Source organism: Streptomyces sp. MK7, assembly GCF_032658145.1.
In the GTDB taxonomy this organism is placed as follows: domain Bacteria; phylum Actinomycetota; class Actinomycetes; order Streptomycetales; family Streptomycetaceae; genus Streptomyces; species Streptomyces spiralis.
The window spans coordinates 1-55013 of record NZ_JAVACL010000049.1 but is presented as its reverse complement, the minus strand read 5'-3'; the positions used below and the strand labels follow the sequence as shown (position 1 = coordinate 55013).

Sequence of the window (55013 nt, the reverse complement as noted above, 5' to 3'; positions counted from 1 at the left end):
AACAGGGGCACGGCCTGAGATCCTCCGGACGGACAGGGGCCGCGCCGTTTGTGACGGCGCGGCCCCTGCCGCGTGCAAGGCCCTGAGTCAGGGCCGGACCGGCAGTGTCGCGCAGTTGGCCGGGGCCGGCTTGCCGGCGAGACGGTCGGTCAGCCAGGAGACCGCCGCGCCCTGGTCGGCGAGCAGGGGCCCGAAGTGGTTGAGCAGTGGGCTGATGACGTTCGGCAGGACGACCGGCCGGTACGTGACGTCGGCGCCCTTGCGGCACCAGTCGACGGCGAGCTGCCGGGCCTGGGCGTGCGGGACGAGGTTGTCGCTGGTGCCGGTGGCCAGCCGCACCGGACCGGCCGGCTTCAGCCTGCCGATGCGCTGGGTGTCGAGGAAGTCCTTCAGGGCGGGCGTGGAGCGGATGATGTCGCTGACGGACCGCCCGTCGGTCGTCCACCGCGTGCTCCTGGCGTAGCCGTAGTGGAGGATCGCGTCGCCCACGCACATGGTCGACAGGTCCTTCAGAGCGGCCTTGCCGACGGCGTTGAGGTGGGCGTCGGCGATCGGCCGCAGGTCGGGGTCGGTCTGGAGGAAGCCGTTGAGGGACCAGCCGAGGGCGCCGGCCAGTTCACTGCCGTCGATGGCCTTGGTGACCTCGGTCAGGTCGGCGGGCGGCGCACCGGCGTAGGTGCCCGCGAGGGCCACGTCGGGGGCATAGGAGGGCTGGAGTTCGGCGGCGGCCGCGGTGGCGCCGCCGCCCTGGCTGTAGCCGAAGAACCCGACGGGCGAGGCCGCGGTGACCGAAGCGCCCTGTACGGCACGGGCGGCCCGGGCCGCGTCGAGGACGGCATGGGCCTCGTCGACACGGTCGACGTAGGTGTGCAGCCGGTCCGTGGCCCCCAGGCCGACGTAGTCGGTGACCACGACGGCGGCGCCCTCGGCGAGCAGCCGGTAGACCGACAGGTCCTCGTAACCGACCGACATCGTCCGGCCGTTGAAGGACACCGGGTGCTCCAGGGCCATGGAGGCCGCGCACTGGTCGCCCTGTCCCATGGTGCCGGGAGCCACGACGACCAGCGGGCGCGCACCGGTCCCGGGCCAGTGCGCCGCCGGTTCGATGTAGGCGCCGGTGACGGCGACCGGCCGGCCGCCGGAGTCGGTCGACTTGTACATCACCCGGGTGGCCCGGCCCGGCAGCGGGCCGTTCAGGCCGGGCAGGCTGAGGGCGAGCGGGAGCGGTTGACTGCGGATCAGGGTGCCGTCGGCGCCCGGCAGTTCGGTGGGCGGGGTGTAGAACGCCGGGATGGTGACGCCCCGGGACACCACGGGCGCGGACGCCGTGGCCGCGGTGGCCGGGGTGGCGGCGAGGGCCTGGACGCCGAGGCACGAGGCAGCGGTGACCGCTGCGGCGAGCAGATGTCTGCGCGCGGGCATGGGGAACCTCCTGGGATGCGGCCGAGCAGGAGAGACCGCCTCGTGCCGGGGCGGCGGACGTCGCCCGGTCCGGGCACGAGGGCAGGACGGCAGGACGGCGTGAGGCGGCACGGTCGTCCGCCGGCTTCCTCACGCGGGTGGGGAGTGAACTGACGAGACCGTACCCACCGGCTGTTACCGCCGGTACCGGCCGGTAGGTTACGGTTCAGTAATTTGACTCAGCGTCTAATAAGGGGGCCGTTTCCGTGACAGGGCATCGGAACGGGGCCCGAACACCCGCCGTTCACCAGGCCATTTCGTCGATCAGCAGGGTCATGTCCGGCTCCGCGGCCCGGCCCAGGGTCTGCTCCGCCCAGATCACCTTGCCGTGCGCCACATAGCGGGTGCCCCACCGGTCCGCGAACTGGGAGACCAGGAACAGCCCGCGGCCGCCCTCGTCGGTGGTCGCCGCGCGCCGCAGCCGGGGCGAGGTGTTGCTGCCGTCCGAGACCTCGCAGACCAGGGTGCGGCCCAGCATGATCCTGACCCGCACCGGCGGCGCGCCGTAGCGGATCGCGTTGGTGAGGAGCTCACTGAGGATCAGCTCGGTGGCGAACGACACCTCCTCCAGCTCCCAGTCCACCAGCCGGCGACTCACCTCCGTCCGCACCCGGGAGACCGCGCCGGCCTCGAACGGCACGTCCCAGACCGCCACCCGGGACGGGTCCAGCAGCCGGGTCCGGGCCACGAGCAGGGCGATGTCGTCGCTGGGATGCTGCGGCAGCATCGTCTCCATCACGGCCCGGCACGTCTCCTCCGGCGACCGGTCCGGAGCGGCGACGGCCGCCCCGAGGATCCGCAGCCCCTCGTCGATGTCGCGTCCGCGGTCCTCGACCAGACCGTCCGTGAACAGCACCAGCCGGCTGCCCTCCGGCAGGTCCAGCTCGCCCGCCTCGAACGGATGCCCGCCCACCCCCAGCGGCGGCGACAGGGGCAGGTCCGGGAAGGTCACCCGGCCCGCGGGGTCCACCACGGCCGGGGCGACATGCCCGGCGCGGGAGAGGGTGCAGCGTCCGCCCACCGGGTCGTAGATGGCGTACAGGCAGGTCGCCCCGGTGACCCGCGAGCCCTCGCCGTCCGCCGCGTCCGCCTGGGTGTCCAGACGGGTCACCATCTCGTCGAGATGGCCCAGCAGCTCCTCCGCGGGCAGGTCCAGCGAGGAGAAGTTCAGTACGGCCGTCCGCAGCCGGCCCATCGTCACCGCCGCGTGCAGCCCGTGCCCCACCACGTCCCCGACCACGAGCGCCACCCGGAACCCCGGCAGCGGGATCACGTCGAACCAGTCGCCGCCCACACCCGACTGCGCCGGCAGATAGCGCCACGCCACCTCCAGCACGTCCTGCTCCGGAAGGTCCCGGGGCAGCAGGCTGCGCTGCAGGGTCACGGCCATCTCGTGCTCGCGGGAGTAGCGACGCGCGTTGTCGATCGCGACGGCCGCGCGGGCCACCAGTTCCTCGGCCACCGCCACGTCCTCGTCGTCGAACCGGGCCGCCCCGGCCCCCCGCCAGAAGTTGACCATGCCGAGCACCACGCCCCGAGCCCGCAGCGGCACCGTGATCAGCGAATGGATGCCGGAGGCCAGCACCCGGCGCGCGCCCTCCGGATCCTGCGCCCGCCAGTCCCGGGCGGTCTCGAGGTCCGGCACCAGCACGGCCTTGCCGCGCCGCAGCGCCGCCACCATCGGCGTGTCCGCCACCACGAACTGGATCGAGTCCCCGACCGGCTGCAGCGGATCGTCCGGAAGCGACCCGTGCAGCGCGGTGCGGCGCATCCGGTTCACGGCACCCGTGGGCTCCTCGCCGTGCAGCACGGCGTCCAGGAGCTCCACGGTGACCACGTCCGCCATCCGCGGCACCGCCACCTCGGCGAGCTCCTGTGCGGTGCGCCGCACGTCCAGCGTCCTGCCGATCCGCACCCCGGCCTCGTAGAGCAGTGTCAGGCGCCCCCGCGCCATCTCGGCCCGGCCGGACAGGGCCTGCAACTCCGTGGTGTCCCGGAAGCTGGCCACCAGGCCCTGCGCGCCGCCGTACGGCGCGGTGCGCCGCGTGTTGACCGCCAGCAGCCGGTCGCCGGCCGGGCACACCACGTCGGAGGCGGCCTCCCCCGACACCAGCAGCCGCGTCATCTCCTCGCCCAGCCCCAGCTCCGTGACGTGCCGCCGGCCGGCGTCCGGCGGCAGGCCCAGCAGCCGGTGCGCCTCGTCGTTGGCGAGCAGCAGCCGGCCGTCGGCACCGACGATCAGCACACCCTCGCGCACCGCGTGCAGCACGGCGTCGTGGTGTTCGTACATACGGGTCATCTCGGCCGGGCCGAGCCCGTGGGTCTGGCGGCGCAGCCGCCGGCTGACGAGGGCGGTGCCACCGGTGGCCAGCGCCAGGGCGAGGGCAGCCGAACCCAGCACCATCGGTACCTGCTGGTCCAGCAGATGCCCCACGTTCTCGATCTCGATCCCGGCCGTGACCACGCCGACCACGCGCCGGCTCGCGTCCATCACGGGCACCACCGCCCGCACGGCGTCGGACGGCTTGCCGTGGAAGGTGTCGGTGAACGTCTCGCCCGTGGCGGCCCGGCCGATGTCCTGCGCCGTGGTGCCGATCAGCTGCGGCTGCGTGTCGGCGAGCCGCACGCCCCGCGGGTCCAGCACGGAGATGAAGTCGACGCCGGATCCGGTCTGCGCCTGCATGACCGAGGGCTGCAGGACCCTGGTCGGATCGGACGACTGGAACGCCATCGCCGTGCCGGGCGCGTGCGCGAACGCTTCCGCGACGGCCAGTGACCGCTCCCGGGCACTGTTCTCACCGTCGTAGCGCCCCTGCAGCACCAGTGCGGCCGCGGCCGCCGCGATGAGCACCAGGACCACGATGACCTGGAGCAGGAACACCTGCGCCGCGAGGGTGCGCAGGCTCCAGGACGGCGACAGGCGGCGTCCGGGGAACCGCCGCAGGCGACGGGACGGATCAGCGGACCGCCGACCGCCCGGCGGCGCTGCCGCTCTCGACCGGGACCGGCGGGTGCGTCCGATCATGTTCCCAGTTCTAACACCGCGCTTGTCGCAGGGGCGACCCCGGGAAGCTGCTGCTCCGCCCAGATCGTCTTGCCCGAGCTGGTGTACCGGGTGCCCCAGCGCTGGGCGACCTGGGCGACCAGGAACAGGCCCCGTCCGCCCTCGTCCGTGCCGAGCGCCCGCCTCATGCGCGGGGAGGTGTTGCTGGCGTCGGATACCTCGCAGATCAGGGTGCGCTCATGGATGAGGCGCAGACCGATCGGGCCGCCCGCGTGCCGGATGGCGTTGGTGAGCAGCTCGCTGACGATCAGCTCCGTGGTGAAGACCATCTCGTCCAGCCCCCAGCGGGACAGCTGCTCGGTGACGTTCTCCCGGGCCACGCGCACGGCCGAGGGGTCGGTGGGCACCTCCCAGGAGGCCACGCGGTCGGCGCTGAGGACATGGGTGCGGGCGATGAGGAAGGCCACGTCGTCCCGCGGCCGGTCCGGCAGCAGCGTGCGGACCATGATGTCGCAGATCTCCTCCAGGGGGCGGTCCGGGTGGGCGAGGGTGAAGCACAGGCGCTCCATCCCCACGTCCACGTCCCGGTCCGACGCCTCGATCAGCCCGTCCGTGTAGAGGGCGATGACGCTGCCCTCCTCCACGGCAACCTCGGCCGACTCGAACGGCAGGCCGCCCAGGCCGAGCGGGGGCCCCGCGGGGATGTCGGGGAACTCCACCGGCTCGGTCAGATGGGCGATCGCGGGGCTCGGGTGCCCGGCCCGGGCCACGACGATCTTGCGGGCGATCGGGTCGTACACCGCGTACACGCAGGTCGCCCCGATCACCGTGGGCTCCTGGGCGGCCGCCTCCGCCTCGTCGGACAGGCGCACGACCAGGTCGTCGACGCGCGCCAGCACCTCGTCCGGGGGCAGATCCAGGTCGGCCAGGGTCTGCACGGCGGCCCGCAGCCGGCCCATGCTGGCCGCCGCATGGAGCCCGTGGCCGACCACGTCGCCCACCACCAGCGCGACCCTGGCACCGGAGAGCGGGATGACGTCGAACCAGTCCCCGCCCACCCCCGACTCGGCGTCGGCCGGCAGATAGCGGTACGCCACCTCGACGGCGCTGTGCTCGGGCAGGGCGAGCGGCAGCAGGCTCGTCTGCAGGGTGAGCGCGGCCTGGTGCTCGCGGGTGAAGCGCCGGGCGTTGTCCACGCACATGGCGGCCCGCCCCACCAGGTCCTCGACCAGGAGCAGGTCGTCCTCGTCGAACGAATCGGGGTTCTTCCAGCGCAGCAGCGTGACCACGCCCATCGTGGTGCCGCGGGCCCGCAGCGGGACGACCAGATGCGTGTGCACCCCGAGCCGGAACATCTTCTCCCAGCGCTGGGCGTCGTGGGCGAGCCAGGGCGTCCAGGTGCCGACGATCTCCCGCAGCGGCTTTCCGGTGGCCAGGCACCGCCTCTGGGGAGACAGGTCCGGGTAGCGGGTGGGCTCGCCGACCCGGACGATCACCTCCGGCTGGTCCTCCTTGACCGACCGATGGACCGCGCGCCGCAGCGTGTCCGCGCCGCTCAGCGCCCCGGTGTCCGGGATCTTCATCGCGTGGGCGGTGTCCAGGAGGTCGATGGCCACGAAGTCGGCGACCTGCGGGACGAGAACCTCCGCCAGTTCCTGCACCGTACGGTCGAGGTCCAGGGTGGTCCCGATGTGATCGGTGGCCGCGTTCAGCAGCGCCAGCCGCTCGCGTGCCGGGTCCTGTCCGGTCAGGTCGAGAGCGGCGTAGCAGATGCCCAGCGTGCGGCCCGCGCCGTCGCGCAGCGGGAAGAAGGAACGCAGCCTGGAACGCCCCGGCCCCCCCGCGTCCGCCGCCGCGTGGCGGGGCGGGGTGTGTTCGAGGGTCACCTGGCACTGCCCGGAGAGCAGCACCTGCCTGGCCTGCCGGGTCACCACGGAGGACTCCCGCGCCGTGGCGACCAGGGCCCGCAGCGTGCTCTCGGCGTGGGCACCTCCCTCCGCCGCGGCGGTCCCCGCGGATCCGGCTCCTTCCCCGGTGTACACAGCCCCGGCGGCTTCGGCGGCAGGGTCGTCCATGCCGGCCAGCGCGCGGTTGACCCACCGGTAGTGCAGCTGCGTGTCCAGCACCGCGACCCCGAACGGCGACTGCTCCAGCAGGGCGTGCGCCACCGCCTCGTACATCTCGTGCCGGCGCCGCCGCATCGCGTCGCATCCGAGGACGAGCCAGCCGCCGCCGCTCGCACCGCTGCCGCCCGCGCCGCTGAGCCGGCCCACCCGCACGGCCAGCCGCACGGCTCCGCCCGAGCGGTGGCGGACGGTGAGCACTCCGGCCCAGGCGCGGTCGATGCCCCGCAGGAACTCCGGTACGGCGGCCGGGTCGCCGTACACCAGCAGGGATCCCGCGGGACGGCCCAGCACCTCGCGGGCAGGGTGACCGACGAGCTCCTCGGCGCCCCGGCTCCAGTGGACGATCAGTCCCTCGGCGTCGATCACCGCCACGGCCGTGGAGGCGATGTCGAACGGATCGCCCGGACCCGCACTGCTCGCCACGCCGCTGACGCCCATGCCTTCATCCCCATCCACGGGCAGGACCCCCAGGGACATTTTCCCATCGGGGACCGGGTCCCGCGCCCGGAACGGCTCGGGGCGGCCGGAACGGGCCTGCTACCCCTGCCGCCCCAGCGCGGTCAGCGCCTCGTCCGTGAGCCGGTAGACCGTCCACTCGTCCTGCGGACGGGCGCCCATCGCCTCGTAGAAGTCGATCGCCGGACGGTTCCAGTTCAGGACCGACCACTCCAGGCGTTCGTAGCCGCGCGCCACGCAGATGCGGGCCAGCTCCGTCAGCAGGGCCCGGCCGTGGCCGCCGCCGCGGGCCTCGGGGCGGACGTACAGGTCCTCCAGGTAGATGCCGTGCACACCCCGCCAGGTGGAGAAGTTGAGGAACCACAGGGCGAAGCCCACGACCTCGCCGTCCGGGCCCTCCGCGACATGCGCGTAGGCCGCCGGGCGCTGTCCGAACAGTGCCTCCGCGAGCTGCTCCGGCGTCGCCCGCGCCTCGTCGAGCGCCTTCTCGTACTCGGCGAGTTCGCGGATCAGGTCGTGGATGACGGGGACGTCTGCGGGGGTCGCGGCGCGGATCATGGGCGCAGTCTCACACACCGCGATCGGATGGCTCCGGCCGGGTCCCCGAGCGGCTTCCGTCGTGCGTGACGCCGTCCGTCCGGTGCGCGTGGTGTCGTCCGTCCTGGGGTGCGTGAACGCGGCCGTACAACCCCTGGGCCGGTCGGGGTGTCTTCTCCACCGAAGGGGAAGAACCGGACGTTCCCCGGCAATCCGACCGCACCTCCAGGGGGAAGAAGATGAGCGTGACGCGCACTCTCACCCGCCGCGGCCCGGCCGCGGCGCTCGCACTCGTGACGGCGGCCGTCCTCGGGGCCGGTGCCGCCGGCTCATCGAGCGCGGCCCCGGCCGCCGCGCCGCGGACACGGCAGATCGCCTCCTCGGTCCTCGGCGGCGACTACAAGTTCACCCTGACCGCGGTGCGTTCCGCCGACGACCGGTACGCCGCCTCCGTGCGCCTTCAGGTCTACATGCGCACCGATGGCGGTGCCTGGAAGGAGTCGGCCCGTGCGACCGTGGGCGCCGTGGACGGCTGGTTCTGGTATCCGCTGACCGGAAAGGGCGCCGTCTGCCGGTTCTCGACCTCGGCCGCCGAGCCCGCACCGGTCGATGTGAGCCTGCTGGTCACGCCGTCCATCGGCTGCTCCCAGCCGCAGCACTTCATGGTCGAGCAGGGCAGGATCCACGCCGGCTGAACCCGTGACGCGCGCGGGCGGGGCGGCGGCTGCGAGCCGTCGCCCCGCCGGTGACGGACCGGGGGAACGCGGTCGGGTGTCAGACCGCAGGCGCCGGGTAGGTCGGGTACTCCACCCCGGAGACGTACTGGACGACGCGGATGACCTGGCAGGAGTAGCCGAACTCGTTGTCGTACCACAGGTAGAGGATGGCGTTGTCGCCCTCGACCTTGGTGGCGCCGGCGTCGACGATCGAGGCGTGGCGCGAGCCGATGAAGTCGCTGGAGACCGCGTCGGGCGCCGTGATGAAGTCGATCTGGCGCTTGAGCGGCGAGGTCAGCGAGACGCCGCGGAGGTAGTCGAGGACGTCCTCGCGGGTGGTCTCGCGGGCCAGCTGAAGGTTGAGGATCGCGATCGAGACGTCCGGCACCGGGACGCGGATCGAGCTGCCGGTGATCCTCGCCTTGAGGTCGGGCAGCGCCTTGGCGACGGCGGAGGCCGCGCCGGTCTCGGTGATGACCATGTTCAGCGGCGCGGACCGGCCGCGGCGCTCGGACTTGTGGTAGTTGTCCAGCAGGTTCTGGTCGTTGGTGAACGAGTGGACGGTCTCCACGTGGCCGCGCAGCACTCCGTACTCGTCGTCCATCGCCTTCAGCGGCGGGACGATCGCGTTGGTGGTGCAGGAGGCGCAGGACAGGATCCGCTCGTCCGGCTTGACGGTGTCGTGGTTGACGCCGTGCACGATGTTCGGGACGTCGCCCTTGCCGGGCGCGGTCAGGACGACCTTGTCGATGCCCGGGCGCAGGTGCTCGGACAGGCCCTCGCGGTCACGCCACTTGCCGGTGTTGTCGATGAGGATGGCGTCCTTGATGCCGTACGCCGTGTAGTCCACCTGCGTCGGGTCGTCGGCGTAGATGACCTTGATCGCGTTGCCGTTGGCGACGATCGTGCTGGAGGCCTCGTCGACGGTGATCGTGCCCTGGAACTGGCCGTGGATGGAGTCGCGGCGCAGCAGCGAGGCGCGCTTGACGATGTCCTGCTCACCGCCCCCGCGCACCACGATCGCGCGCAGCCGCAGTCCGTTGCCGGAGCCGGCCTTCTCGATGAGCAGGCGGGCGACGAGGCGGCCGATGCGGCCGAAGCCGTAGAGGACGACGTCGCGTCCCTCACCGCGCTCGATCTTGCCCTCGCCCGTGGCGCCGGCGACGGCCTCGGCGGTGAACTGTTCCACCGGCAGACCGCGGTCGTCGCTCCTGTACGTCGCGGCCAGCATACCGATGTCGATCTGCGACGGCCCGAGGTCCAGCGTGGTGAGGGCCCGGAGGAAGGGGAGCGTCTCGGTGACCGAGAGCTCCTCACCGGCGATCTGGCGGGCGAACCGGTGGGTCTTGAGGATGCTCACCACCGACTTGTTCACCAGGGAGCGGCTGTGCAGCAGGACGGTGACGTCCCGTTCCCGGTGCAGCTTCCCGATCATCGGGATCATCGACTCCGCGATCTCCTCGCGGTTCTTCCAGTTGGTGAACGAGTCGTCGTTGACAGTCACAGATCTATCTTTCGAGCTAGGAGGCGCTCATATGCTAACCACATGACGTGTTGATCACCCAAGCGGCGGTCGCCGAAGTCCCCTTCGGGTGCTATGTCATGGGCGCAAAACAGGCCGGAACGGTCATCGGTGCCAAAGGTTTGGCACCCTCGTCCACGCGCGTTAAGAAGGCGCCAACGACCGATCAAGAGGTGGGGGAGGGGCCCGTGACACGGCCAGCGGTGCCCGGGGAGTTTCTGGAGGGCTACACCCGGATCCTGGCCGATGTCTGCGTCACCGGCCGCCCGGCTGACCCGGGACGAACGGGAGTCCCTGCGGGCCCAGGGGAAACGGGCGGCGGAGGCCGGACACGAACTGCGGACGCTGGTCCGCTGCCACCTCGCCGAGACCCGGGCGTTCTCGCCCGCACTGGCCGCCGTCGGGGTCGACCGCGTCCTCGCCGCCGTCGAACAGGCCGTCGACGCCTTCGCCGAGGGCCACGAGCGGGCGCAGCGGCTGGCCATGCGCCAGGAGGAGGCCGACCGCCGGGAGTTCATCGACGACCTCCTCTACGGCCGCAGCGACCTCGGACGGCTGGCCGAACGCGCCGAACGCTACGGACTGCTCTTCTCCCGCGCCCACGCGGTGGCCGTCGCCGGGGGCCGGCAGCCCGTGGACGACACCCACCCGGCCACCCGGCGCGTCGAGACCGCCCTGCTCGGCCGCTTCGCGGAGCGCCGCATCCTGCTCACCACCAAGGACGGGCGGCTGGTCTGCGTCGCCCCGGTTGACCAGGACGACGTCCTCGCCTTCTTCGCCAAGCACGCCTACGCGGCCACCGACGGAGGTCGGGTCGCCATCGGACGCCCCCACTCGGGTGCCGGGGGAGTGGTCGACTCCTACGAGGAGGCCCTCAACGCCCTCGAACTCGCCGACCGCCTCGACCTCCAGGAGCCGGTGCTGCGCGCCGCGGAGCTCCTCGTCTACCCGGTGCTGACCCGTGACCGTCAGGCGATGGCCGACCTCGTCCGCGACACCCTGGGGCCGCTGCGCGGCGCGCGGGGCGGCGCCCGGCCGCTCCTGGACACCCTCACCGCGTACTTCGACGCCGGCTGCACGGCCGCCGAGGCGGCGCGCCGCCTCGGCCTGAGCATCCGCGCCTTCACCTACCGCCTGGAACGCATCCACAAGCTGACCGGTGCCGACCCGGCGGACCCGGTGCACCGGTACACGCTGCAAACAGCGGTGATCGGCGCCCGTCTTCTCGGCTGGCCCGACTCCGACGTGTGACCCAGCGGGCCCGGCGTCACCGGCACCGTCACGGGCACAGGCACCGTCACCAGCGCCGGTATCGGCACCGTTCACCCCACCGCCCCCGCACAAGAGGCGGTCCCGGGTGCGGCGTGTGAGCCTGGTGCGGAGACGGGTGCCCCCGGAGCAGGGCGAAGGCATGCCCTGGCCGCGCGCCCGTCTCCGAGCAGGAGCCGGACCGTCGCCAGGAGAGGCCGAGCACATGAGCGTCAACACCAGCGGCACCGCCCCCGCCGGCCAGGAGTCCCAGGACGCCCGCGAACGCGCCGGCTTCGACGAGATCCACATCCTCTGGATCTCCGAGGGCATGAGCTGCGACGGCGACACCGTTTCCATCACCGCGTCGGAGCAGCCCGCCATCGAGGACATCGTGCTCGGGCTCGTCCCCGGGCTGCCCAAGGTGCACCTGTACAACAAGGTGCTCTCGCCGAGCCTGGGCGGCGAGGAGTTCCTCGCCCCCTACCGGGCGGCGGCCCGCGGCGACCTCACGCCGTTCGTCCTCGTCATCGAGGGCTCGGTGCCCAACCAGAACATCATCGAGGGCGGCGGCTACTGGACCTCCTTCGGCAACGACCCCGAGACGGGAGAGCCGCTCCCCCTCAACTGGTGGATCGACCGGCTCGCGCCGAGGGCCTGGGCGGTCGTCGCGGCCGGCACCTGCGCGGCTTACGGCGGCATCCACGCCATGGCGGGCAACGCCACCGGCTGCATGGGCCTCGCGGACTACCTGGGCTGGGACTTCACGTCGCAGGGCGGCCTGCCCGTCGTCAACGTGCCGGGCTGCCCGGTCCAGCCCGAGAACTTCATGGAGACCCTGACCTGGGTGCTTCACCACGCCGCAGGCTCGGCGCCGCCCCCACCGCTGGACGAGATGCTGCGCCCGCAGTGGCTGTTCGGCAGGACCGTCCACGAGGGCTGCGACCGGGCCGCCTACTACGAGCAGGCCGACTTCGCCAGGGACTACAACTCGCCCAAGTGCCAGGTGAAGGTGGGCTGCTGGGGCCCGGTGGTGAACTGCAACGTGCCCAAGCGCGGCTGGATGGCCGGCATCGGCGGCTGCCCGAACGTCGGCGGCATCTGCATCGGCTGCACCATGCCCGCCTTCCCCGACGCCTTCATGCCCTTCATGGACGAACCCACGGGCGGCAGCCTGTCCTCCGTCCTCATCAAGCCCTACGGCGCCTTCATCCGGCGGCTGCGCGGCATCACCAGCATGGCCGTCAACAAGGAACCGAAGTGGCGCCACAACGAGGAAGAGCTGACCAGCGGCTACGACCCGCACTGGCGAGCCTGACACGGCGACGACGTCCGACGAGACCGACGAGACCGACGAGACCGAGGAGACCTACGAGACCGAGGAGCGGACCATGGGCAGGATCAGAGTGGGCAGGCCCGACGTGAAGCCCGACGCCGCGGGACACGTCCGCGGGCTGCACCAGGGCAACACCGGCCCCTACCACCGTCAGCAGGGACACCACGAGGACGGCACCGCCGACGCCCGGCGGTCCACCGGCATCCACTGGAAGAATCACGGCGCGATCACGAGGACCATGCCGAACCTCCCGCCCGGGTGACGCGTCACCGGGGAGGCGCCGGGAACGGCACGGACGGACGGCAGCAGCCCGGGAAAGGAGCAACGAGCGAGGATGACAGGGAAACAGGTGCTCATCGCGGAGGCCGCGGTGCTCGGCGGGCTGGCGCTCGCCCTGCTGGTCAAGGAGCTTCCCGGGGCCGTGCGCGAGGTCAGGATCTGGCGGATGGTCGGTCTCCGGCCCGGCTCGCGGCACCCGGGCTGATCCGGCCCGGGACAGGACTCAGGGACTCAGGGATTCGGAGACTCGCAGACTCAGGACAGGACGGTCTCAGGACAGGACGAAGTACCTGAGCCAGACGTAGAGCAGTGACAGGGCGACCGTCACCGCTGTCACGACCAGCCCGTACTTGGTGAACTGCCAGAAGGAGATCGGCTGCCGGCTGCGCTCCGCGATGCCGAGGACCACGACGTTCGCCGAGGCGCCGATGGCGGTGGCGTTGCCGCCCAGGTCGGCCCCCAGGGCCAGCGCCCACCACAGCACATGGGCGCCGCCACCGCCCATGCGGTGCACCAGATCGGCGGTGATCGGCGCCATGGTCGCCACGTACGGGATGTTGTCGACGACCCCCGACAGCACCGCCGAGGCACCGAGCAGCGTCATGGCCCCGCCCAGCTCGTTCCCGCCGATGACACCGGCGAGTGCCTGGGAGACGCGGTCGACGACCCCCGTTCCGATCAGTCCGCCGACCATGATGAACAGCCCGCCGAAAAAGGCGAGCGTAGGCCACTCCACCTCGGCCAGGACGTCGCCCGTCTCCACCGCGGACACCGCCACGAGCAGCCCGGCGCCGAGCAGCGCCACGACGCTCGGGGCGTAGTGCAGCACCGGGTGCAGCACGAACCCGGTGACGACCAGGCCCAGCACCACGAGCCCCTGGGCCAGCAGGCGCCGGTCGCGGATCGCCTCGCTCTCCTCCAGCGCCATGATCTCGGCGGCGCGGTCCTCGTCGAACCGGAGCGCGGCGCGGAACATGAACCGGCACAGCCCCAGCAGGACCACGACGAGCACCACGGCCAGTGGCGCGAGATGGACGAGGAAGTCGTTGAAGGTCAGTCCGGCGCGGCTGGCGATGATGATGTTCGGCGGGTCGCCGACCAGCGTGGCGGTGCCGCCGATGTTCGACGCCATCACCTCCGCGATCAGGAACGGCGCCGAGGGCAGCGCCAGCCGCTCGCACACCAGCAGCGTCACCGGGGCGATCAGCAGCACCGTGGTGACGTTGTCCAGCAGCGCCGACGCCACCGCCGTGATCACCATCAGCATCGCCATGACCCGGAACGGCTGGGCGCGGGCCCGCTTGACGGCCCAGATCGCCAGGTACTCGAACATGCCGGTCTTCTTCAGCACGCCGACGATCACCATCATGCCCATGAGCAGGAAGACGACGTTCCAGTCGACCCCGGTGTCCTCGGAGTGGAACGCCGACACGTCATCGGTCGCGCCGATGGCCAGCATCAGGCCCGCCCCGCCGAGCGCGACGGCGACACGGTGGATCTTCTCGCTGATGATCAGGGCGTAGGCGCCCACGAACACGGCGACGGCCGCCCAGCTGTGCCAGTCGTTCACGGTGCTCCGGTCGGTAGACGGACGGGTCGGAGGGGAGAGGCGTCCTCTGCTCGCCGACGGGGCTTCCCGGCACACCGCGAGGAACGTCACCCGTCCTTGACGCCGCTCTGACAGATCCCTGGTCCGTCCACGGGTATGCGCGCACCCGGCAGGACAGGGCCCGGCACCGGCCGGCTCATGACGCGGCGCGCAGCAGCCGCTCCAGCAGATGCGAGGCGGTGATCACCCCGAGCAGCCGCACGCCCGCCTCGTCCCTGTCGACGACCGCGACCAGCGGACTGCGCACCTGTGCCATCAGCGCGGCCACCTCCAGCGCGGTGTCGTCCGGGGCGGCGACCGGCGGCTCGGGCACCGACGTCGACAGGCAGTCACGCACCGTGCGGCCCTTCAGCGCCTGGCAGAGGCGGTCGGCGTGGCGCTCGTCCACCACCGCGGCGAGCGTCGGGTCCTCCATGACGTACGCCGGCACCACGGCCTTGATCATCTGAGAGGCGGGCAGGATCGCCTTCGGCGCACCGTCGTCGTCCAGCACGAGCAGCGCGGGCAGCCGGTGTTCGGCCATCAGCCGCGCGGCCTCGGTCGCGTCGGTGCCGACACCGACCGTCTCGTACTCGACCGCCAGGTCACGTGCGCGCACGAGCCGCTCCTACTTCTCGTCCATGTCCGGTGTCGCCGTGTTCGACAGCACCATTGTGACGCACCCGCCGTGCGCTGCCCGGCCGATGCGCCGGTGGCCGTGGGCCGGGTCGCCGCCCCGGGGGCCGATGCGGCGGCGGTGCGGCCGGCCGGGTGAACCGCGGATGCGGGTGCGATGCGGCGCGCCTGGCGTCGACAACGCACAGCGGCGGGGGTGACCGGGAGGAAGCGGACATGGGCCGCAGCAGAGGAACCGCGCACGGAACCGGTGACCGTTACACCACGGAGGACGTCCAGGAGGATGTGCAGCCGCGTCCGGCGCCCCGAATACCCGGCGTGGCGGAACAGTTGTGGCCCGCGGGCGGGACCGTACCCCGGTCCCGCAGACTGCGGCTGCGCATGGCACGGGCCGACCCTGTGTCCGTCCTGGCGGTGAGCTTTCTGGTGTCGCTGGGACCGGCGCTGTGCACGGCCGTCACCCTGCCGCCCGTACGGATCCTGCTCGCCCTCCTGGGCCGCGGCCCGTGGCCGTTCCCCGGCTGGGCACTCGCCCTGGTCACCTGCGCGGTCGTGCTGACCACCACCTCCGCCACGGTGTGCAGCCTCCCCTGCAACGTCTCGTGCCGGTGCGCCGGCGGTGTCGAGCTGACCCTGGCCGAGGCCCCCCCGGCCATGGTGGCACCCGCGCCGGAACCGGAACCGCAACCGGAACCGCAACCGGCGGAGCAAGGAGTACGGCCCGCCCATGACCGGGACCGGTTCACCCGGGCGGCCGCTGGGAGGTCCACCGGGCGTCGGGGCCCGGACCGCCGGGCTCGACCTGCGGCGTGTCCCAGCCGCCGGAGGCCGCGGCACCGGCCAGTCCTATGCTCCCCGCGCCGATCAGCGCCACGCCGATCACCTCGGGCAGCACCCGGACCCCGAGCCCGATGTACTCCTCGAACAGCGCCCAGCCCAGCGCCACACTGGTCACCGCGTCCCCGAGGGTCAGCGCGGGCTGTGACGCGGTGAGGCTGCCCGCGCGGAACGCGCTCTGCAGCAGCAGGAAGCTCAGGCCCCCGACGACGACGGTGGCGTACGGCGGCCACTGCGTCAGCAGCGCGCCGAGGCCCTGGTCGAACCGCCCGGTGACCTCCTTCAGCAGCGCTGCCGTGGCCGCGAACGACACCGCGGACGCCAGCCCCAGCAGCGCGGCCCGCGGGGCGCCCCGCACCAGGCGGGACGCCATGAGCACCGCCACCACCACACCCAGCAGTGCCGCGCCCACCCGCAGCCAGAGTTCCGGTGGGGCGGTCGACGTGCCTTCCGGGGGCGACGCCGCGCCGAGGAAGAGGGCCAGTCCGACGGCGAGGGCGGCGAAGGCCAGCCAGGTCCGCCGGTCCGGGCGGCGGCGGAAGACGAGGCTGCCGACGGCGAGGGTGAACAGCAGCTCACTGGCCAGCAGCGGCTGCACCACGGAGAGACTGCCCACGGACAGAGCCGCCGCCTGCAGCACGGTCGACACCGCCAGCAGTCCGGCGCCCGCGAGCCAGTACGGGCGCCGCAGCAAGCGGGCCAGCCACCGCACCGCCTGCCGCGCCCCGGAGCCGCCCCCGGACTCGTCCGTCGCGGCCCGCCGCTGGAGCACGGAGGCCGAGGCGTTGGACAGCGCCGCCAGCAGGGTGAGCGCGATGGTCAGGGCGCTCACCGGCAGTCGTCCGGCCTCGGTGGCGAGCCGGCGGTCGAGCCCGCCGCGGTGGCGGCTGGGGAGCCGGAGCGGAGGTGGGACACGGTGGCTTTCCTGGGCGTCGACGGCGGACGCCGGGCGGAGGCGGCAACCGCCCCTGCCACCCGGGTCCGGACGGGCTGGGCCGTCACGGAGTATCCCGCCGGCCACGTCACCAAACGCCCGGACGGCACACCCGGTGCCGCGGCCGGCAGCGTTTGCCCGTCAAGGAGCGGCGTCCGGTGCGTGCTCCGGGGGTCCCACCGGCCGAAGTCCGGCGGAGTGCCGGGTGCGAGCCCCCGTACTGGACGTACTCGGGCTTGTGCCCCGTGCGGCGAGTGGGGGCACCTCCCACGCCGTCAAGGCAGTGGGGGAGTGCCGGGCGCCGCGACGGGGCGAACGTCGCCTGTCGCGGCATTAGTGCCCCTGCGGCAGCCAGTGGTGATCGCAGAACCAGCGCCCGAACATCGCGCCGCCGTAGACGACGAAACCGACCCCGGTGAGCCAGGACTCCACGACCAGCACGATGCCGACCGTTCCGTAGCTGAGCGCGTTGTCGACGATGAGGGGGGTGAAGACCAGGTAGGAGAAGACGCGCAGGCCGCCCAGGCCCACCATGGTCGCGAGCGCGCCGGGGAGCAGTCTGCGCCAGGGGATCTGGCCGCCCAGGAGGAAGTGCTGGCTCCACCAGAAGAACAGCGCGCCGGTGGACGCGGACAGGGTGATCCGCGGCCAGCCGTGGAACTCGTGCCCGGTCAGCACCTCCTGGTAGAGGTACGCGCTCATCACGGCCAGCCACGTCGCCTGCCGCCACACGCGGTGCCACGGGCCGGGCGGCAGACCCCAGATCCGCTCGTAGCCGTTCTGGACGCTGCCCGCGAAGGAGATGCCGAACACCGCGAGGAGGATTCCGCCCCAGACGCTGGTGGTGCCGATCACCTTGACCGGGGGACTGATGATGTCGGAGAGGATGCGCGCGGACCGGCCGGACAGGCCCATGCCGTCGACCAGCCACGAGGCGAAGCCGCCCTCGCCGAGGGGGTCGGCGGCGGCGATGACGATGAGCAGGGGCGCCAGGGTGACCAGGGAGAGGGTGGCGAACCCCATCGCCCGGTGCATCAGCTCCAGATCGCGTCCGCGCCGGACCAGGGCCAGCGCGGCGAGCCGGTGCTCCAGATCGAGCACCGCCTGCCGGAGCCGCGGGAAGTGACGCTTCACGCCCGTCATCCTGCACATGTGGACGGCCGCCCGCCGCCCGGGACCTCCGCCCGCTCCCGCCGGGCCCGGCTACCCGGCTCCCGCCGGATACCCCGTGACCACCTGGGACGGCCTGGGATGGTCGGTGGACGTGCCGGCGGCGAGGGCGGAGGTGAGGGCGAGCAGCGCGAGGACGAGGGCGGCCAGGAGGAACACATGGTGCCGCCGCTCGGCTCCAGGGGGTGTCTCGCCGATCATGCCGGGCTCGCGGCGCCGGGCACCGCACCTCGCCGCGTTGTCGTCGGTCGCCGATGCTCCGCATCGACTCCCTCCTCCGCCTTGCGATGTACGGCACCGGCCACCGCACCCTGATCCGGCCTGATCGACGAGACACCCCCTAGGCCAGGGAGCCGTGATCTGCTCGAACGTCGCCAGCTTCTCCGCCAGGAGGGGATCCTCGGCCACCAGTTGCTTCTCGATCCGCGCGAGTTCGCGCTCGAAGTTCACGTTCACGGTGGACTCCTTCGGGTCCGGCGGTACGGCCCCGCGACGATCGGCGCACGCGCCGGACACCGCGGACACGACGGTGACTCCCGGCGCACCGCATCGCACGCGCGCACCCCCGCGCGGCGGAACCGACGCGGGCCGCATGTCCGCAGTACCCCCATGGCGCACGATGACGCGGGAAACCACCTCGACGGCCCATGCCGCCGGCACCGGACGCCGCCGCGCGCCCCGCCGACCGGGGGCGCGGCCACGCGGGCCGCGGTTCAGCGGTGGGTGCGCCGGGTGGCCGCGTCGCGGATGCGGTCGAGGGGGCCCCACAGCTGGGTGGTGAGCCTGACCAGCGGTGCCGAGGCCGGGGCCGCGGGGCGCGGCCGGGTCGGTGCCGCCGCCCTGGTGTCCCGTACCTTCGCGCCCAGGTCCCGCAGCACGTCGGGGGGACACAGCGCCTGGAGCCGGGGGAACAGCAGCTGTTCCTCCTCGACGACGTGCCGCGTCACCCGGGTGACCAGCGACAGCAGCAGCTCCACGAACTCCTCGCCGGCCGGGTCGGCGGCCTCCAGCGCCTTCAGCAGTTCCTCGATCTCCCGGAGTTCGCGCAGCTCCCCCTCCACCCAGCCGTCGCCGTCCGGCAGGAAGCGGCGGACCGCCGGGTACAGATGGGCCCGCTCCGCCGTCGCATGGCGCACCAGTTCCCCGGCGGCGCGCTCCACCAGGGCCGGACGCTCGGCGGAGCCGGGCCGTGCGGACCGGATCCCGTCGAAGAGGGACCGGACCCGGCGGTGGTCCTCCGTCAGCTCCTCCACGATGCCGCCTGGACTGTCCACAGCTGCTCCTTGCCGGAGCGCCGGGCCGCTCTGCGCTCCTGGTGCGTCCCCCGGCCGCGACCGGGCCGGAGGCGTCATAGGTGTCGTAGGTGTCGTACCCGCGGAAATGGGGGTGCTCCCGGCATGCCTGCCGCATGCGCCCGGGCCGTACACCCAAGATTGAAACACCCGGCAGGCGGGCGCCCCCGGGCCCGCCGCGCCGCGCCGTCCGGGCTGCCCGGCGGTGGCCGGACGGACACACGAGGAGCGTGATGCGGGCGTGCTGATGCGGCGCCGCAAGGCGAGAGTCGAAGCCAGGGCCCGGCAGGCGGCGTTCCAGGCCTACGTCGTCGCCGACCGGCGTGCACCCGTGTCCGAGCTGGCCGGGCAGCTGCTGCGCAAGGCCTTCCCCGACCACTGGTCGTTCCTCCTCGGCGAGATCGCCCTGTACAGCTTCGTCGTCCTGGTGCTGACCGGGTCCTTCCTGACGCTCTTCTTCGATCCGAGCCTGGCCGAGGTGCGCTACACGGGCTCCTACGGGCCGCTGCGGGGCCTGCTGGTGTCCAAGGCGTACGACTCGACCCTGCAGCTGAGCTTCGACGTGCGCGGCGGCCTGCTGATGCGGCAGATGCACCACTGGGCCGCCCTGGTGTTCGTGGCGGCCGTGGGCGTGCACATGCTGCGGATCTTCTTCACCGGCGCCTTCCGCAGGCCGCGCGAGCTCAACTGGGCCGTGGGCGTGACGCTGTTCCTGCTGGCGCTGCTGGAGGGGTTCGCCGGCTACTCCCTGCCGGACGACCTGCTGTCCGGCACGGGACTGCGCACCGCCAACACCATCGTGGAGTCGATCCCGGTGGTCGGGACCTACCTCGCCTTCTTCGCGTGGGGCGGCCCCTTCCCGGGCGACGCGATCACCAAGCGGCTGTACATCGTCCACGTGCTGTTCGTGCCGGGCGTGCTGATCGCGCTGATCGCGGTGCACCTGATCATGGTGGTGTACCTGAAGCACACCCAGTGGTCCGAGCAGGGCAAGACCAACCGCAACGTGGTGGGGCAGCCCATGTTCCCCTCGTTCGTCGGCAAGTCGACCGGGCTGTCGCTGATGGTCTTCGGGGTCCTCGCCGTGATGGGGGCGATCGCCCAGATCAACCCCATCTGGGCCTTCGGCCCGTACGTCCCCGACCAGGTGTCCACCGACGCCCAGCCGGACTGGTACGTCGGGTTCCTGGAGGGCGCGCTGCGGCTGATGCCCGGCGTGGAGTGGAACGTCGCGGGGCACACCTTCATGTGGAACGTGCTGCTCCCGGCGGTGGTGGTGCCGGCGCTGCTCTTCCTGGTGCTCTACTGCTATCCCGCCTTCGAACGATGGGTCACCGGCGACCTGGTGGAGCACCATCTGTGCGACCGGCCGCGGGACCGCCCCGTGCGTACCGGGCTCGGCGTCGCGGCGATCGTCTTCTACGGCGTGCTGCTGCTCGCGGGCGGCAACGACGTGATCGCCACCGTGTTCCGGGTCTCCGTCGACGGCCTCACCTGGATCTTCCGTGTGCTGGTGTTCGTCGGTCCGGTGCTCGCGTACCTGATCACCAGACGCGTCTGCCTGGCGCTCCAACTGCACGAACGGCGGCTGCTGGAGGAGGGCGAGGAGACCGGCGAGGTCTACCAGGACCTCCCGGGCGGCATGACGGAGAGCCACGAGGGACTCGACCGCCGCCGCCGCTACAAGCTGCTGGTCAGGGACATCCCGCTGCCGCTGGCGCACCCCGGCCGCGGCGCCCCGTTGCACCGCCGGCTCCAGGCCCGGCTCAGCCGCTGGTACTACGGCGAGCGGGTGGAGGTGCCGACGACGGCGGAGGAGCGTCTGCAGATCACCGGCCGTACGGCCGATCCGGTGTCGGGCGGGGTCGGTTCCCCGCAGGAGTGAGCGCCGGTTCCCCACGGGAGTGGCGTTCGGATTCCCCACGGGAGCGAGGGCTGTGCCGTGTCCGCGCCTTCGGACGCGGACACGGCGTGCTCCTGTGTGTCACCTCCCGGCGCCCCGGCGTGCCTTGCCGATGGTCAGGCCCATGGCGGCGAGTCCCAGCACCATGGTCACCGCACCGACCCAGCAATTGTTCCAGATGATGCCCGCCCGCGCGGTGTGCAGGAAGGTCACCACCCAGGGCGAGATGAACAGCCACACGCCGAGTGGGACGAGCGCCCACGCCAGGCGGAACATGCGTTCCGGGGCCAGCGCCAGGCCGAGCCCGATCGTGGCGACGGCGAGGCCCACGATCAGGTTGTTGACGGTGATGGCGGGCTGGATCGCGAAGTGCACGACCCAGGGGGAGATCGCGGCGTAGAGGCCTGTCAGTACGATCAGGCCCTCGACGGCCATGGCCGGGCCGCTCGAAGCGGTGCGCTCGAGCCGTTCCCGCATCTCCGCCATCTCGGGATGCGCACCCATCATCTCCGGATGGGCGCCCACTTCACTGGAGCGATGTGGATACGACATTGCTGTCGTCTCCTCTCCGAAAGGGAGTCTATTGCCTTATGCAAGAGTTCCCCTGTTCGGGTGACTTATGCCGTTTTTATGTCGATTTCCGAGGATTCCTGGTATGGAAGGCGGTCCGGGGTGCGCGGCCGGGCTCAGGCGCCGTCGCGTCCCACGAACTCGAACACCATGCCGAGGAGTCCGACGGCGAAGACCCCGAAACCGATCATGAAGAGCCAGAAGCCGTAGATGACACCGACGGCGCACGTGGTCACGCCGGCGGCGGTGATCACCGGGTTCCTGCTGTGCGGCGGGAAGAAGTCGACGCGGCCGCTGCGTTCCCGGATCTCCCCGGTCGGCCGGTCCTCGGGCCGCTCCCCCTTGCGCCGGTGGTTGATCAGGCAGAAGAAGGCGATCAGCGACGCCATGAAGCAGGACACGGTCAGCGCGGCGATCCCGGCGGGCTCCCGGGCGAACCAGATGTAGGCCGCGTCCGTGAGCAGGAAGAACACGGCCACGCCGGCGAAGAGGTAGGCCTCGGACTTCATTCGCTCTGCCCCCCCAGGGTGTCGGGCGTCGCCTCCACGGCACCGTGCTCCGTCGGCGGCAACTCCTGCACGATCTCCGGATGATGCAGGTCGAAGGCCGGGGAGTCGGAGCGGACGCGCGGCAGCTCCGTGAAGTTGTGCCGGGGCGGCGGACACGACGTCGCCCACTCCAGCGACCGGCCGTATCCCCAGGGGTCGTCCACGTCCACCTTCGTCCCGTAACGGGAGGTCTTCCACACGTTGTACAGGAAGGGCAGCGTGGACAGGCCGATCAGGAAGGAACCGATCGACGAGACGGTGTTCAGGGCGGTGAAGCCGTCGGCCGCGAGGTAGTCGGCGTAGCGGCGCGGCATGCCCGCCTCGCCGAGCCAGTGCTGGACGAGGAACGTCGTCTGGAAGCCGACGAAGAGCGTCCAGAACTGGATCTTCCCCAGCCGCTCGTCGAGCAGCTTGCCCGTGATCTTGGGCCACCAGAAGTAGAACCCGCCGAAGGTCGCGAAGACGATCGTCCCGAAGAGCACGTAGTGCAGGTGGGCGACGATGAAGTAACTGTCGGTCAGATGGAAGTCCAGCGGCGGGGAGGCGATGAGCACACCGCTGAGCCCGCCGAGCAGGAAGGTGACCATGAAGCCCATCGCCCACAGCATCGGGGTCTCGAAGGAGAGGCTGCCCTTCCACATCGTGCCGATCCAGTTGAAGAACTTCACCCCCGTGGGCACCGCGATCAGGAACGACATCACGGAGAAGAACGGCAGCAGGACCCCGCCCGTGGCGAACATGTGGTGGGCCCAGACGGTGGCCGACAGCATGGTGATCGAGATCGTCGCGCCCACCATGCCCACGTAGCCGAAGACCGGTTTGCGGCTGAACACCGGGATGATCTCCGTGACCACGCCGAAGAACGGCAGGGCGACGATGTAGACCTCCGGGTGGCCGAAGAACCAGAACAGGTGCTGCCACAGCAGGGCACCGCCGTTGGCGGGGTCGTAGATGTGGGCGCCCAGCTTGCGGTCGGCCTCCAGCGCCAGCAGCGCCGCGGTGAGCACCGGGAAGGCAGGCAGGACTAGGATCGAGGTGAACAGCACGTTCCAGGTGAAGATCGGCATCCGGAACATGGTCATGCCTGGCGCGCGCAGGCACAGGATCGTGGCGATGAAGTTGACGGCGCCGAGCGTGGTGCTCAGACCCGCGACCACCAGCCCCATGGCCCACAGGTCCCCGCCGTGGCCGGGACTGTGCACGGCGCCGTTCAGCGGCGCGTAGGCGAACCAGCCGAACGGCGCCGCCCCGTTGTCGACCGCGAACCCGGACAGCACGGTCAGCCCGCCGAACAGGAAGAACCAGTACGTCAGGGCGTTCAGCCGGGGGAAGGCGACATCGGGGGCACCGATCTGCAGCGGCATGATGGCGTTGGAGAACCCGGCGAACGTCGGCGTCGCGAACAGCAGCATCATGATCGTGCCGTGGATCGTGAACAGCTGGTTGTACTGGTTGTTGTCCATGATCTGCAGGCCCGGCCGGGCCAGCTCGGCCCGCATGAACATCGCCATGATGCCGGCGGTCAGGAAGAAGCCGAACGCGGTGACCAGGTACAGATTGCCGATCTTCTTGTGGTCGGTGGTGGTCAGATAGTCCCGGAGCTTCTCGCCCGTACGGCCCCGGGGCGGCCACGCGGTGTGCCGCGGTTCGTTCACTCCGGGATGTGTCTGTGACATGAGCGCCCTCCACGCGCTTCGGCCTGCGACGCGCTCAACCGCCGGACGGACGAGTGGAGGGACCGGAGCGGGGAGCCGACCTGGTGTGGATGTACAGCTCCCGCCGGTCCCCGACCGGGACCCGGGGCGGCAGGGGCAGCTCGTAGCGGACCGGGCGGCGGTGGTCGGCGAGCTGGCGGCGAGGGTTGTAGACGCGGTTGAACTTCCACAGCATGCGCGCGAAGTTCGTCTGACCGTGCGCCAGCCGGCCGGCGAGGACACGCGCCGCGCCGAACGCGGTGCGCAGACCCAGGTGCTTGCGGTTGATGACCGACTGGGTGCGCACCAGCTCCTCGTAGAACCGGTCCAACGGCAGCGCGGTGGGGACCACGGCGTGCTGGATGTCGAACAGGCGGTAGTCGCGGGTGGTCAGCCGGCGGGACTCGGTGTGCCAGATCTCGGTGCCCGGATAAGGAGTCATCACCGTCAGGTGCACGATCTCCGGGACGGACAGGGCGAACTCGCGCACCAGGCGGAAGCGTTCGGCGTCCCAGGCCGGGTCCACGATCAGGTTGATGGCGACGTTGATCCCCAGCCGCCGCGCGGTCCGAAGGGCACGGAAGTTGTCGTCCGGGTTGACGCGCTTGCGGAACAGTTCCAGGCCCTCGGCGTCCAGGGCCTCCATGCCCAGGAACATGTAGCGCAGGCCCAGCCGGGCCCAGCGTTCGAACACCTCGGTGTGGCGCAGCAGCACGTCCGCGCGGGTCTCCAGGTAGTACTGCTTGCGGACCCGCCGGCGCTCCAGTTCGGCGGCGATCGCGTCGCCGTGCTCGGGACGGATGAACGCCACGTCGTCGACGATGAACACGTTGGGTTCGGCGATGGAGGCCAGCTCGTCTGCGGCGGCCTCCGGGCTCGCCTTGCGATAGCTGCGCCCGTAGAACGTCCAGGCCGAGCAGAACGAGCAGTCCCAGGGGCAGCCGCGGGTGAACTCGATGGAGGCGCAGGGGTCCAGCTCGCCGATGAAGTAGCGGCGCCGATGGCGCATCAGGTCCCGGGCGGGCCGCGGGGAGTCGATACTGTGCAGCATGCGCGGGGCCGGCCCGTGCCCGTCGGTGGTGACGATCCCGGGCACCTCCCGCAGACCCCCGTCCCGCACCGCCTCCAGCAGCGGGGCCATCGCCGGTTCCCCCTCGCCCCGCACCACGGCGTCCACCGCGCCCCGCGCCTGGCGCAGCACGTCGTCGGCCACGAAGGAGACGCTGTGCCCGCCGAAGAAGACGAAGCAGTCCGGCAGCGCCTGCTTCACGCCGCGGGACAGGTCGATGGCCTCGGGAATGTTGGCCAGGTAGTTCAGCGAGAAGCCGAGCACGTGCGGCCGGAAGGAGTGCACCACCCTGCGCAGGTCCCGTGGCCGCAGGACCTGAAGGTCGACCACCCGTACCTCGTGTCCGGCGTCGCGGGCCGCGGCGGCCACCCGCTCCAGGCCGAGCGGCTCCAGCCTGAGGAAGATCTCCGAGTACATCAGGGCACTGGGATGGACGAGCAGGACGCGCATGGATCACCTCGGGTTCCGCGGCGGGATGCGGGGGAGCAACCACGTTCGGCGGTACGGGCACGGCACCCGGCGCTCCCCGGCCTTCCCGTCGGTGGACGACTGCGCCCGGCGTCCATGACGGGTCGTGACAGGCGCACGGCGTACTTCATTCGGTCCCGTTCCAGCCGGGCTTCATGCAGGCCTTCGTCCGGCTGCCGCGCACGTTCCGCCTCACGGGCGACCCGGGCGGTGTGTCGCCGCGGCGGCCGGACCTGGGCCGGGCGGACGGCGGGCCGGACGCGTCCCGCGTCGTTCACGCACCCTGCGCACGGGCCACCCGCCGGTGACGACGCGCGGCCGTCGACGTGCACGCGTCCGAGCTGCCCACCGACAGCCCCGACGGCAGGAGCAGGACGCAACCCTGGAGTGGGACACCACCACCATGGTCCTGTGCCGGGTGCACGCGGGCGGGCGCACGGGCATCGGCCGCGCCTGCGGCGACGTGTCGCTCGCCGCGTTCCTGCCGGGCACGCTCACCCCCGGCTCGGGGGACGGCCGGTCTCCTCGCCGCCCGCGCTGTGGGAGCTGATGGGCAGGCGGATCCCCAACGCCGGCCGGCCCGGAGCGGGTGCCATGGCGGTGTCCGCCGCCGACATCGCCCTGTGGGACCTCAGGACCAGGCTGCCGGACTGCCGCAGGTCCACGCCCTCCCGGCCTGCCATGACCGGGTCCCGGTCCACGGCAGCGGCGGCTTCACCAACTGGGCGTACACCACACGGGACTTCGTCAGCCTCGTGGACGCCGACGCGCTGGACTGCCTCCAGGCGGACGTCACCCGCTGCGGCGGCATCACCGGCATGCTGGAGGTCGCCGGCCTCGCGGCCGCCCGTCACCTGGACCTGTCCGCGCACCGCGCGCCCGCGGTCTCCGCCCACGCCTGCTGCGCCGTGCGCCGCCTGCGGCACCTGGAGTCGGTTCGAGCAGTTGGTGTTCGACCCGCCCGTCCGGGCAGGCATGGGGGCCGGGTTCCGGACAGCCGCGCCGACCTGCCTTCCGGTCAACTGCGCTCACCCGAACGGCAGATGGTGTGCGAGACTGCGGTGATCGACAACCCCGCCTGACACCCACCGCACTCGCTCGACGGAGGAGCCGCCATGGCGACCGGAGCCCCCGACCTCCCGGCCCCGCAGACGGACACCGGCAAGGCGCACCCTGCCCGGGTGTACGACTGGCTGCTCGGCGGCAAGGACAACTACCCCGTGGACGAGGCCGTAGGGCGCATGCTGCCGCCTCAGGCGCGTGACGGCGCCCGGCAGAACCGCGCGTTCATGCACCGGGCGGCGGCCTGGCTCGCGGCGCAGGGCATGGACCAGTTCCTCGACATCGGCACGGGCATCCCGACCGAGCCGAACCTGCACCAGATAGTCCAGCGGGTGGTGCCCACGGCGAAGGTCGTCTACACGGACAACGACCCCATCGTGCTGCGGCACGCCGAGGCCCTGCTGGCCAGCCGGCCCGAGGGGATGACCGACTACATCGAGGCCGATGTGCGCCGGCCGGACCGGATCCTCGAGCACGCCCGGAAGGTGCTCGACTTCGAACGCCCCGTGGCGCTGTCGCTGATCGCGCTGATGCACTTCATCCCCGACGACCAGGACGCCCACGGCATCGTGCGCGAGCTGCTCGACGCGCTCCCGTCGGGCAGCTACCTCGTGCTGTCGCACGCCGCGTCCGACATCTTCCCGGAACTGGCGCGCCAGGTCACCGACGAGTACGCCAGGGGCGGCATCCGCCTCGGCTTCCGCACCCGCCCGGAGGTCGCCCGCTTCTTCGAGGGACTGGAGCTCGTCGGCCCCGGACTGGTCACGGCCCCCGAGTGGTTCACATCGCCCCCCGAGCCGCCGTCCGAGGACAGCGGCATCTACGCCGGCGTCGCTCGCGTCCCCTGACGCGGCGTGCGGGCCGCGAGGACACCGGACTTCCTCCCCTGCCCGAGGTAGGAGAAGTGGGCGCAGCAGTCAGCGCGGCGGCTGGTCGGGGCCCCGGTCCTGATCGCGCATCTGTTCCTTGAACCGGTCCTGGGCGGTGTCCACCTGGCTGCGGTACTTGCCCTGGGTGCGCTCGTCGATGTAGTCACCGCCCTTGTCGACGCCCTTGCCGGCCTGCTCCTCGTGACCCTTCAGCAGCCCCTTGAGCTTGTCCATCATGCTCATCGCGTGCTCCTTCACGGCGAGGGTTCACTACCAGCATGGCCGACCCCTCCCAGGGGCGCATCCGCAGCCGACGCGGGTCCGGAGAGGGCCGGAGAGGGCGGGCCACGGCCGGGTCACGGCGCACCGGACCGCGTTCAGCGCACCGGGAAACCGAACGAGTACCCCTGCTGCCTCAGCCAGGGCAGCACCTCGCGCAGCGCCGCCACGGTCTGGGAGCGGTCGCCGCCCGCGTCGTGGAAGAGGATGGTCGGACCGTTCGCGACCTCCTTCTCCACCGTGGCGACGATGGCCGCCGTACCGGGACGCTCGAAGTCCTTGCTGTCGACGTTCCAGCCGAGCGGCCGCATCCCTCGGGACGCGGCGAGGCCGCGGCTGTACGGGGTGAAGGCGCCGCCCGGGGCCCGGTAGTACATGGGGCGGACACCCCCGGACGCCTTGGTGATCATGCGTTCGGCGTCCAGGATCTGCTGTGACTGGTACGCCTGTGACTTGTGGTCCATGCCGGTGTCGTGCGACACCGTGTGGTCGCACAGCCGGTGCCCGGCCGCCACGACCGCCCGCACCAGGTCGGGGTGTGCCTCGGCCTGCGTGCCCACCATGCAGAAGGTGGCCTTCACACCGTTGTCCCGCAGCACCCGCAGCACCTGCGGCGTCCACACCGGGTCGGGCCCGTCGTCGATGGTGATGTTGACGCCCCGGGCGCCACGGTCCGAGGCATGGACGATCTCCGCCGACACCTTCGCCGGCGCGGAGCCCCCGGCCGCGGCCGCCGGCGCGGAGGGCCGCGCCGAGACACCTGTCCTCGCATGCTGCTTCCCGGTGGGATCCGCCTGCGCGGTCCACACCGAGGTGGCGGCGGCCACCGCGGTCACCCCGATCGCCGCCGCCAGCACCCGACCGTGCCATCCCCGCCCCGCATGCCGCACCATGTCCGCCCCGCTCCTCGCCGTCCGTGTGCTTTTCGTGCACCCGTCAGGACGGCACAACGCCCCTGAGGGATCCGCCTGTTACCGATCGCGGACAATTCCGGGGGGAACCGGCGACAGGCCGAGGCGGCCGACCCCGCGGCAGCGCGCGGAAGGAGCCCGCCGGGGGGTGGAAGGAGCCCGCAGCAGCGGACGGAAGGATTCAGTGGCCCGGCTCACATGGCGTGACACGGATGTCGCCGACACCATGGTCTGCGTCACCGGCAGGCCGAAGGGATCCAGGATGTTCCGCAAGGTACTGGTCGCCAACCGGGGTGAGATCGCGATTCGCGCGTTCCGCGCCGGCTACGAACTTGGCGCGCGCACCGTCGCCGTCTTCCCGTACGAGGACCGCAACTCGCTGCACCGGCTGAAGGCCGACGAGGCCTACGAGATCGGCGAGCCGGGGCACCCGGTGCGGGCCTACCTCTCCGTGGACGAGATCGTCCGCGCGGCGCGCCGGGCCGGCGCGGACGCCGTGTACCCGGGATACGGCTTCCTGTCCGAGAACCCCGAACTGGCCCGCGCCTGCGAGGCGGCGGGCATCACCTTCGTCGGCCCGGACGCCGCCACCCTGGAACTGACCGGCAACAAGGCCCGTGCGGTGGCCGCCGCCCGGGCGGCCGGTGTGCCGGTCCTCGGCTCCTCGGCGCCCTCCACCGACGTCGGTGAACTGGTCCGCGCCGCCGAGGACATCGGCTTCCCCGTGTTCGTCAAGGCCGTCGCCGGCGGTGGCGGGCGCGGCATGCGCCGCGTCGAGGACCCGGCCCAGCTGCGCGAGTCCATCGAGGCGGCGTCCCGCGAAGCCGCCTCCGCGTTCGGCGACCCGACCGTCTTCCTGGAGAAGGCCGTCGTCGAACCCCGCCACATCGAGGTGCAGATCCTCGCCGACGGCCGGGGCGGCGTCATCCACCTCTTCGAACGCGACTGCTCGGTGCAGCGCCGCCACCAGAAGGTCATCGAGCTCGCCCCGGCCCCGAACCTCGACCCGGCGCTGCGCGACCGCATCTGCGCCGACGCGGTGCGCTTCGCCCGCGAGATCGGCTACCGCAACGCGGGCACGGTGGAGTTCCTGCTCGACCCCGAGGGCAACCACGTCTTCATCGAGATGAACCCGCGCATCCAGGTCGAGCACACGGTGACCGAGGAGGTCACCGACGTCGACCTGGTCCAGGCCCAGCTGCGCATCGCCGCCGGCGAGTCCCTCGCCGACCTCGGGCTGACCCAGGACACCGTCCGGTTGCGCGGCGCCGCCCTGCAGTGCCGTATCACCACCGAGGACCCGGCCAACGGCTTCCGCCCCGACACCGGCCGGATCAGCGCCTACCGCTCACCGGGCGGCTCGGGCATCCGCCTGGACGGCGGCACCACGCACGCCGGCACCGAGATCAGTGCCCACTTCGACTCGATGCTGGTCAAACTCACATGCCGGGGACGGGACTTCAAGACCGCGATCGGCCGCGCCCGGCGTGCCGTCGCCGAGTTCCGTATCCGTGGGGTGGCCACCAACATCCCGTTCCTCCAGGCCGTCCTGGACGACCCCGACTTCCAGGCCGGGCGGGTCACCACGTCGTTCATCGAGGAACGGCCGCACCTGCTCACCGCCCGCTCCTCCGCCGACCGCGGCACCAAGCTGCTCACCTACCTCGCCGACGTCACCGTGAACAAGCCGCACGGCGAACGGCCCGAGTCGGTCGACCCGGTCACCAAGCTGCCGAGGCTGCCCGCCGGTGAGCCGCCCGCGGGCTCCCGGCAGCGCCTGGTCGAACTCGGCCCCGAGGGCTTCGCCCGCCGGCTGCGCGAGGCGCCGACCATCGGCGTCACCGACACCACCTTCCGCGACGCCCACCAGTCCCTGCTCGCCACCCGCGTGCGCACCAAGGACCTCCTGGCCGTCGCCCCGGTCGTCGCCCGCACCCTGCCCGAGCTGCTCTCCCTGGAGTGCTGGGGCGGCGCCACCTACGACGTGGCGCTGCGCTTCCTGGCCGAGGACCCCTGGGAGCGGCTGGCCGCCCTGCGCGAGGCGGTGCCCAACATCTGTCTGCAGATGCTGCTGCGCGGCCGCAACACCGTCGGCTACACCCCGTACCCGACCGAGGTCACCGACGCCTTCGTCCAGGAGGCCGCGGCCACCGGCATCGACATCTTCCGCATCTTCGACGCCCTCAACGACGTCGACCAGATGCGCCCGGCCATCGACGCTGTACGCGGGACCGGCACGGCCGTCGCCGAGGTCGCCCTGTGCTACACCGGGGACCTCTCCGACCCCGCCGAGCGCCTCTACACCCTGGACTACTACCTGCGCCTGGCCGAGCGGATCGTCGGGGCGGGCGCGCACGTGCTGGCGGTGAAGGACATGGCCGGACTGCTGCGCGCGCCCGCGGCGGCCAGGCTGGTGTCGGCGCTGCGCCGCGAGTTCGACCTCCCGGTGCACCTGCACACCCACGACACCGCGGGCGGGCAGCTCGCCACCTACCTCGCCGCGATCCAGGCCGGCGCCGACGCGGTGGACGGCGCGGTCGCCTCGATGGCCGGCACCACCTCCCAGCCGTCGCTGTCGGCGATCGTCGCCGCCACCGACCACTCCGACCGCCCCACCGGCCTGGACCTGCAGGCGGTCGGCGATCTGGAGCCGTACTGGGAGAGCGTCCGCAAGATCTACGCCCCCTTCGAGGCGGGCCTGGCCTCGCCGACCGGACGCGTCTACCACCACGAGATCCCCGGCGGCCAGCTGTCCAACCTGCGCACCCAGGCGGTCGCGCTCGGCCTCGGCGACCGCTTCGAGGACATCGAGGCGATGTACGCCGCCGCCGACCGCATCCTGGGCCGCCTGGTCAAGGTCACCCCGTCGTCCAAGGTGGTCGGCGACCTCGCCCTGCACCTGGTGGGCGCCGGGGTCGCGCCGGAGGACTTCGAGGAGACACCGGACCGGTTCGACATCCCCGACTCCGTCATCGGCTTCCTGCGCGGCGAGCTGGGCACGCCGCCCGGCGGCTGGCCGGAACCGTTCCGTACCAAGGCCCTGAAGGGCCGCGCGGAGGCCAAGCCCGCGGCCGAGCTGACCGCCGAGGACCGCGAGGGCCTGGACAAGTCCCGCCGCTCGACCCTCAACCGGCTGCTGTTCCCCGGACCGACACGCGACTTCGAGACCCATCGCCAGGCGTACGGCGACACCAGCGTCCTGGACAGCAAGGACTTCTTCTACGGCCTGCGCCCCGCCAAGGAGTACGCCGTCGACCTCGAACCCGGCGTACGGCTGCTGATCGAGTTGCAGGCCGTCGGTGAGGCGGACGAGCGCGGCATGCGCACCGTGATGTCCACGCTGAACGGCCAGCTGCGCCCGATCCAGGTGCGCGACACCGCCGCCGCGGCCGACGTTCCCGTGACGGAGAAGGCGGACCGCGCCAACCCCGGCCACGTGGCGGCGCCGTTCGCGGGCGTGGTGACACTGGCCGTGGCCGAGGGCGACGAGGTGGCGGCCGGCGCGACCGTGGCCACCATCGAGGCCATGAAGATGGAGGCCGCCATCACCGCCCCGAAGTCGGGCCGCGTGACCCGGCTGGCCATCAACCGCATCCAGCAGGTGGAAGGCGGCGACCTGCTGATCGAGGTCGCCTGACCACCTTCAGGTGGGCCGGGCCGGTCCGGCCCACCGGCCGGGTCGGCCCATCGGTCAGAGTGGCGTCACCGGCTGGGTCGGCCGACGGGCCGGGCCGGCCGGGTCGGTTGGGTGCCTCCGGCCGGGTCGGCCCATCGGTCAGGGTGACGTTCCCGGTTGGGTCGGCCGAGGCGCAAGGTCGGCGGGGTTCGGTTGGGTGCCTCCGGCCGGGTCGGCACACTGTTCAGGGCGGCGTCACCGGTTGGGTCGGCCGAGGGGCAGGGTCGGCCGGCCGGGTCGGTCTCACCGGCCGGGCTCACAGGCCGGGTTCAGCGGACGGTCTCGTCCTTCGGGGAGTCCAGCCAGGCACGGGCCGCGGCGGTCAGTGCGGTGATGCCGGTGCTCAGTGTCGGCTCGACGACCGGGGCGAAGTGCGGGGAGTGGTTGGAGGGCTGGCCGCGTGCCACCTTCGCCAGGTCCTCGAACGTGCGGGCCGAGGCGAAGGCGGTCGGGTCGGCGCCGCCCAGCAGCCAGTAGACGCACGGGGCGTCGGCGCCCTGGGCCAGCAGGCCGACGTCCTCGCTGCCGGTGGCCGGACCGGGATCGACCAGGCGTGAGGCGCCCAGCGCCTCGGTGAGGGCCTGCCGGGTCCGGTCGCTGGCGGCGGGGTCGTTGACCACCGCGGGGAACGACTCGGTGTACGCGATCTCCGGCTCCCGGGGCGCGCCGGAGGCGGCCGCCTCGCCGCGGACGATCCGCTCCACCGCCCGCAGCACGGCCTCGCGCACCCCCGGCTCGAAGGTACGCACGCTCAGCAGCAGTTCGGCGCGGTCCGGAATGATGTTGGGCTTCGTTCCGGCGTGCAGGGCGCCGACGGTGACGACCGCCGTGGAGGTACCGGCCACCTCCCGGGAGACGACACCCTGCAGGCGCTGCACCGTAGCGGCGGCCATGAGGACCGGGTCCACGCAGGCCTCCGGCCGGGACCCGTGGCCCCCGCGTCCGTGCAGGACGACGCGCAGCGAGTCGGCCGCGGCGAACGCCGGCCCCGCGTGCAGCCCGACGAAGCCGGCGGGCAGCGGTGACACGTGCTGCCCGAGCACGACCTCCGGCCGGCCGAACCGCTCGTACAGCCCGTCGTCGATCATGGCCCGGGCGCCCCCGCCGAGCTCCTCGGCCGGCTGGAAGACCAGCAGCACGGCGCCCCGCCACGCGTCCCGGTGGGCCGACAGTTCGGCCGCCGCGCCCAGCAGGCAGGTGACGTGCATGTCGTGGCCGCAGGCGTGCATGACGGGCACCTCGCGCCCCTCGGTGTCGGTCGCCCGTGCCGTGCTGGCGTACGGCAGGCCCGTCTGCTCCCGCACCGGCAGGGCGTCCATGTCGGCCCGCACCGCCACCGTGGGTCCCTCGCCGCTGCGCAGTACACCGACCACGCCCGTCCCGCCGACGCCGGTGGTCGTCTCGTAGCCCGCGGCGCGCAGCCGCTCGGCGACGATGCGGGCGGTGCGGTGCTCGCTGAAGGCGAGCTCGGGGTGGGCGTGCAGATCGCGGTACACCTCGGCGAGGCCGTCGAGGCCGGGCCGTGGGGACAGGCTGCTGGGCATCGTGCCACCTTCCGATACGGGGTCCGGATCCGGCGGTGCCGCCGGGGCGTGCCACCCGGCTCAACATATCGAGAAGGTGATCTCACGGCCCTGCCAGGGCGCGCGGGCCGGTCCCTGCGATCGTCCGCCCGCGCTCACGGCAGGATCCGTGCGGAGGCGGCCCGGTCAGCCGTGGCGTGTGGGCCCCCCTCGCGGACGTCACCGCCGGGAGGCCCGGCCTCACCCGCTCGTCCCGCCCCGGGCCCGGTTCCGGGCCGCCATCACCGCGTAGACGACGACGCCCGCGAACAGGAACAGCACGCCCTGGTAGACGGCGGCGTATCCGGCGCCCGCGACGAGCCACATCGAGAAGGCGGCCGCGACCGACGCGAGCACGGCGTCCCGCACCAGCCGTCCCCGGTCGACCATGTCCCGGCGCCCGGCGACGAGGTGGAACAGCTGCGCCGCCGTGGCCAGCAGGTACGGCACCGTCGCCGTGAACGTGGTGACGAGGACCAGGATCTGGAAGACCTTCGCCGAACCCGAGGTGTAGTTGTAGACGGTGAGCAGCGAGGCGAGCACCACGGTGACGGCCACACCGACGGTCGGAACACCCCGCCGCCGGCGCGCGAAGGCCGCCGGGAACAGGCCGTCCTGTGCGGCGGCGTACGGGGTCTGGGCGCTCAGCAGCGTCCAGCCGTTGAGGCAGCCGGTCATCGACACCAGCGCGGCCAGCGCTACCGCCCAGCCGCCCCAGGCGCCGCCGAACATGGCGTTCACGGCGTCCGAGAACGGCGCGGTGGACTCCACGAGACGGCCGTGCGCGACCGTACCGAAGACCGACAGGGTGCCCAGCAGATAGACGAGGGCGGCTCCCACGGTGCCGATGACGGTGGCGCGCCCCACATTGCGCCGGGGATCCTTCACCTCGCCCGCGCTGACCGCGGCGGACTCCACACCGAGGTAGGAGAAGAGCAGGATCGCGGCGGACGCCGACACCGCGCCGACCGCGCTGCCGCCGCCGGCGTTGAAGGGGCCGAGGTTGTGCGGGTCGAAGAAGAACAGCCCGCCGACCGCCACGAGCAGCAGCGGCACGAACTTCAGCACGGTGGAGACCAGCTGGACGGCGCCCACGTAGCGGGTGCCCGCGAAGTTGGCGAGCGCCGGCAGCCACTGCAGGACCAGCGCGGCCAGGCACGCGCTCCAGCGGTGGTCGTTCACCGGTACCAGCACGTCGAGGTAGCCGACGGCTGCCACGGCGAGTGCCGCGTTCGACACCCAGGTGGTGATCCAGTACGCCCAGGCGGCCAGGAAGCCGGCGAAGTCGCCGAAGGCCCCGCGGGCGTATACGTAGGGGCCGCCGGTGCGCGGGTCGCGTTCGGCGAGCCGCCCGAAGACGAGCGCGAGAGTGATCGCGCCGACGGTCAGGACGCCGAAGGCGACCAGGCTCACCGTGCCGTACGGGGCGACGGAGGCCGGGAGCAGGAAGATGCCGCCGCCGATGATGTTGCCCATGACCAGCGCGGTCGCCACGGGCAGCCCGAAACGGCGGGCGTGCCGGTCGGCGTCGCGGGTGCGAGCCTCGGTGGTCGAGCGGGCCGTGGGAACACCGCTGATCGTGGGGTCGACGGCGGGGGAGGGGGCCGCGGGGGTGTCCTGCGGGGCCGGAGCCGACTGCGGGGCGGTCCCGGTGACGTGCATGGGGTGGTGCGCCTCTCTTCGAACTGGTGCCCGGGATCGCCGGACGGACCCCATGGTCCGGCATCGGTCGTCATGGCTCCAAATCACCTCGTTTCGTCCTGTATGGCTGGGTGCGGCACCGTAAAACGTGCGCCGCGGCGGCCCCGGAGGCGGGAAACGTCCGGATCGAGGGATCTCGGCCGGTGAGGGAGAAGCGGCGGCAGGGCGCGGGTGAGGTGGGGGCGAGGCGCGCGGAGAGCCCGGCGAGGGAGGCGCCGCAGGATGATCTAGCGTGGATGTTATGTCCGATACGTCGCATGGTGAGCACGGCCGCCTGCCCACCCCGGCCGAGCGCTGGGCCTCCTTCCGGGAGTCGCCCTTCCTGCCCGCGACGGTCCTGACGCTGATCATCACCGCCGCGGCCGGACTCTTCGCCGGCTCCTACACGTACACCATGGCCAACCCCACCCCGCACACCATCCCCACCGCGGTCGTCGGCGCCCACGACCAGCAGGGCGCCCGGCGTTTCGTGGCCGGCATGGAGCAGGCCCTGGCCGCCTCGCTGAAACTACGGCCCTACGCCACACTCGGCGCGGCGGAGGAAGCCGTGGACGACCAGAAGGTGTTCGCCGTGCTCGACGTCCCCCCGGCCGCGAACAACGTCACGCTCTACGTGTCCGGTGCCACCGGGGCCACGGTCGCCCAGGTACTGGTGGAGTCGGCGCAGAAGGTCGGCCACGCCACCGGCGTGCCGGTCGCGATCCACGACCTCAAGCCGTTGCAGAAGGGCGACCCGCGCGGACTGGCGATCTTCTACATCTCGCTCGCGGCCGTGATCGTCGGCTTCGTCGGGGCCATCCAGCTCAGCGTGCAGGCCCCCGGGCTGAACCCGCTGGAGCGCATGGCCTTCACCGTCGTCTACGCCCTGCTCGGCGGGTTCGTGATCGCCGCGGTCGTGGACTGGATGCTCGGCGCCCTGGATCTGCCCTTCGTCGAGTCCTGGATGATCCTGGCACTGACCATGTTCACCTCCGGCATGGTCTTCACGATGTTCAACACCCTGTTCGGGCGCTGGGCCATGATCCCGACATGGGGCCTGATGGTCCTGCTGGGCAACCCCTCCTCGGGCGGCGCGGTCTCCTGGCCGCTGCTGCCCTCCGCGCTCGGTGTCATCGGGCGCTGGCTGCCGCCCGGCGCCTCGGTGAACGCCCAGCACACTGCCGTGTACTTCACCGGGCACCAGCACGCCTTTCCCTTCCTGGTCCTCACCGTCTGGGCCGTCGTCTCCTGCGCCGTCTTCTGGACCTGGCGGCACCGCCACCCCGGCGGCCGCGAAGTCCGTCCCGCCCACGCCGCCCCCTGAGGGCCGTCGATTACCCCGAAAGTCATCGATCCCGCACCGTCCCCCGTGCCACGATCGTCGTCGTGAGAGGGCCGAGCGACCGACCGGAGGACACCATGCCCGCCTACGCCATCGCCCACCTGCGCGAGGCCGCCCCGCACCCGGAGATCGCCGAATACATCGAACGCATCACCGACACCTTCGAACCGTACGGCGGCCGCTTCCTCGTGCACGCCACCCAGCACGAGGTGAAGGAGGGCAGCTGGCCCGGACACGTCGTGGTGATCGTCTTCCCCGGGATCGACGAGGCACGGGCCTGGTGGGACTCGCCCGCCTACCAGGAGATCGCACCGCTGCGCTCACGCCACATCGAGGGCGACATCATCCTCGTCCCGGGCGTCCCCGACGACTACGACCCGGCCACCACCGCGAAGGCCATGCGCGAGTCGCTGCCGCGCGACCGGTGAGTCACCGTCCGCGCGGGAAGAGACACCGCATGACCGATCCAGCAGCGCCCCGGAACGGCCGGAACGGCCCCGATGACCCCCATGGCCGGCACGACCGGAACGGCCGGGCTCAGCGGGGCGGACGCCCCTTGTCGCCCCGATGGGCCCCCGCCCTGTCCCTCGTCCGTGCCGTGTGCGTCACGGCCGGGCTGGTCGCCGCGTACTACCTGCTGCCCCTGGACCACCACGACACGGCCGTGACGCTGGCGCTGCTGGTGGGCGGTCTGTTCGCGGTCGCGGTGATGTTCGGCTGGGAGGTGGTGGTCGTCGCGCGCTCCCCGTACCCCCGCTTCAGGGCCGTGGAGGCACTGGCGGCCACGCTGCCGCTGTTCCTGCTGCTCTTCGCCGGCGCCTACTACCTCCTCGACCGTTCCGCCCCCGGCTCCTTCAGCGAGCGGCTGACCAGGACGGACGCCCTGTACTTCGCTCTCACCACGTTCGCCACCGTCGGATACGGCGACATCACCGCCCGGTCCCAGGCGGGGCGCGTGCTGACGATGTTCCAGATGGCGGGCGGGCTGCTGCTCGTGGGCGTCGCCGCACGCGTGCTGATGGGCGCGATCGAGATGGGGCTGCGCCAGCGGGACCGGTCGGCCGGGCCGGGCCACGGCGCGGCCCGGCCGGCGGACGACCGGAAGTGAGGGCCGCGCACGTGCGCGCGTACACGCACGTGCGCGGGTCACTACTTGCTGACGGCGAAACGCATCAGGGCGTGCTCGTCGCCCTGCTTGATCTTCCCCGTGACATTGATCACCTCCAGCTTCCAGCTGCCTCCGGCGCGCACGGCCTTGGCCACGGCGCAGCCGTTGTCCTGGGTGAGCAGGCTCGGCCAGATGTCGGCGACCTGCTGGGAGCTGCCCCCGGTCGCGTCGTACACCTTGAAGCTGATGTTGCGCGCCTTCTGGAAGGAGCTTCCCTTCTTGAAGGCGGCGGCGACGAACACGATCGAGGTGATCTGGGCCGGGATGCGGCTGAACTCGACCGTCACCGTCTCGTCGTCGCCGTCCCCGCGGCCGGTCTGGTTGTCCCCGCTGTGCACCAGCGAGCCGTTGCCCATGGGATCCAGCGAGTCGAGGCCCGCCAGACGCACCGGGTCGGCGCCCTGCATGGCGATGGCGATGAGGTCGAGGTCGGTGCCGGCCTTGCGGCGGAGCATCCCCATCACCCCGCCACTGGCACCGGCGGTGGGGTCCCAGGACACCCCGATGGACAGATGGGTCACACCGTCCAGGTCCGCGGGGCCGTCTTCCTTCGTCAGCGTAATCATGTGTAGATCATCCTCTGGTGAGGGGTACTCCGACAGGCAAAGTGTGCCTGGAACACACATCGTTGCGCATGACTGGCCTGCTGCTTGCCGTTTCATCCCCTTATGCAACGGGTGCGGGGCCCCGGCCGGGCCGGCGACGTGTCGCCGCCGGCCGGGCCTTCCGGCCTCAGTTCAGCGCGGGCGGCCCCGCCTCGGCGGCCGTGCCCCAGGCGGACGGCTGCGCGCCGACAGTGAAGGCGAGCGACGTCAGGTGCCGCAGGGCGTCCGTCGTCAGGTACGTACGACCGTACGGGGATCCGTCGGCGCGGGCCGACTGGATGTAGCGGTTGCCGTCCGACGTGCCCGGCGCGGTGATGGTGAGCGAACCGCGCGGGTAGTAGCGCCGGTCGAGGGTCAGGTCGACCCGTTCGAAGACGGGGGTGGACAGGCCCCAGGTGTCGTAGCCGGGCTGCACCGGGAAGACGCCGATCGACGACAGCACGTTCCAGGCCGACATGGTGCCCAGGTCGTCGTTGCCGGTCATGCCGGTCGGGGTGTCCGTGAACAACGTCAGGGCGGCGTGCACCACGTCGGTGGTCTTCCAGGGCTGACCGGTCGACAGATAGGTGTAGGGCGCGATGAGGTCGGGCTCGTTCTGCGGGTTGTACTTGTCCGCGTTGTAGTAGTCGTAGGGGCCGTTCACCCACACCTGACGGGCGGTCTTCGCCGGGTCCGCGACGAGCCGGTCGTAGGCGAAGAAGGAGTCCAGCCGGTCGTTGGCCGCCTGCTTGCCGCCGATCAGGGAGATCATGCCCGGCAGGTCCTGTGGCACCAGCCACTGGTACTGCCAGGACGTGCCCTCGTGGAAGCCCTCGCTCCGCGCCGGGTCCGCCGGTCCGGTGAAGGCGCCGGAGGCGTCGCGGGCGCGGAAGAAGCCGGTCGAGGGGTCGAAGATCTTCCGGTAGTTCTGGGCGCGGGCGGTGTAGCGGGCGGCGTCGGCGTCGTGGCCGAGGTCGCGGGCCATCTCGGCGAGCACGGCGTCCGACAGGGCGTACTCCAGGGTCGCGGACGCGCCGTGGTCGTAGTCGGAGTCGCCGGGCTTGGCGTGCGGGCGGCCCTTGATGTACGGCGCGAAGCCGCCTGAGACGTACTCCTTGTCCGCCTCGCGGCCCACGGCCGGGGAGTCGGCGGGCGGCACTCCGTCGGCGTTCTTCTTCAGGGCGCGGTACGCTGGCTCCTCCCAGCCCTTGAGCAGGCCCTGCTGGTAGGCGTTGGTCAGGAACGGCGTGACGGGGTCGCCGGTCATGATGTTCGTCTCGACCGTGCCGTAGCCCCACTTGGGCAGCCAGCCGCTCTCCTCGTCGATCCTGACGACGGAGATCGCCATGTCCCGGGCCTCGCGCGGCGCGAGCAGCGACAGCAGCTGTGACTGGGTGCGGTAGGTGTCCCACAGCGACCAGTTCTGGTAGTACGTGAAGCCCTTCGCCCGGTGGATCCTCTGATCCCAGCCGGTGTAGCGGCCGTCCACGTCACTGCCGATGTTCGGCGCGAGGAACGACCGGTACAGGGACGAGTAGAAGGTGCGGCGGAGCGTGTCGCCGCCGCCTTGGACGCGGACGTCGTCCAGCCGGTCCTCCCAGGCCCGCTGTGCGGCCTCGCGGACCTGGTCGAAGGAACGGCCGCCCTCAGCGCGGAGGTTCAGGGCCGCGCCGCGGGCGTCGACGTACGACAGGGCCGTCGTCGCCTCGACGGTACGGTCCTTGGTCGTGTCGAAGCGGACGTAGGCGCCGTCCCGCCCGGTCCGCGAGCCGGCGGTGACCGTCGGGCCGTCCCAGGTGCCGTAGGCGGTGAACGGGCGGTCGAAGCGGGTGATCGTGTAGACGGTGTAGGGCTCGGTGTCCTGGCAGAAGCCGCTGCCGGTGATCGCGGTGCGCACCGTCCGGTTGTCGAGCACCTCGACCTTGGTGGTCACCGTCCGGTGCAGCGACTGACCCGCATCGAGCAGCACGTTGGCCTTGTCGGTGGCGGGGAAGGTGTAGCGCTGCACGCCCGTGCGCGCCGTCGCGGTCAGTTCGGCCTCGATGCCGGTCCTGAGCCCCACCTTGTAGTAGCCGGGGCTCGCCTGCTCGTCGTCGTGGCTGAACTCGGCCTGGTACTCGGTGTAGTCGGTCTCGGTGACGTCACCCGTGGTCGGCAGCACCGGCAGGTCGCCGCCCAGGCCGCAGCCGACGCCGGAGAGATGGACCAGCGAGAAGCCCCGGATGTGGTTCTGCGCGTAGTCGTAGCCGGTGTTGTGGCCCGTGTCCGGCGAGAACTGCACCATCCCGAAGGGCACGGCCGCACCGGGGTAGGTGTTGCCTTCGTTCTGGGTCCCGATGAACGGGTTGACGAGATCGGTGAGGCGGCCGTCCGGGACGGTGGCTCCGGCCGCCCGAGCGGCGGGGGACGCGGTCAGGGCGGCGCCGAGGAGCGCGACTGCCGCGACGACCGTTCCCGCGCCGCGTGTGCGCTGGGTCCATCTCATGGGCATGGGCCCTCCCGAGGAGACGTGGACAACGTTGTCAAAGCGGACCGCCTCATTCTTCGTGCTGTATATGTACCCGTCAAGAGTGGGCGTGGAGGCCGCAGTTGCGCCGCGCCGACCGGCCGAATGAGTCGCCGTGGGACAACTGAGGCCGCTAGGTTGCCTGTTGAGCGATCACCGGTCTGACCTGGAGGGCGTCACGTGACCGAGAGCCGCGACTTCGGCGAGCTGAGCAAGAGGATCAGGACGGACCAGCCGCACACGGCGCGCATCTGGAACTACTGGCTGGGCGGCAAGGACAACTACGCGGTCGACCAGCGGGCGGGGGACGAGATCCGCCGGCTGCACCCCGGGATCGGTGAGTACGCCCAGGCCGACCGGCGGTTCCTCGGGCGGGCGGTGCGCCACCTCGCGGGCGGGACGGGCATCCGGCAGTTCCTCGACATCGGCACCGGACTGCCCACCGCGGACAACACCCACGAGGTCGCCCAGCGCATCGCGCCCGAGTCCCGCGTCGTCTACGTCGACAACGACCCGATCGTCCTCGCCCACGCCGCGGCCCTGCTCGCCGGCAGTCCCGAGGGCCGCACCGACTACCTCGACGAGGACCTGCGCAACGTCGAGGCGATCCTGGAGCAGGCCGCGCGCGTCCTGGACCTGACCGAGCCCGTGGCGCTGATGCTGCTCGGCGTCGTCATCTTCGTGGAGGACGACGAGGAGGCGTACGGGATCGTGCGCCGCCTCATGGACGCGCTGCCGAAGGGCAGTCACCTGGTGCTGTCGCACACCGTCACACGGCCGGACATGCCCGACGTCGACGCCGCCGTCGCCTTCTGGAACGAGCACGGCACGCCGAGGCTGACCCAGCGCACCCCCGGCGCCGTCGCCCGGTTCTTCGACGGGCTGGAGCTGCTCGCTCCCGGCGTGGTCTCCTGCAACCGCTGGCGCCCCGACACCGACGGGCCCGAACCGCCCGAGGTCGCCATGTTCGGCGGGGTCGGCCGCAAGAACTGAGGGTTCAGCGCAGGTCGCCCTCGACGACGGTCCGGGTGATCGGGGGCCGGTCCCACAGGGCGAGGAGTTCGTTGGCGAGGGCCGTGGCCGCGAGCGGGTCCCGGTCGCCGTGCGCGACGATGGCGGCGGCCGACAGGCCGCGCGGGACCGCGCCCGCGTCGAGGAGGACACGCCACTCCATCGGCCCGAGCTCCAGGAACTCCAGTTCGGTCAGCTCCGCGATCTGCAGGGGGTCGGCGAGCGTGCCGGGATAGGCGGTGAGGGTCCGCAGGCGGGGCAGCCCGATCACCGGGGCGAGGCTGAGCGGCGCGCGGTCCCACACCCCGATGGACAGCACCTCCAGCCCGGCATGGGCGGCGGCCTCCACGCTCGCCAGGCTCCGGATGTTGACGTGTGCCACGACCGGCGGCTGCTCCGCGCGTCGGCCGGGGAGCTCGTCCGCGGGCCCGTTCAGCACCAGATCGGTGAGGGAGTCGGCCAGCAGGTCGGCGCCGGTGTTCTGCTCGTGGCCGAGGATGATGATCTGTCCCGTGTGCCCCCGCGGTCCCGGGGTCAGATCGACCGCGATCCGGTCGCCGCCGCCGTTGTCGCCGAAGACGATCCAGCCGGGGGAGCCGACCAGCCCCTGCACGGCCGCGTCGGGCGGCGTGAGGACCGCTTCCTTCGCCGCGAACCGCCACGGGCAGCGACGGGACGCCGCGTCGGCGACGTACAGGTCGTCCAGGGGAAACAGTTCGCACCCCACCGCGTCGCACAGGCGGTCCGCCGCCTCCTGGTCGTCGCGCCAGTCGTCCCACCGGGCCCGCGTCACCCGGTAGAGCGCCTTGAGCTCGCCGGGCAACGCGATACCGAGACGTGCTTCGGCGGCGGCTATCTCCTCCTCCGTCGCGCCGACGGAGCCGGGCACCCGTTCGCGCAGTGTCCGCTCCAGGGCCACCGGGTCCGCCGACGGGGCCGGCAGCGCACCGGGCACCGGCTCCGGCATGCGGCGCCAGGGCTCGGGGACGGCGTCCTCGACCAGGACCAGCGCACCCGGATGCGGACCGCCGATGCCGGGCTCCACGGCGGGACCGGAACACAGCAGATGGAGCACGGCCTTTCCGGCCGGGGACAGCTCCGCCACGAACGCGACGCTGTCCTCGCCGGCCTCCGCGAGCGCGCTCTGCACCCGCTTCACCGCGGCGAACTCGTCCTGCATGTCCTCGAACCGGGCGGCCCGCCCGGGCGGCGGCGGGCTGCGCCGCAGCGGAACACTCCAGGCGTACCGGCCGATCTGTCCCCCGACGCGGCCGTCGGGTGCGGAGAGCCTGTCCGTGGTGCCGGCCCGCAAGAGCCGCAACAGCGGTTCCCAGGTGGCGAAGTCATGCAGCGAGGACAACGGTGGCCTCCGGTCGTTCCCGAGATCGTGGTGAAAGGCGATTATCGCGCGTCTTCGCCCGTCGTCGCCGTTGCCCGTTCCCGGTCCGCTTCCCCCCGCCACTGCTTCCTTTTCCGCCCTGCTCCCGTCCTTCTCACTCCTGCTCCCGTCCCTCTTCCGTCCTTCTTCCGTCGCTCTTCCTTCTGAACGTCATCGGCCCTGGGCGGGCGGGGACTTCGTCAACGCTTGAAAGATTCCCGCGTTCAAGGGCTTGCCGCGACTCTCATGTCATCAGTTAAATCAAGTCGTGAACTAAGCGGCGTGGACGTCCCTTTGGTGCTGCGCACGCAGTGTCCTGCCGTCGCGTCCGCGCCGTCACTCCCCATCACACCCGCAGGGATTCGTATGAGACGCAGATCCTTGGGTGTCGCGCTCGCCGCAGCGGCGGCGCTCATCACCCTTCCCGCACACACCCCCGCCTCGGCGGCGGAGACACCGCTGTCCCAGGGCAGGACCGCCACCTCGTCCTCCGACGAGAACGGCGGCACCCCGGCCGCGTACGCCGTCGACGGCGACACCGGCACCCGCTGGTCGTCGGCCGCCGGCGACACCCAGTGGCTCCAGGTCGACCTGGGGGCGACGGCCTCCGTCACCAAGGTGGTCCTCGACTGGGAGGCCGCCTACGGCAAGGACTACAAGGTGCAGATCTCCGCCGACGGCAGCACCTGGACCGACCTGAGGTCCGTGACCGGCGGCGACGGCGGCACCGACACCCTGGACGTCTCCGGCCAGGGACGCTACGTGAGGATGTACGGCATCCACCGGGCCACCCAATGGGGCTACTCCCTCTGGGAGTTCCAGGTCTTCGGCACCACAGGAGGATCCACCCCCTCCTCCTGCGGCACCGCCGACGCCGCCAAGGGCAAGCCCGCCTCGGCCTCCTCGACCGAGAACGCCGGCACCCCCGCCTCCGCCGCCTTCGACGGCGACCCGGGCACCCGCTGGTCCAGCGCGGCCTCGGACCCGCAGTGGGTCCAGGTGGACCTCGGCTCGGTCCAGGACCTGTGCAAGGTGGACCTGTCCTGGGAGGCCGCCTACGCCAAGGAGTTCCAGATCCAGGCCTCCACCGACGGCCGCACCTGGAACACCCTGCGCAGCGTCACCGGCGCCACCGGCGGCACCGCCTCCTACGACGTCAGCGGCTCCGGCCGGTACGTCCGCGTCTACGGCACCGTGCGGGCGACCGGCTACGGCTACTCGCTCTGGGAGGTCGCCGTGCACACCGGCTCGTCCGGCACCACCGGGCCGGTCCAGGGCGGCGGCGACCTCGGCCCCGACGTGATCGTGGTAGACCCCTCCACCCCCAATCTGCAGCAGAAGTTCGACCAGGTCTTCGCCCAACAGGAGTCCGCCCAGTTCGGTACCGGCCGCTACCAGTTCCTGCTCAAGCCGGGCACCTACAACGGCATCAACGCCCAGATCGGCTTCTACACCTCGATCTCCGGGCTGGGCCTCGACCCCGACGACACCCAGATCAATGGTGACGTCACCGTCGACGCGGGCTGGTTCAACGGCAACGCCACACAGAACTTCTGGCGGTCGGCGGAGAACCTCGCCATCAGGCCGTCGAACGGCACCGACCGCTGGGCCGTCGCGCAGGCGGCGCCCTTCCGCCGGATCCACGTCCAGGGCGGTCTCAACCTCGCCCCGAACGGCTACGGCTGGGCCTCCGGCGGCTACATCGCCGACTCCAGGATCGACGGCACCGTCGGACCGTACTCCCAGCAGCAGTGGTACACCCGTGACAGCTCCGTCGGCGGCTGGACCAACGGCGTGTGGAACATGACGTTCACCGGTGTCCAGGGCGCGCCCGCGACCAACTTCGACACCGGCCCGTACACCACGCTCGACACCACGCCCGTCTCCCGGGAGAAGCCGTTCCTCTACCTGGACGGCAGCACCTACAAGGTGTTCGTGCCCGCCAAGCGCACGAACGCCCGCGGTGTCTCCTGGCCGGCCGACGCGGGCACCTCGATCCCGCTCGACCAGTTCTACGTGGTCAAGCCGGGCGCGACCGCGGCGACCATCAACCAAGCACTGTCCCAGGGCCTCGACCTGCTGTTCACCCCGGGCGTCTACCACCTGGACCGGACGATCGACGTCACCCGGGCCGACACCGTGGTGCTCGGCCTCGGCCTGGCCACCCTGGTCCCCGACAACGGCATCGACGCCATGCACGTGGCGGACGTCGACGGCGTCCGGCTCGCCGGTTTCCTGATCGACGCCGGACCGGTCAACTCCGACACGCTGCTCCGGATCGGTCCGCCCGGCTCCTCCGCCGACCACTCCGCCGATCCCACCACCGTGCAGGACGTGTTCGTCCGCATCGGCGGCGCCGGACCGGGCCTCGCCACCAACTCGGTCGTCGTCAACAGCGACGACGTCGTCATCGACCACACCTGGCTGTGGCGCGCCGACCACGGCAGCGGCATCGGCTGGGACACCAACCGGGCCGACTACGGTCTGCGCGTCAACGGCGACGATGTGCTCGCCACGGGCCTGTTCGTCGAGCACTTCAACAAGTACGACGTGTACTGGAACGGCGAGCGCGGCCGGACGATCTTCTTCCAGAACGAGAAGGCCTACGACGCCCCGAACGCCGCCGCCATCACCCACGACGGCACCGTCGGCTACGCGGCCTACAAGGTCGCCGACTCCGTCACCACCCACGAGGCCTGGGGACTGGGCAGCTACTGCAACTACACGGCCGATCCGACGATCGTCCAGGCCCACGGCTTCCAGGTGCCCGTCAGGTCGGGCGTCACCCTGCACGACGTGCTGGTGATCTCCCTCGGCGGCAAGGGCCAGTACGCCCACGTCGTCAACGACAGCGGCGCACCCACCTCGGGCACCGACACCGTGCCCTCCAAGCTGACCCGCTTCCCGTGACCGGGAGGCACTGACCGGCCGGGCCGCACGCCCACGGGAAAAACGAGGCGCGATCGCGGCGCCGGCTGTGGCAGGGTGACGGGCCGGCCGCACGGTCCGCTCCCGAGCGGGCCGTCACACCGACGACAGGAGCACCGTGACACCCGGACGCCTGGCTCCGCTGCTGGAACAGTTCGACTTCGCACGCCGGCGCCTCACCGACCGTATGACCGGCCCGGTCGTGGACAGCGGCGACGCCGCCGGTGTGGAGGTCGGCCCCATGACCGACGAGGAATACCTCTGGGAGCCGGTACCCGGCTGCTGGTCGGTCCGGCGGCGCTCGGACGGACCGGGCTCGCGCGCCACCCTCCTGACCGGCACGGGCGACTGGGGACGCGACGCCACACCGCCACCGCACCCCTCGCCGCCGCCCTTCACCACCCTCGCCTGGCGGCTGACCCACCTCAGCGAGATGCTGACCCTGCGGGCCGACCATGTCACCGGCAGCCACACACTGACCAGGGACGACTACCGCGTCAGCGGCGATGCGGCGAGCGCGGTCGCGGCCTTCGAGAACGCCGCCACAGCATGGCGTCAGGCCCTGCTGAGCACCGACGACGCCGCGCTCGACACGGTGGGACACAGCACCTACCCGCACGGCAGCGACCCGGACGACGTGTTCCTCGACGTCGTCTGGTGGGTCAACCAGGAACTCCTGCACCACGGCGCCGAGATCGCCCTGCTGCGCGACCTGTTCCGCACCCGGCGGCGCTGACCGTCACGGCCGCGCGTACCGCTCGGGTGCGGGCGTCCGACCGCGTTCGAATCAGTGGGTGAGGAAGAGCTCGACGACGGGGACGGACATATCGGGGCGCTGGACAGGGAGTTCGAGGGTGAGATGGTCCGACGGCACCCGCAGGTAGTCGTGGCCGGGGTCGTCGGCCGGCGGCTCGCCGATCCGCACCTCGGAGGCGTCGTGCAGGAACTGGGCGTACGCCACCCGGCCGCGCAGCCCCCGAAGATGCACATGCCGCAGAGGCCAGCCGAAGAGATGGAGATAGAGGCGGTCGCCGCGGCGCGTGTACCGGCAGTCCTGCGGCGGCACGAGGCCCTCGGCCGGACCCGCGCCGTGGATCGACCGGCTCCGCGCTCCAGTACGACCACATCAACTTCCTCGGCCACTACGCCTTCACCTGGACGACCACGCCGGGCTTGCGTCAGCTGCGCGACCCGCAGAGCCACGACGGGACCGAGGACATCGGGGACGAGTAGCCGCGGGCCCGTACAGTCGAAGCGGCGGCCCGGAGTCAGTTGCGATGACTCCGGGCCGTCGTCTGTTCACTGCCCCAACTGCGCGGACATGTACCCATCGGGGGTGTACATGATGAGGCCCTGCGGTTCATGGCCCAACGGCTCGAACGGCTCGGAACCGTGCACCGGGATCTCCTGGTACGACACCAGTTCCAGGCGCCGATCAGCCGTTCGCACAGAACTTCAGCCATGACTGTCTCCATCGATCAGGGCGCTGTTGCCTGCCGGCAGGCCAGCCGGCACCGCCGCTGATCGCTGGACTCAGCCCGCCCGTGAAGATGATCCAGGAGCTGCCCGGAATCCGGTCGGCCCGCTACGCCGTCCGGGTGCCTGGTGCGGGGATGACGGCGCTCGTTGAGACCGACCACCCCCTGTTCGGGGGCGACCCCACACCTGCTCAGTCGATCTCCCCGCCCATAGGGCACCTGACCTGCGAACGGACGCCACAGTCGCAGTCCGGCCGGCCAGTGGCCGGAGAAGCTGCCTCGCATGCCATGCCCGGCGGGCACGTGGCACCTTCGGCTGTTTCGATGGTGGAAGTGTGAAGGGAGACGCTGGTGTCTGTGGCCCGGTCGTTGTCGCCTGAGAGCGTGACCGAGCTGACCCGGGCGCTGGACCTGAGCGGGGTGTTCGCCAACGGCGCGCTCGGCGGGGTGCTGGCCCGGGCCAGTCGTCTGGATCTGTTCGGCTTCCTGGTCATCGGCATCGTCTCCGGTCTGGGCGGTGGAATCCTCCGTGACACCCTGCTGCAGCACGGCACACCTGTGGCCTTGACCGACTACACCTATCTCACGGTCGCCACTGCCGGCACCCTGCTGGCTTTCGTAGCCGATCTGAGCCGCCACGCGTCCGGCTGGGCCTTCAACGTCCTGGATGCCTCCGCGCTGAGCGTCTGGGCGGTCGCCGGGGCGCAGAAGACGCTCGCTGTCGGCCTGGGGTGGCTGCCGGCCGTGTTGCTGGGCACCATCACAGCGGTCGGCGGTGGGGCGATCCGGGACCTGCTGCTCGCGCGGGCCCCTTCCATCTTCGGCGGCACCCCGTTGTACGCGACCGTCGCGATCGTGGTGAGCGCGGTGATGGTGGTCTGCAGTCGGCTCGGTGCATCCACCGTAGGCGTCCTGGCTGGAATCACGGTCGGTATCTCGCTGCGGCTGGCCGCGTCCCACTGGGGCTGGAAGCTGCCGAACAGCCGCGACTGGCGGCCGGGGACGACCAAGGACCGGGATCCCTGACAGGAACGGGCGCTGCGCTCACCCACAGAGATGCAGGAGTACACAGCCGTGACACCCAAAGACTCCGCAGATGCTGTTCTGGCCGGGCTCGATGACATCCGGTCCGACCTCGAAGACGTCTACGAGGATCTACACGCCCACCCCGAGCTGGGACACCAGGAGCACCGCACCGCGACCCGGGTGGCGGAACGCCTGAGAAACTGCGGTTACCAGGTGCACGAGGGGATCGGCGGCACCGGTGTGATCGGTGTGCTGGCCAACGGCGAGGGGCCGACCGTTTTGCTGCGGGCCGACATGGACGCTCTGCCGGTCCTTGAGGAGTCCGGTCTGACCTACGCCAGCACGGCCGAATCCACGGATGCTTCCGGCCGCCGGGTGCCCGTGGCGCATGCCTGCGGTCACGATATGCACGTCGCCTGCCTGCTGGGAGCGGCGCGGCTCATGTTCGGCGCGCCGGGGGCATGGCAGGGCACACTGGTGGCCTTGTTTCAGCCTGCCGAGGAGCCGGGGGACGGTGCTGACCGGATGCTCGCCGACGGGCTGACCGACCATGTTCCCCGCCCAGACGTCGCCTTCGCCCAGCATGTGCTGCCCTATCCGGCTGGGCAGGTCGGCACGCGCGCCGGGTCCTTTCTCTCCGCGGCGGACAATGTGAAGATCACTGTCCATGGCCGGGGCGCTCACGGCTCGGCACCGCAGGCCGCCATCGACCCCGTGGTGATCGCCTCGATGATCGTCGTCCGGCTCCAGACGATCGTCTCGCGCGAGTTGGCCGCGACCCAGCCGGTCGTGGTCACGGTGGGCTCCGTCCAGGCGGGCTCGAGCGGCAACGTGATTCCGGAGTCGGCCGAACTGCTGGTGAACGTGCGCACGTACGACGACGAGACCCGGCGGGCCGTCCTGGCAGCCGTGCGGCGCATCGTCCATGCCGAGTGTGACGCCTCTGGGGCGACTCGCGCGCCGCAGATCGAGGAGGGCACCCGCTTTCCGCCGACTGTCAACGACGACGTGGTGACCCGCGAGGTATCCGCCGCTTTCGCCGCGATGTTCGGAGAGCGCGCGGTCACTGTCGAGTTGCAGAGCGCCAGCGAGGACTTCAGCCGGATCCCGGACGCCTTCGGCACCCCGTACACCTACTGGGCCCTGGGCTGTGTGGATCCGCACGCCTACCAGGCCGCCCGGCAACGCGGCACCGTGGCCCAGGACATCCCGGTCAACCACAGCCCCCGCTTCGCACCGGTCCTGCAGCCCACCCTGGACACCGGCGTCCAGGCCCTGGTCACAGCCGCACTCACCCACCTCGGGAAACCGACACGCACCAGCTGATGAGCTTCCGGCTGGTTCGCCTCTGAGGCCGCAGCACAGCAGCAATCGACCGCCTCGGCGGCGCCCGCGCAGCTTGCGCGGCTGCGGTTCTCGACGCCCACTGCACCGGCGCTTCACACCTCCGTCGAAGAATGCGGGCGGGCCGCGGTGGATCCACGCAGTCACCTGGACGGATCTGCCGGCACGCGCTCCGCTCCCGGCCGTGGTTTCGTTCCTTGCGTAACTCCCTGATTGAATCGAGGAACCGATGACTGCGTACAGGGTCGGCTACTTCGTGGGAAGTCTGGCGACTCACTCCATCAATCGGACGCTCTCGAGGGCTCTGATCCGGCTGGCCCCATCTGATTTGGAATTCTTCGAGATTTCGATCAAGGATCTGCCCCTCTACAGTTACGACTACGACAGCGACTATCCTGCCGAGGGAAAGGCGCTCAAAGATTCCATCGACTCCGCCGACGCCCTCCTATTTGTGACCCCGGAGTACAACCGATCCATTCCGGGCGCGCTCAAAAACGCCATTGACTGGGCCAGTCGCCCCTGGGGGAGCAACTCATTCGCACACAAACCCTCCGCTGTGATCGGAGCGTCCCCCGGCGCCCTCGGCACTGCCCTCGCCCAGCAGAGTCTGCGCGGTGTCCTAAGCTTCTGCGACTCGCCGCAAATGAATGCACCGGAGGCCTACGTCAGATTCAAACCCGATGTTTTCACCAGCAATGGAGAAGTCGTCGACGAGCACACGGAACGTTTCCTCCGAGACTTCATGGAGGAATTCCGGGACCACGTTGTCCGGGTTCTCACCGTGCTCCCGCGCAAACCCTGAAGCGTGCGGACTCGGGTTCGTTGTGGTCGATGAGAGGAATCACGAAGGGGCTGATGTGATGTGGGTAAGTCACGGATGAACGAAGAGCGCTTCTACCTGTATCCGATGAAACGTGTAGCTGCCGTCCTGCAGCGCCTTCTGGACAGCAAGGGAACCTTTCACGGGCTTCTCAGCCGCTTCATGCGTTGGCTGCAGCACGGGGGCTACGAAAGCGAAACGCTCGCGGCCCACTCTGCCGCCTTAAGTCAGGGTAAATGGCTGATCTTCGTTCCCGTGCGGGGCAAGAACGAGGCCAGGCGGACGGTCGACATTCTCCGATCACACGGAGGCAGTGAAATTTTCCACTTCCGCCGATGGGCAGTGCAATTCTTCCCCCGAACTATCGATTGAAGCCGTAAGGGACTACGACACCTTTCGCGCCCTGCATCCTGGTTTCCGGCGCCGGCAAAGGAGGCGGACATGGGGCATGCGGCCGCCGGCCTGGACGATCTGACCGCCTTCCTGGCACGCCTCACCGCCTTGCTGCTGCGTTCTTCCGGTGAGGGCGCCTACTCCATCGAGCGAGCTGTGGACACCAGCGCTCAGGCCTTCGCAGGCCAGGCGTCCGTAGTCCTCGTGCCCGAAGCGGCCGTGCTCTCGATCACCGCGGCCGACGGCCGCAGCCGCACCGTCTGCGTGCACGGCTTCCCGGAGGTGTTCCGGCTCGACCAAGCCGCGGCACTGAAGCCCTTCCTGGCCGACGTGAAGACGGGCCAGCTCGGGGTAGCCGAGGCCATCCGCAGGCTGGGACGCATCGAAGCCGCACCGCCGCCGTACCCTTGGTGGCTCAAGTTCCTCGGCGTCCTGCTGTTCTCCCTGGGCTTCGCCCCGCTGGTCCAGCCCACCTGGTACGAGATCACCACCACAGCCGTCCTGGGCGCGATCGCCGCGGCCCTTGTGGTCGCCGCCGTTCATGCGCCGCGACTGTCCGCAATTCTTCCCCTGGTGGTCTCGGCCGTCGTCTCCGTCGTCACCATCGAAGTGTTTGCCGGCGATCCGGCACACGGCGGCCCGGTCCTGCTGATGCTTCCAGCGCTGTTCTACTTCATTCCCGGTGACTTCCTGAGCGCATCGACCACCGAGCTGGCCATCGGCCTCATCACCACCGGCGCGATCCGGCTCGTCTACTCCGTATTCCTACTCGTCCAGCTCTACCTCGGCGTACTGATGGGTATATTCGTCACCGGCACCCCCCTCAACGCCCTCTTCGACACCGCCGCCAGAGCCGACCTGCCCAAGTGGGCACTGATCCTGGGCGGGATCGCCTTCACCGCCGGCACGGTCCTGGCCTTCGCAATTCCCCGCCGCTTCTTCGGGACTCTCCTCGTGCTGGTCTACGCCACCGTCGGGGTGCAGTCACTGTTCACCAAGCTGATCCGGGAGACCGGGGGCACATTCGTCGCTGCCGTGGTGCTGGCCGCCGCAGCCAATCTGCTGGACCGCAACCCCGCTTTCCCACCTCGATTGATCCTCATCCTTCCTGGCTTCTTCACCCTCACGGTCGGCTCGCTGGGACTGCGCGGCCTGACCGCCCTGGCCGGGGGCTACGTCATCGAAGGATTTCAAGACCTGCAGAAACTCATCACGATCGTCACCGCCATCGCCATCGGACTGGTCGTCGGCATGGCACTCACGCATGCCCGCACCACAACGCGGCCCACCTCTCCCCATGCCCCCTCGATGTCCCAGCGACCACCCTGACCATGTCTTCGCCGCACCGCCCGCAGATCTCACCGGGACTTTGACGACCAGCGGGTAGTACTGGGGGAAGGCGTGGGTCTGGGTGTTCCAGCTGTACAGGCCGAGGCTCCCGACCTGCGGGTCCACCGCCTCGAACTGCTCCCCGAACTCAAGGTGCGCGCCTCCTGCGGCGGTACGCCGACCTCCTGACGCCCGTCCGCGCTCGCGGGGCCCGGTCGACGGGGCGATTGCGCGGGTCGGGCGCTGCCGCCGCGGCATCGGGCCGCGAGCGCGGTGACCCGCGCGGCGGACTCCGTCGGCGACGGACGTGCCGCGCGGCGGCGGTGTCGGCGGGCCGGGCCGTGTCACCGGCCCGGGCGCCGAAGGCCGCACCTGCTCGCCCCGCACCGGCGGCCGTGACCACGCGCCCACCCGGGCCGGACAGCACTCCGCCCTGCCGGTCGGGAGAACCGGCAGGGCGGAGTCGGTGGAATCAGGGGCAGGGCGGTGTCTCTGACTAGAGTCAGAGAATGCATTCTGCGCAGATTGACCAGGTGAGGCGGTTCAACCGCACCGTCACCCAGCGGGTGGGCGTGCTCCATGACCACTATCTGGGCCGCGACCGGCCGATCGGCGAGGCCCGGCTGCTCTGGGAGATCGGCGGACAGGGCGAGGACGTACGGCGGCTGCGCGAGCGCCTCGGACTCGACTCCGGGTACGTCAGCCGGCTCCTGCGCTCCCTGGAGGCCGACGGTCTGGTGACCGTCGAACCCCATCCCCGGGACAGACGCGTGCGCACCGTCCGGCTCACCGACGCGGGCCACGCCGAGCGGGCCACGCTCGACGCCCGCAGCGACGAGCTGGCCGGCTCCCTGCTCGAGCCGCTCAACGAGGCCCAGCGGGCCCGGCTGGTCGCCGCCATGGCCGAGGTCGACCGGCTGCTGACCGCCGGGACCGTCACGCTGGACACCGTCGACCCCGGCCACCCCGACGCCGTGTACTGCCTGCGGTCGTACTTCACCGAGCTGCAGGAGCGCTTCGAGACCGGCTTCGACCCCGAGCGGAGCTTGCTGCCCGACGCCGGTGAACTCACCCCGCCGCGCGGCGAGTTCCTGGTCGCCCGGCTGCACGGCGAACCCGTCGGCTGCGCGGGCCTGAAGCTGCCGCCCGGCGCCCCGGCAGAGATCAAACGCATGTGGGTGGCGCCCAGCGCCCGCAGGCTCGGCCTCGGCCGCCGCTTCCTCACCGAACTGGAGGCGCGGGCCGCCCGGCACGGCCGCACCCTGCTGCGCCTGGACACCAACAAGGCCCTGACCGCCGCGACCGGGCTGTACCACTCCTGCGGCTTCCAGGAGGTCCCCGCCTTCAACGACGAGCCGTACGCCCACCACTGGTTCGAGAAGCGCGTCACCGCACCGCCGGCGGCACCGCAGGAATGAGGGGCCTTGTCACGCCCGGGCCGCCGAAGCCTGGATGTCCTCCCGGGTGTGCTCCATCAGCTCCGCCAGGTCACCGACCTCGGGGTCGAGTTGTTCCACGCGCGGGGCGACGTCGTCGACCCATGCGGTGGTGGACAGCGCGAGCTCGACGGCCTTCTTCTCCAGACCGTCGCCGAGCAGCTCCTCGATCTTGAAGGAGAGGCCCGCCAGGGTCTCGTCGTCGGTCTCGGGCACCAGGTACTCCTCGAGACCGGCCGGAAACGGTGTCTCCTCCCGGGACTCGCGCAGGGCGGTGACCACCGCGGATTCCTCGCTGTACTGATCGAGGAGTCCCATGAGGACGTAGAGCCGTGCCACCAGCCGGGGCAGGCCCGGATGCCTGTCCAGCCAGGCCATGAGCTGGCGCTGACCGCCGAGGCGGTCGATGACCCGCGTCATCTCCTCGGTGAGGGTGGTGGGCAGAACCCAGTGGAACGGCAGCAGTCGCGCCACCTGGTCGGCCAGCTCCGCCTCGCCCCGCGGCTCCAGCGTGCCGGCGACGAAGCCGCTGACCAGCTCGTGGTCCAAGCTGAAACCGTCCGGCTTCGACCGGTCTCGTGAGGTGCCCGAGGCGTCGTGACGCAGACGCAGGAGCTCGTCGACGATCTTGCTCAGCGGTTTGTCGTGCACGGATCCTCCCAGAGGCTGCCTCACCACTGTGCCGCCCGCCGCCGGCCGTGCGCGCTTTGGTTGGTCCAGGCGAGTCACCCTCGATTCACGGTTTGCGGGGCCGGACACGGCGCGTTTGAGTGAGTAGGGGTCCCCTCCATCGGTGAGGAGTGCGTCATGTCGATGTCGTTCGGTCCTGCCTTCGGC

Annotated in this window: 44 protein-coding genes and 2 pseudogenes; 21 read left to right on the top strand and 25 right to left on the bottom strand. The window is 71.4% G+C overall.

The window, feature by feature from the left end; genetic code table 11:
- Window positions 1-87: 87 nt before the first annotated feature.
- The 4 genes from R2S09_RS33990 to R2S09_RS33975 all read right to left on the bottom strand — a co-directional run bounded on the left by R2S09_RS33990 (window position 88) and on the right by R2S09_RS33975 (window position 7605).
- Complete coding sequence (locus R2S09_RS33990) at window positions 88-1422, bottom strand: lipase family protein (RefSeq protein WP_316745211.1); 1335 nt, start codon at window positions 1420-1422, stop codon at window positions 88-90.
- Between the two features lie 283 nt (window positions 1423-1705).
- Window positions 1706-4486, bottom strand: a complete 2781-nt coding sequence (locus R2S09_RS33985; protein WP_316745210.1) for a SpoIIE family protein phosphatase — start codon at window positions 4484-4486, stop codon at window positions 1706-1708.
- The gene (locus tag R2S09_RS33980; RefSeq protein WP_316745209.1) at window positions 4483-7029 is read right to left on the bottom strand and encodes a SpoIIE family protein phosphatase; all 2547 of its coding nucleotides are present in this window, start codon (window positions 7027-7029) and stop codon (window positions 4483-4485) included. The genes R2S09_RS33985 and R2S09_RS33980 overlap by 4 nt, the downstream gene beginning before the upstream one ends.
- Window positions 7030-7128: 99 nt before the next feature.
- A complete protein-coding gene (locus R2S09_RS33975) occupies window positions 7129-7605 on the bottom strand; it encodes a GNAT family N-acetyltransferase (RefSeq protein ID WP_316745207.1) in 477 nt (158 codons plus the stop codon).
- A 218-nt stretch (window positions 7606-7823) separates the two neighbouring features.
- On the opposite strand from R2S09_RS33975, the gene R2S09_RS33970 reads away from it, so the two are divergent.
- On the top strand, window positions 7824-8279 hold the full coding sequence (locus tag R2S09_RS33970; RefSeq protein WP_316745205.1) for a hypothetical protein: 456 nt from the start codon (window positions 7824-7826) through the stop codon (window positions 8277-8279).
- A 79-nt stretch (window positions 8280-8358) separates the two neighbouring features.
- Here R2S09_RS33970 and R2S09_RS33965 read toward each other — a convergent pair whose 3' ends face one another.
- The gene (locus R2S09_RS33965; protein ID WP_316745204.1) at window positions 8359-9804 is read right to left on the bottom strand and encodes a glyceraldehyde-3-phosphate dehydrogenase; all 1446 of its coding nucleotides are present in this window, start codon (window positions 9802-9804) and stop codon (window positions 8359-8361) included.
- Between the two features lie 206 nt (window positions 9805-10010).
- Between R2S09_RS33965 and R2S09_RS33960 the strand changes: the two are divergent.
- The 4 genes and pseudogenes from R2S09_RS33960 to R2S09_RS33945 all read left to right on the top strand — a co-directional run bounded on the left by R2S09_RS33960 (window position 10011) and on the right by R2S09_RS33945 (window position 12890).
- Window positions 10011-11073: pseudogene (locus R2S09_RS33960) on the top strand (PucR family transcriptional regulator).
- A gap of 223 nt (window positions 11074-11296) precedes the next feature.
- A complete protein-coding gene (locus R2S09_RS33955) occupies window positions 11297-12388 on the top strand; it encodes a hydrogenase expression protein HypE (protein ID WP_306191972.1) in 1092 nt (363 codons plus the stop codon).
- Window positions 12389-12461: 73 nt separating this feature from the next.
- Window positions 12462-12668, top strand: a complete 207-nt coding sequence (locus R2S09_RS33950; RefSeq protein ID WP_306191973.1) for a hypothetical protein — start codon at window positions 12462-12464, stop codon at window positions 12666-12668.
- Between the two features lie 72 nt (window positions 12669-12740).
- Complete coding sequence (locus tag R2S09_RS33945) at window positions 12741-12890, top strand: hypothetical protein (RefSeq protein ID WP_306191974.1); 150 nt, start codon at window positions 12741-12743, stop codon at window positions 12888-12890.
- A 66-nt stretch (window positions 12891-12956) separates the two neighbouring features.
- Here R2S09_RS33945 and R2S09_RS33940 read toward each other — a convergent pair whose 3' ends face one another.
- The 6 genes from R2S09_RS33940 to R2S09_RS33915 all read right to left on the bottom strand — a co-directional run bounded on the left by R2S09_RS33940 (window position 12957) and on the right by R2S09_RS33915 (window position 19124).
- Window positions 12957-14255, bottom strand: a complete 1299-nt coding sequence (locus R2S09_RS33940; RefSeq protein ID WP_306191975.1) for an ArsB/NhaD family transporter — start codon at window positions 14253-14255, stop codon at window positions 12957-12959.
- Between the two features lie 175 nt (window positions 14256-14430).
- The gene (locus R2S09_RS33935) at window positions 14431-14892 is read right to left on the bottom strand and encodes a CBS domain-containing protein (RefSeq protein ID WP_306191976.1); all 462 of its coding nucleotides are present in this window, start codon (window positions 14890-14892) and stop codon (window positions 14431-14433) included.
- Window positions 14893-15651: 759 nt separating this feature from the next.
- A complete protein-coding gene (locus R2S09_RS33930; protein WP_316745201.1) occupies window positions 15652-16578 on the bottom strand; it encodes a DMT family transporter in 927 nt (308 codons plus the stop codon).
- Window positions 16579-17013: 435 nt separating this feature from the next.
- Window positions 17014-17823: a ribonuclease BN gene (locus tag R2S09_RS33925; RefSeq protein ID WP_306191978.1), complete on the bottom strand. Its 810-nt coding sequence runs from the start codon at window positions 17821-17823 to the stop codon at window positions 17014-17016.
- A gap of 60 nt (window positions 17824-17883) precedes the next feature.
- Entirely contained in the window at window positions 17884-18306 is a 423-nt protein-coding gene (locus tag R2S09_RS33920) for a hypothetical protein (RefSeq protein WP_316745199.1), read from the bottom strand.
- Between the two features lie 257 nt (window positions 18307-18563).
- The gene (locus R2S09_RS33915; protein WP_306191980.1) at window positions 18564-19124 is read right to left on the bottom strand and encodes a hemerythrin domain-containing protein; all 561 of its coding nucleotides are present in this window, start codon (window positions 19122-19124) and stop codon (window positions 18564-18566) included.
- A 259-nt stretch (window positions 19125-19383) separates the two neighbouring features.
- Here R2S09_RS33915 and R2S09_RS33910 point away from each other — a divergent pair, with 259 nt between their 5' ends.
- Window positions 19384-21027 carry a cytochrome bc complex cytochrome b subunit gene (locus tag R2S09_RS33910; RefSeq protein ID WP_316745197.1) on the top strand — a complete coding sequence of 548 codons (1644 nt, stop codon included), beginning with the start codon at window positions 19384-19386 and terminating at the stop codon, window positions 21025-21027.
- A gap of 99 nt (window positions 21028-21126) precedes the next feature.
- Here R2S09_RS33910 and R2S09_RS33905 read toward each other — a convergent pair whose 3' ends face one another.
- The 4 genes from R2S09_RS33905 to hpnR form a co-directional block, all read right to left on the bottom strand.
- Window positions 21127-21597: an SPW repeat protein gene (locus R2S09_RS33905; protein WP_306191982.1), complete on the bottom strand. Its 471-nt coding sequence runs from the start codon at window positions 21595-21597 to the stop codon at window positions 21127-21129.
- A gap of 134 nt (window positions 21598-21731) precedes the next feature.
- Entirely contained in the window at window positions 21732-22124 is a 393-nt protein-coding gene (locus R2S09_RS33900) for a cytochrome c oxidase subunit 4 (protein WP_306191983.1), read from the bottom strand.
- On the bottom strand, window positions 22121-23839 hold the full coding sequence (gene ctaD / locus R2S09_RS33895; RefSeq protein WP_306191985.1) for a cytochrome c oxidase subunit I: 1719 nt from the start codon (window positions 23837-23839) through the stop codon (window positions 22121-22123). Before ctaD ends, R2S09_RS33900 begins: the two co-directional genes overlap by 4 nt.
- A 34-nt stretch (window positions 23840-23873) precedes the next feature.
- Window positions 23874-25376, bottom strand: coding sequence for a hopanoid C-3 methylase HpnR (gene hpnR / locus R2S09_RS33890; RefSeq protein WP_316745195.1), 1503 nt, complete (start codon window positions 25374-25376; stop codon window positions 23874-23876).
- A 344-nt stretch (window positions 25377-25720) separates the two neighbouring features.
- Here hpnR and R2S09_RS33885 point away from each other — a divergent pair.
- A pseudogene (locus R2S09_RS33885) lies at window positions 25721-26476 on the top strand (enolase C-terminal domain-like protein).
- Between the two features lie 33 nt (window positions 26477-26509).
- Window positions 26510-27304: an SAM-dependent methyltransferase gene (locus R2S09_RS33880; RefSeq protein ID WP_316745193.1), complete on the top strand. Its 795-nt coding sequence runs from the start codon at window positions 26510-26512 to the stop codon at window positions 27302-27304.
- Between the two features lie 69 nt (window positions 27305-27373).
- Here R2S09_RS33880 and R2S09_RS33875 read toward each other — a convergent pair whose 3' ends face one another.
- Both R2S09_RS33875 and R2S09_RS33870 read right to left on the bottom strand, forming a co-directional pair.
- Window positions 27374-27568 carry an antitoxin gene (locus R2S09_RS33875; RefSeq protein ID WP_306191988.1) on the bottom strand — a complete coding sequence of 65 codons (195 nt, stop codon included), beginning with the start codon at window positions 27566-27568 and terminating at the stop codon, window positions 27374-27376.
- Window positions 27569-27702: 134 nt separating this feature from the next.
- Window positions 27703-28497 (bottom strand): polysaccharide deacetylase family protein, encoded by a 795-nt coding sequence (locus R2S09_RS33870; RefSeq protein WP_316745191.1) that lies wholly within the window; start codon window positions 28495-28497, stop codon window positions 27703-27705.
- 280 nt (window positions 28498-28777) lie between these two features.
- Here R2S09_RS33870 and R2S09_RS33865 point away from each other — a divergent pair, with 280 nt between their 5' ends.
- Complete coding sequence (locus R2S09_RS33865; protein WP_316745190.1) at window positions 28778-32152, top strand: pyruvate carboxylase; 3375 nt, start codon at window positions 28778-28780, stop codon at window positions 32150-32152.
- 308 nt (window positions 32153-32460) lie between these two features.
- Here the strand turns inward: R2S09_RS33865 and R2S09_RS33860 are convergent, their stop codons facing one another.
- Window positions 32461-33735: an amidohydrolase gene (locus R2S09_RS33860; RefSeq protein ID WP_316745188.1), complete on the bottom strand. Its 1275-nt coding sequence runs from the start codon at window positions 33733-33735 to the stop codon at window positions 32461-32463.
- Window positions 33736-33954: 219 nt separating this feature from the next.
- The gene (locus R2S09_RS33855; RefSeq protein WP_306191992.1) at window positions 33955-35415 is read right to left on the bottom strand and encodes an amino acid permease; all 1461 of its coding nucleotides are present in this window, start codon (window positions 35413-35415) and stop codon (window positions 33955-33957) included.
- Window positions 35416-35695: 280 nt separating this feature from the next.
- On the opposite strand from R2S09_RS33855, the gene R2S09_RS33850 reads away from it, so the two are divergent.
- The 3 genes from R2S09_RS33850 to R2S09_RS33840 all read left to right on the top strand — a co-directional run bounded on the left by R2S09_RS33850 (window position 35696) and on the right by R2S09_RS33840 (window position 37883).
- Complete coding sequence (locus R2S09_RS33850) at window positions 35696-36757, top strand: ABC transporter permease (RefSeq protein ID WP_316745186.1); 1062 nt, start codon at window positions 35696-35698, stop codon at window positions 36755-36757.
- Window positions 36758-36852: 95 nt separating this feature from the next.
- Window positions 36853-37203: a DUF1330 domain-containing protein gene (locus R2S09_RS33845; RefSeq protein ID WP_316745184.1), complete on the top strand. Its 351-nt coding sequence runs from the start codon at window positions 36853-36855 to the stop codon at window positions 37201-37203.
- A gap of 29 nt (window positions 37204-37232) precedes the next feature.
- Window positions 37233-37883, top strand: coding sequence for an ion channel (locus tag R2S09_RS33840; protein ID WP_316745182.1), 651 nt, complete (start codon window positions 37233-37235; stop codon window positions 37881-37883).
- A 41-nt stretch (window positions 37884-37924) separates the two neighbouring features.
- On the opposite strand, the gene R2S09_RS33835 is transcribed toward R2S09_RS33840, so the two are convergent.
- A complete protein-coding gene (locus tag R2S09_RS33835; protein WP_306191997.1) occupies window positions 37925-38509 on the bottom strand; it encodes a TerD family protein in 585 nt (194 codons plus the stop codon).
- A 166-nt stretch (window positions 38510-38675) separates the two neighbouring features.
- A complete protein-coding gene (locus tag R2S09_RS33830; protein WP_316745181.1) occupies window positions 38676-41012 on the bottom strand; it encodes a GH92 family glycosyl hydrolase in 2337 nt (778 codons plus the stop codon).
- Window positions 41013-41213: 201 nt separating this feature from the next.
- Here R2S09_RS33830 and R2S09_RS33825 point away from each other — a divergent pair, with 201 nt between their 5' ends.
- Window positions 41214-42026, top strand: coding sequence for an SAM-dependent methyltransferase (locus R2S09_RS33825; protein WP_316745179.1), 813 nt, complete (start codon window positions 41214-41216; stop codon window positions 42024-42026).
- Between the two features lie 4 nt (window positions 42027-42030).
- Here R2S09_RS33825 and R2S09_RS33820 read toward each other — a convergent pair whose 3' ends face one another.
- Window positions 42031-43404, bottom strand: a complete 1374-nt coding sequence (locus R2S09_RS33820; RefSeq protein ID WP_316745177.1) for an SMI1/KNR4 family protein — start codon at window positions 43402-43404, stop codon at window positions 42031-42033.
- Between the two features lie 384 nt (window positions 43405-43788).
- On the opposite strand from R2S09_RS33820, the gene R2S09_RS33815 reads away from it, so the two are divergent.
- Together R2S09_RS33815 and R2S09_RS33810 are read left to right on the top strand one after the other, a co-directional pair.
- Window positions 43789-46332: a discoidin domain-containing protein gene (locus tag R2S09_RS33815; RefSeq protein ID WP_316745175.1), complete on the top strand. Its 2544-nt coding sequence runs from the start codon at window positions 43789-43791 to the stop codon at window positions 46330-46332.
- A gap of 136 nt (window positions 46333-46468) precedes the next feature.
- Window positions 46469-47086 (top strand): DinB family protein, encoded by a 618-nt coding sequence (locus R2S09_RS33810; RefSeq protein ID WP_306192002.1) that lies wholly within the window; start codon window positions 46469-46471, stop codon window positions 47084-47086.
- A gap of 51 nt (window positions 47087-47137) precedes the next feature.
- Here R2S09_RS33810 and R2S09_RS33805 read toward each other — a convergent pair whose 3' ends face one another.
- Both R2S09_RS33805 and R2S09_RS40760 read right to left on the bottom strand, forming a co-directional pair.
- Window positions 47138-47416, bottom strand: coding sequence for a hypothetical protein (locus R2S09_RS33805; protein WP_306192003.1), 279 nt, complete (start codon window positions 47414-47416; stop codon window positions 47138-47140).
- A 233-nt stretch (window positions 47417-47649) separates the two neighbouring features.
- Window positions 47650-47769 (bottom strand): lipocalin-like domain-containing protein, encoded by a 120-nt coding sequence (locus R2S09_RS40760; protein ID WP_399145283.1) that lies wholly within the window; start codon window positions 47767-47769, stop codon window positions 47650-47652.
- 443 nt (window positions 47770-48212) lie between these two features.
- On the opposite strand from R2S09_RS40760, the gene R2S09_RS33800 reads away from it, so the two are divergent.
- From R2S09_RS33800 to R2S09_RS33775, 6 genes are all read left to right on the top strand, one after another.
- On the top strand, window positions 48213-48854 hold the full coding sequence (locus R2S09_RS33800; RefSeq protein ID WP_316745174.1) for a trimeric intracellular cation channel family protein: 642 nt from the start codon (window positions 48213-48215) through the stop codon (window positions 48852-48854).
- A gap of 48 nt (window positions 48855-48902) precedes the next feature.
- Entirely contained in the window at window positions 48903-50180 is a 1278-nt protein-coding gene (locus tag R2S09_RS33795) for an amidohydrolase (RefSeq protein ID WP_316745173.1), read from the top strand.
- Between the two features lie 247 nt (window positions 50181-50427).
- Complete coding sequence (locus R2S09_RS33790) at window positions 50428-51000, top strand: NADPH-dependent FMN reductase (RefSeq protein WP_316745171.1); 573 nt, start codon at window positions 50428-50430, stop codon at window positions 50998-51000.
- 75 nt (window positions 51001-51075) lie between these two features.
- Window positions 51076-51390: a hypothetical protein gene (locus tag R2S09_RS33785; RefSeq protein WP_316745169.1), complete on the top strand. Its 315-nt coding sequence runs from the start codon at window positions 51076-51078 to the stop codon at window positions 51388-51390.
- A 69-nt stretch (window positions 51391-51459) separates the two neighbouring features.
- On the top strand, window positions 51460-52740 hold the full coding sequence (locus R2S09_RS33780; RefSeq protein WP_306192010.1) for a threonine/serine exporter family protein: 1281 nt from the start codon (window positions 51460-51462) through the stop codon (window positions 52738-52740).
- 509 nt (window positions 52741-53249) lie between these two features.
- Window positions 53250-54158: a helix-turn-helix domain-containing GNAT family N-acetyltransferase gene (locus R2S09_RS33775; RefSeq protein WP_316745168.1), complete on the top strand. Its 909-nt coding sequence runs from the start codon at window positions 53250-53252 to the stop codon at window positions 54156-54158.
- A gap of 9 nt (window positions 54159-54167) precedes the next feature.
- Here the strand turns inward: R2S09_RS33775 and R2S09_RS33770 are convergent, their stop codons facing one another.
- Window positions 54168-54827 (bottom strand): hypothetical protein, encoded by a 660-nt coding sequence (locus tag R2S09_RS33770; RefSeq protein WP_306192012.1) that lies wholly within the window; start codon window positions 54825-54827, stop codon window positions 54168-54170.
- Window positions 54828-55013: the final 186 nt, after the last annotated feature.

Bases quoted from the DNA above. Each gene is read 5' to 3' on its own strand.
- R2S09_RS33950 (WP_306191973.1), top strand. From the start codon at position 12,462: ATGGGCAGGATCAGAGTGGGCAGGCCCGACGTGAAGCCCGACGCCGCG.
- R2S09_RS33945 (WP_306191974.1), top strand. From the start codon at position 12,741: ATGACAGGGAAACAGGTGCTCATCGCGGAGGCCGCGGTGCTCGGCGGG.
- R2S09_RS33925 (WP_306191978.1), bottom strand. From the start codon at position 17,823: ATGACGGGCGTGAAGCGTCACTTCCCGCGGCTCCGGCAGGCGGTGCTC.
- R2S09_RS33900 (WP_306191983.1), bottom strand. From the start codon at position 22,124: ATGAAGTCCGAGGCCTACCTCTTCGCCGGCGTGGCCGTGTTCTTCCTG.
- R2S09_RS33985 (WP_316745210.1), bottom strand. From the start codon at position 4,486: ATGATCGGACGCACCCGCCGGTCCCGGTCGAGAGCGGCAGCGCCGCCG.
- R2S09_RS33775 (WP_316745168.1), top strand. From the start codon at position 53,250: ATGCATTCTGCGCAGATTGACCAGGTGAGGCGGTTCAACCGCACCGTC.
- R2S09_RS33835 (WP_306191997.1), bottom strand. From the start codon at position 38,509: ATGATTACGCTGACGAAGGAAGACGGCCCCGCGGACCTGGACGGTGTG.
- R2S09_RS33870 (WP_316745191.1), bottom strand. From the start codon at position 28,497: ATGGTGCGGCATGCGGGGCGGGGATGGCACGGTCGGGTGCTGGCGGCG.
- R2S09_RS33975 (WP_316745207.1), bottom strand. From the start codon at position 7,605: ATGATCCGCGCCGCGACCCCCGCAGACGTCCCCGTCATCCACGACCTG.
- R2S09_RS33815 (WP_316745175.1), top strand. From the start codon at position 43,789: ATGAGACGCAGATCCTTGGGTGTCGCGCTCGCCGCAGCGGCGGCGCTC.
- R2S09_RS33875 (WP_306191988.1), bottom strand. From the start codon at position 27,568: ATGAGCATGATGGACAAGCTCAAGGGGCTGCTGAAGGGTCACGAGGAG.
- ctaD (WP_306191985.1), bottom strand. From the start codon at position 23,839: ATGTCACAGACACATCCCGGAGTGAACGAACCGCGGCACACCGCGTGG.
- R2S09_RS33880 (WP_316745193.1), top strand. From the start codon at position 26,510: ATGGCGACCGGAGCCCCCGACCTCCCGGCCCCGCAGACGGACACCGGC.
- hpnR (WP_316745195.1), bottom strand. From the start codon at position 25,376: ATGCGCGTCCTGCTCGTCCATCCCAGTGCCCTGATGTACTCGGAGATC.
- R2S09_RS33990 (WP_316745211.1), bottom strand. From the start codon at position 1,422: ATGCCCGCGCGCAGACATCTGCTCGCCGCAGCGGTCACCGCTGCCTCG.
- R2S09_RS33840 (WP_316745182.1), top strand. From the start codon at position 37,233: ATGACCGATCCAGCAGCGCCCCGGAACGGCCGGAACGGCCCCGATGAC.
- R2S09_RS33905 (WP_306191982.1), bottom strand. From the start codon at position 21,597: ATGTCGTATCCACATCGCTCCAGTGAAGTGGGCGCCCATCCGGAGATG.
- R2S09_RS33970 (WP_316745205.1), top strand. From the start codon at position 7,824: ATGAGCGTGACGCGCACTCTCACCCGCCGCGGCCCGGCCGCGGCGCTC.
- R2S09_RS33780 (WP_306192010.1), top strand. From the start codon at position 51,460: ATGGGGCATGCGGCCGCCGGCCTGGACGATCTGACCGCCTTCCTGGCA.
- R2S09_RS33790 (WP_316745171.1), top strand. From the start codon at position 50,428: ATGACTGCGTACAGGGTCGGCTACTTCGTGGGAAGTCTGGCGACTCAC.
- R2S09_RS33785 (WP_316745169.1), top strand. From the start codon at position 51,076: ATGAACGAAGAGCGCTTCTACCTGTATCCGATGAAACGTGTAGCTGCC.
- R2S09_RS33955 (WP_306191972.1), top strand. From the start codon at position 11,297: ATGAGCGTCAACACCAGCGGCACCGCCCCCGCCGGCCAGGAGTCCCAG.
- R2S09_RS33980 (WP_316745209.1), bottom strand. From the start codon at position 7,029: ATGGGCGTCAGCGGCGTGGCGAGCAGTGCGGGTCCGGGCGATCCGTTC.
- R2S09_RS33855 (WP_306191992.1), bottom strand. From the start codon at position 35,415: ATGCACGTCACCGGGACCGCCCCGCAGTCGGCTCCGGCCCCGCAGGAC.
- R2S09_RS33860 (WP_316745188.1), bottom strand. From the start codon at position 33,735: ATGCCCAGCAGCCTGTCCCCACGGCCCGGCCTCGACGGCCTCGCCGAG.
- R2S09_RS33850 (WP_316745186.1), top strand. From the start codon at position 35,696: ATGTCCGATACGTCGCATGGTGAGCACGGCCGCCTGCCCACCCCGGCC.
- R2S09_RS33830 (WP_316745181.1), bottom strand. From the start codon at position 41,012: ATGAGATGGACCCAGCGCACACGCGGCGCGGGAACGGTCGTCGCGGCA.
- R2S09_RS33845 (WP_316745184.1), top strand. From the start codon at position 36,853: ATGCCCGCCTACGCCATCGCCCACCTGCGCGAGGCCGCCCCGCACCCG.
- R2S09_RS33865 (WP_316745190.1), top strand. From the start codon at position 28,778: ATGTTCCGCAAGGTACTGGTCGCCAACCGGGGTGAGATCGCGATTCGC.